The sequence below is a fragment of the Mesorhizobium mediterraneum genome (assembly GCF_002284565.1).
Taxonomy (GTDB): domain Bacteria; phylum Pseudomonadota; class Alphaproteobacteria; order Rhizobiales; family Rhizobiaceae; genus Mesorhizobium; species Mesorhizobium mediterraneum.
In genome coordinates this window covers 115,185-161,052 of the sequence record NZ_NPKI01000025.1, presented here as the reverse complement: position 1 = coordinate 161,052, position 45,868 = coordinate 115,185, and the positions used below count along the sequence as shown (strand labels likewise).

49 protein-coding genes and 1 pseudogene (1 of these 50 running past the window's edge) are annotated in these 45,868 nt (G+C 62.9%); 36 read left to right on the top strand and 14 right to left on the bottom strand.

Features of this window, described 5'->3' with window-relative positions; all coding sequences use genetic code 11:
* Window positions 1-89: 89 nt before the first annotated feature.
* Window positions 90-1,073: a 4-hydroxybenzoate octaprenyltransferase gene (ubiA, locus tag CIT25_RS19960; protein WP_095486214.1), complete on the bottom strand. Its 984-nt coding sequence runs from the start codon at window positions 1,071-1,073 to the stop codon at window positions 90-92.
* A 216-nt stretch (window positions 1,074-1,289) separates the two neighbouring features.
* Here ubiA and purD point away from each other — a divergent pair, with 216 nt between their 5' ends.
* Complete coding sequence (gene purD, locus CIT25_RS19955) at window positions 1,290-2,567, top strand: phosphoribosylamine--glycine ligase (protein WP_095486234.1); 1,278 nt, start codon at window positions 1,290-1,292, stop codon at window positions 2,565-2,567.
* A 20-nt stretch (window positions 2,568-2,587) separates the two neighbouring features.
* Here the strand turns inward: purD and CIT25_RS19950 are convergent, their stop codons facing one another.
* Both CIT25_RS19950 and CIT25_RS19945 read right to left on the bottom strand, forming a co-directional pair.
* Entirely contained in the window at window positions 2,588-3,688 is a 1,101-nt protein-coding gene (locus CIT25_RS19950) for a glycoside hydrolase family 25 protein (RefSeq protein WP_164759238.1), read from the bottom strand.
* 175 nt (window positions 3,689-3,863) lie between these two features.
* Window positions 3,864-4,100: a hypothetical protein gene (locus CIT25_RS19945; protein ID WP_095486212.1), complete on the bottom strand. Its 237-nt coding sequence runs from the start codon at window positions 4,098-4,100 to the stop codon at window positions 3,864-3,866.
* A gap of 210 nt (window positions 4,101-4,310) precedes the next feature.
* Here CIT25_RS19945 and CIT25_RS19940 point away from each other — a divergent pair, with 210 nt between their 5' ends.
* Both CIT25_RS19940 and CIT25_RS19935 read left to right on the top strand, forming a co-directional pair.
* On the top strand, window positions 4,311-6,089 hold the full coding sequence (locus tag CIT25_RS19940) for an acyl-CoA dehydrogenase family protein (RefSeq protein ID WP_095486211.1): 1,779 nt from the start codon (window positions 4,311-4,313) through the stop codon (window positions 6,087-6,089).
* Window positions 6,090-6,122: 33 nt separating this feature from the next.
* The gene (locus CIT25_RS19935) at window positions 6,123-6,878 is read left to right on the top strand and encodes a crotonase/enoyl-CoA hydratase family protein (RefSeq protein WP_095486210.1); all 756 of its coding nucleotides are present in this window, start codon (window positions 6,123-6,125) and stop codon (window positions 6,876-6,878) included.
* A 43-nt stretch (window positions 6,879-6,921) separates the two neighbouring features.
* On the opposite strand, the gene CIT25_RS19930 is transcribed toward CIT25_RS19935, so the two are convergent.
* The 3 genes from CIT25_RS19930 to pdxH all read right to left on the bottom strand — a co-directional run bounded on the left by CIT25_RS19930 (window position 6,922) and on the right by pdxH (window position 8,257).
* The gene (locus CIT25_RS19930; RefSeq protein ID WP_095486209.1) at window positions 6,922-7,215 is read right to left on the bottom strand and encodes a type II toxin-antitoxin system RelE/ParE family toxin; all 294 of its coding nucleotides are present in this window, start codon (window positions 7,213-7,215) and stop codon (window positions 6,922-6,924) included.
* Window positions 7,212-7,457 carry a CopG family ribbon-helix-helix protein gene (locus tag CIT25_RS19925; protein ID WP_095486208.1) on the bottom strand — a complete coding sequence of 82 codons (246 nt, stop codon included), beginning with the start codon at window positions 7,455-7,457 and terminating at the stop codon, window positions 7,212-7,214. Before CIT25_RS19925 ends, CIT25_RS19930 begins: the two co-directional genes overlap by 4 nt.
* A 182-nt stretch (window positions 7,458-7,639) precedes the next feature.
* Entirely contained in the window at window positions 7,640-8,257 is a 618-nt protein-coding gene (gene pdxH / locus CIT25_RS19920) for a pyridoxamine 5'-phosphate oxidase (RefSeq protein ID WP_095486207.1), read from the bottom strand.
* 40 nt (window positions 8,258-8,297) lie between these two features.
* On the opposite strand from pdxH, the gene CIT25_RS19915 reads away from it, so the two are divergent.
* The 6 genes from CIT25_RS19915 (at window position 8,298) to CIT25_RS19885 (ending at window position 13,346) form a co-directional block, all read left to right on the top strand.
* Window positions 8,298-8,771 (top strand): RT0821/Lpp0805 family surface protein, encoded by a 474-nt coding sequence (locus CIT25_RS19915; protein ID WP_095486206.1) that lies wholly within the window; start codon window positions 8,298-8,300, stop codon window positions 8,769-8,771.
* A gap of 99 nt (window positions 8,772-8,870) precedes the next feature.
* A complete protein-coding gene (locus tag CIT25_RS19910) occupies window positions 8,871-9,791 on the top strand; it encodes a DnaJ C-terminal domain-containing protein (protein ID WP_095486205.1) in 921 nt (306 codons plus the stop codon).
* 385 nt (window positions 9,792-10,176) lie between these two features.
* Entirely contained in the window at window positions 10,177-10,926 is a 750-nt protein-coding gene (locus CIT25_RS19900) for a hypothetical protein (RefSeq protein WP_127205743.1), read from the top strand.
* Window positions 10,874-11,746, top strand: a complete 873-nt coding sequence (locus CIT25_RS19895) for a DUF1194 domain-containing protein (protein WP_095486202.1) — start codon at window positions 10,874-10,876, stop codon at window positions 11,744-11,746. Before CIT25_RS19900 ends, CIT25_RS19895 begins: the two co-directional genes overlap by 53 nt.
* 146 nt (window positions 11,747-11,892) lie before the next feature.
* Window positions 11,893-12,711 carry an enoyl-ACP reductase FabI gene (gene fabI / locus CIT25_RS19890; RefSeq protein WP_095486201.1) on the top strand — a complete coding sequence of 273 codons (819 nt, stop codon included), beginning with the start codon at window positions 11,893-11,895 and terminating at the stop codon, window positions 12,709-12,711.
* 47 nt (window positions 12,712-12,758) lie between these two features.
* Complete coding sequence (locus CIT25_RS19885; RefSeq protein WP_095486200.1) at window positions 12,759-13,346, top strand: histidine phosphatase family protein; 588 nt, start codon at window positions 12,759-12,761, stop codon at window positions 13,344-13,346.
* Between the two features lie 208 nt (window positions 13,347-13,554).
* Here CIT25_RS19885 and CIT25_RS19880 read toward each other — a convergent pair whose 3' ends face one another.
* The gene (locus CIT25_RS19880; RefSeq protein WP_158302607.1) at window positions 13,555-14,469 is read right to left on the bottom strand and encodes a DUF1194 domain-containing protein; all 915 of its coding nucleotides are present in this window, start codon (window positions 14,467-14,469) and stop codon (window positions 13,555-13,557) included.
* A gap of 211 nt (window positions 14,470-14,680) precedes the next feature.
* Here CIT25_RS19880 and CIT25_RS19875 point away from each other — a divergent pair, with 211 nt between their 5' ends.
* From CIT25_RS19875 to CIT25_RS19870, 3 genes are all read left to right on the top strand, one after another.
* On the top strand, window positions 14,681-15,781 hold the full coding sequence (locus CIT25_RS19875) for a helix-turn-helix transcriptional regulator (RefSeq protein ID WP_245329913.1): 1,101 nt from the start codon (window positions 14,681-14,683) through the stop codon (window positions 15,779-15,781).
* Complete coding sequence (locus tag CIT25_RS36365; RefSeq protein ID WP_128284972.1) at window positions 15,778-16,020, top strand: hypothetical protein; 243 nt, start codon at window positions 15,778-15,780, stop codon at window positions 16,018-16,020. The genes CIT25_RS19875 and CIT25_RS36365 overlap by 4 nt, the downstream gene beginning before the upstream one ends.
* Window positions 16,021-16,139: 119 nt before the next feature.
* The gene (locus CIT25_RS19870) at window positions 16,140-17,060 is read left to right on the top strand and encodes a LysR family transcriptional regulator (RefSeq protein WP_245329912.1); all 921 of its coding nucleotides are present in this window, start codon (window positions 16,140-16,142) and stop codon (window positions 17,058-17,060) included.
* Window positions 17,061-17,104: 44 nt separating this feature from the next.
* Here the strand turns inward: CIT25_RS19870 and CIT25_RS19865 are convergent, their stop codons facing one another.
* Both CIT25_RS19865 and CIT25_RS19860 read right to left on the bottom strand, forming a co-directional pair.
* Window positions 17,105-18,094, bottom strand: coding sequence for an MBL fold metallo-hydrolase (locus tag CIT25_RS19865; protein ID WP_095486196.1), 990 nt, complete (start codon window positions 18,092-18,094; stop codon window positions 17,105-17,107).
* Between the two features lie 384 nt (window positions 18,095-18,478).
* Window positions 18,479-18,742 carry a DUF1344 domain-containing protein gene (locus CIT25_RS19860; protein WP_095486233.1) on the bottom strand — a complete coding sequence of 88 codons (264 nt, stop codon included), beginning with the start codon at window positions 18,740-18,742 and terminating at the stop codon, window positions 18,479-18,481.
* A gap of 279 nt (window positions 18,743-19,021) precedes the next feature.
* Between CIT25_RS19860 and aroC the strand changes: the two genes are divergently transcribed.
* Window positions 19,022-20,131, top strand: a complete 1,110-nt coding sequence (gene aroC / locus CIT25_RS19855) for a chorismate synthase (RefSeq protein ID WP_095486232.1) — start codon at window positions 19,022-19,024, stop codon at window positions 20,129-20,131.
* 93 nt (window positions 20,132-20,224) lie between these two features.
* Window positions 20,225-21,325, top strand: coding sequence for a 3,4-dihydroxy-2-butanone-4-phosphate synthase (gene ribB / locus CIT25_RS19850; RefSeq protein ID WP_095486195.1), 1,101 nt, complete (start codon window positions 20,225-20,227; stop codon window positions 21,323-21,325).
* A 49-nt stretch (window positions 21,326-21,374) separates the two neighbouring features.
* Here ribB and CIT25_RS38505 read toward each other — a convergent pair.
* A pseudogene (locus tag CIT25_RS38505) lies at window positions 21,375-21,487 on the bottom strand (LysR family transcriptional regulator); the annotation flags it as partial.
* A 330-nt stretch (window positions 21,488-21,817) separates the two neighbouring features.
* On the opposite strand from CIT25_RS38505, the gene paoA reads away from it, so the two are divergent.
* The 4 genes from paoA to CIT25_RS19830 all read left to right on the top strand — a co-directional run bounded on the left by paoA (window position 21,818) and on the right by CIT25_RS19830 (window position 27,004).
* On the top strand, window positions 21,818-22,468 hold the full coding sequence (paoA, locus tag CIT25_RS19845) for an aldehyde dehydrogenase iron-sulfur subunit PaoA (RefSeq protein WP_095486231.1): 651 nt from the start codon (window positions 21,818-21,820) through the stop codon (window positions 22,466-22,468).
* The gene (locus CIT25_RS19840; protein ID WP_095486194.1) at window positions 22,465-23,412 is read left to right on the top strand and encodes an FAD binding domain-containing protein; all 948 of its coding nucleotides are present in this window, start codon (window positions 22,465-22,467) and stop codon (window positions 23,410-23,412) included. The genes paoA and CIT25_RS19840 overlap by 4 nt, the downstream gene beginning before the upstream one ends.
* Window positions 23,413-23,415: 3 nt before the next feature.
* Window positions 23,416-25,611, top strand: a complete 2,196-nt coding sequence (gene paoC / locus CIT25_RS19835; protein WP_095486193.1) for an aldehyde oxidoreductase molybdenum-binding subunit PaoC — start codon at window positions 23,416-23,418, stop codon at window positions 25,609-25,611.
* A 175-nt stretch (window positions 25,612-25,786) separates the two neighbouring features.
* Window positions 25,787-27,004 (top strand): (R)-mandelonitrile lyase, encoded by a 1,218-nt coding sequence (locus CIT25_RS19830; RefSeq protein ID WP_095486192.1) that lies wholly within the window; start codon window positions 25,787-25,789, stop codon window positions 27,002-27,004.
* A gap of 102 nt (window positions 27,005-27,106) precedes the next feature.
* Here the strand turns inward: CIT25_RS19830 and CIT25_RS19825 are convergent, their stop codons facing one another.
* Window positions 27,107-28,330 (bottom strand): MFS transporter, encoded by a 1,224-nt coding sequence (locus CIT25_RS19825; protein ID WP_095486191.1) that lies wholly within the window; start codon window positions 28,328-28,330, stop codon window positions 27,107-27,109.
* A 119-nt stretch (window positions 28,331-28,449) separates the two neighbouring features.
* Here CIT25_RS19825 and CIT25_RS19820 point away from each other — a divergent pair, with 119 nt between their 5' ends.
* The 6 genes from CIT25_RS19820 (at window position 28,450) to dxs (ending at window position 33,764) form a co-directional block, all read left to right on the top strand.
* The gene (locus CIT25_RS19820) at window positions 28,450-29,097 is read left to right on the top strand and encodes a TetR/AcrR family transcriptional regulator (RefSeq protein ID WP_095486190.1); all 648 of its coding nucleotides are present in this window, start codon (window positions 28,450-28,452) and stop codon (window positions 29,095-29,097) included.
* 131 nt (window positions 29,098-29,228) lie between these two features.
* Window positions 29,229-30,155 carry a histone deacetylase family protein gene (locus CIT25_RS19815; protein WP_095486189.1) on the top strand — a complete coding sequence of 309 codons (927 nt, stop codon included), beginning with the start codon at window positions 29,229-29,231 and terminating at the stop codon, window positions 30,153-30,155.
* A 3-nt stretch (window positions 30,156-30,158) separates the two neighbouring features.
* Window positions 30,159-30,410 (top strand): exodeoxyribonuclease VII small subunit, encoded by a 252-nt coding sequence (locus CIT25_RS19810; protein ID WP_095486188.1) that lies wholly within the window; start codon window positions 30,159-30,161, stop codon window positions 30,408-30,410.
* A gap of 110 nt (window positions 30,411-30,520) precedes the next feature.
* Window positions 30,521-30,787, top strand: a complete 267-nt coding sequence (locus CIT25_RS19805) for a DUF2277 domain-containing protein (protein WP_095486187.1) — start codon at window positions 30,521-30,523, stop codon at window positions 30,785-30,787.
* A gap of 9 nt (window positions 30,788-30,796) precedes the next feature.
* Window positions 30,797-31,717 carry a pirin family protein gene (locus tag CIT25_RS19800; protein WP_095486186.1) on the top strand — a complete coding sequence of 307 codons (921 nt, stop codon included), beginning with the start codon at window positions 30,797-30,799 and terminating at the stop codon, window positions 31,715-31,717.
* Between the two features lie 106 nt (window positions 31,718-31,823).
* The gene (gene dxs, locus CIT25_RS19795) at window positions 31,824-33,764 is read left to right on the top strand and encodes a 1-deoxy-D-xylulose-5-phosphate synthase (protein ID WP_206072966.1); all 1,941 of its coding nucleotides are present in this window, start codon (window positions 31,824-31,826) and stop codon (window positions 33,762-33,764) included.
* Between the two features lie 138 nt (window positions 33,765-33,902).
* Here the strand turns inward: dxs and CIT25_RS19790 are convergent, their stop codons facing one another.
* Entirely contained in the window at window positions 33,903-34,304 is a 402-nt protein-coding gene (locus tag CIT25_RS19790) for a GFA family protein (protein WP_095486230.1), read from the bottom strand.
* Between the two features lie 171 nt (window positions 34,305-34,475).
* Between CIT25_RS19790 and CIT25_RS19785 the strand changes: the two genes are divergently transcribed.
* The 4 genes from CIT25_RS19785 to CIT25_RS19770 all read left to right on the top strand — a co-directional run bounded on the left by CIT25_RS19785 (window position 34,476) and on the right by CIT25_RS19770 (window position 37,473).
* A complete protein-coding gene (locus tag CIT25_RS19785; RefSeq protein ID WP_095486184.1) occupies window positions 34,476-35,270 on the top strand; it encodes a TlyA family RNA methyltransferase in 795 nt (264 codons plus the stop codon).
* Window positions 35,267-36,508 carry a class I SAM-dependent RNA methyltransferase gene (locus CIT25_RS19780; RefSeq protein WP_095486183.1) on the top strand — a complete coding sequence of 414 codons (1,242 nt, stop codon included), beginning with the start codon at window positions 35,267-35,269 and terminating at the stop codon, window positions 36,506-36,508. The genes CIT25_RS19785 and CIT25_RS19780 overlap by 4 nt, the downstream gene beginning before the upstream one ends.
* Window positions 36,509-36,605: 97 nt before the next feature.
* Window positions 36,606-36,974 carry an antitoxin Xre/MbcA/ParS toxin-binding domain-containing protein gene (locus tag CIT25_RS19775; protein ID WP_095486182.1) on the top strand — a complete coding sequence of 123 codons (369 nt, stop codon included), beginning with the start codon at window positions 36,606-36,608 and terminating at the stop codon, window positions 36,972-36,974.
* The gene (locus CIT25_RS19770; protein ID WP_095486181.1) at window positions 36,967-37,473 is read left to right on the top strand and encodes an RES family NAD+ phosphorylase; all 507 of its coding nucleotides are present in this window, start codon (window positions 36,967-36,969) and stop codon (window positions 37,471-37,473) included. The genes CIT25_RS19775 and CIT25_RS19770 overlap by 8 nt, the downstream gene beginning before the upstream one ends.
* A 39-nt stretch (window positions 37,474-37,512) precedes the next feature.
* Here the strand turns inward: CIT25_RS19770 and tldD are convergent, their stop codons facing one another.
* Both tldD and CIT25_RS19760 read right to left on the bottom strand, forming a co-directional pair.
* Window positions 37,513-38,925, bottom strand: coding sequence for a metalloprotease TldD (gene tldD / locus CIT25_RS19765; RefSeq protein WP_095486180.1), 1,413 nt, complete (start codon window positions 38,923-38,925; stop codon window positions 37,513-37,515).
* 238 nt (window positions 38,926-39,163) lie between these two features.
* Window positions 39,164-39,718: an invasion associated locus B family protein gene (locus tag CIT25_RS19760; RefSeq protein ID WP_095486179.1), complete on the bottom strand. Its 555-nt coding sequence runs from the start codon at window positions 39,716-39,718 to the stop codon at window positions 39,164-39,166.
* 363 nt (window positions 39,719-40,081) lie between these two features.
* Between CIT25_RS19760 and coxB the strand changes: the two genes are divergently transcribed.
* The 8 genes from coxB to CIT25_RS19715 form a co-directional block, all read left to right on the top strand.
* The gene (gene coxB / locus CIT25_RS19750; RefSeq protein WP_095486229.1) at window positions 40,082-40,963 is read left to right on the top strand and encodes a cytochrome c oxidase subunit II; all 882 of its coding nucleotides are present in this window, start codon (window positions 40,082-40,084) and stop codon (window positions 40,961-40,963) included.
* A 37-nt stretch (window positions 40,964-41,000) separates the two neighbouring features.
* A complete protein-coding gene (ctaD, locus tag CIT25_RS19745; protein ID WP_095486177.1) occupies window positions 41,001-42,653 on the top strand; it encodes a cytochrome c oxidase subunit I in 1,653 nt (550 codons plus the stop codon).
* A gap of 77 nt (window positions 42,654-42,730) precedes the next feature.
* Window positions 42,731-43,672, top strand: coding sequence for a heme o synthase (locus CIT25_RS19740; protein ID WP_095486176.1), 942 nt, complete (start codon window positions 42,731-42,733; stop codon window positions 43,670-43,672).
* A gap of 2 nt (window positions 43,673-43,674) precedes the next feature.
* Entirely contained in the window at window positions 43,675-43,836 is a 162-nt protein-coding gene (locus CIT25_RS19735; RefSeq protein WP_077381685.1) for a hypothetical protein, read from the top strand.
* 8 nt (window positions 43,837-43,844) lie between these two features.
* The gene (locus CIT25_RS19730) at window positions 43,845-44,486 is read left to right on the top strand and encodes a cytochrome c oxidase assembly protein (protein WP_095486228.1); all 642 of its coding nucleotides are present in this window, start codon (window positions 43,845-43,847) and stop codon (window positions 44,484-44,486) included.
* A gap of 1 nt (window position 44,487) precedes the next feature.
* Window positions 44,488-45,369 (top strand): cytochrome c oxidase subunit 3, encoded by an 882-nt coding sequence (locus CIT25_RS19725; RefSeq protein ID WP_095486175.1) that lies wholly within the window; start codon window positions 44,488-44,490, stop codon window positions 45,367-45,369.
* Window positions 45,370-45,451: 82 nt separating this feature from the next.
* Window positions 45,452-45,838, top strand: coding sequence for a DUF983 domain-containing protein (locus CIT25_RS19720; protein WP_095486174.1), 387 nt, complete (start codon window positions 45,452-45,454; stop codon window positions 45,836-45,838).
* Window positions 45,835-45,868 carry the start of an SURF1 family protein gene (locus CIT25_RS19715; RefSeq protein WP_167391077.1) on the top strand. Its footprint extends 722 nt past the window's final position, so the window shows 34 of its 756 coding nt (coding positions 1-34); its start codon is at window positions 45,835-45,837; its stop codon lies off the right edge, out of view. The genes CIT25_RS19720 and CIT25_RS19715 overlap by 4 nt, the downstream gene beginning before the upstream one ends.

The window sequence follows — 45,868 nt, the reverse complement described above, 5'->3', positions numbered from 1 at the left end:
AACGCCTCATTCCTTCCAACACCCCTCAACCGTCTCGGCGCTGCGCGCCGATCCACCTTCTCCCACAAGGGGAGAAGGGAACAGGCTCCCTAAACCAGCGGCTTCAGCGCCACCCACACAGCGCCGCCGATCAGGCCAAGGAAGACCAGCCAGCCGACCTGGTTGTTCGACCTGAACAGAAGCATGCACTGGTCCGGATCGTCGATGTCCAGCATGGCGATCTGCCTCGTCATATGGGCGCCGGCGGCGACCAGCCCAGCCAGCGCCGGCACTGGCGCCTGTGCCGACGCGAAGGCGATGGCGAAGCAGACCAGCGCCCCGCCATAGAGCCCGACGAGCCAGGCCTTGGTGTTGTCGCCGAACAGGCGTGCGGTCGAGCGCACGCCGACGATGGCGTCGTCTTCTTTGTCCTGATGCGCATAGATCGTGTCGTAGCCGATCACCCACAGGATGGAGCCGATATAGAGCATGACGGCCGGGCCATCGAGATCGCCGAACTCGACCGCCCATCCCATCAGCGCACCCCAGGAAAAGGCAAGGCCGAGAACCAGTTGCGGCCAATTGGTAAATCGCTTCATGAATGGATAAACAGCAACGATGGCAAGCGAGCAGATGCCGAGCAGGATGGCGAAGCTGTTGAATTGCAAAAGCACAGCGAGGCCGGCCAATGCCTGGATGACGAGAAACGCCCAGGCCTGCCGGCGTGTGACCTTTCCCGCCGGCAGCGGCCGCGAACGCGTGCGCTCCACCTGGTTGTCGATGTCCTGGTCGACCAGGTCGTTATAGGTGCAGCCGGCGCCGCGCATGGCGATGGCACCGATCAGGAACAGCACGAGATACCATGGCGCCGGTAGCAGCGAGAGCAGCGGGTCACCGGGGCGAGGGTAGGCGCTTGCCGCAAGGGCTGCCGACCACCAGCACGGCCACAGCAGCAACTGCCAGCCGATCGGCCGGTCCCATCGCGCAAGCTGCGCATAGGGCCACAGCCAGCGTGGCAGAATGCGGTAGACCCAGTGGCCGCTCGGCGCATCGGCGACGCGGCCCTGGGCTGCTTTCGACTGGACGGGTTCCATTGTGCTGGAGTGGCAGCAGAGGCGAACGCCGTCAAGCATCAAGCCAAATCGTCATGGCGTAAATATCGTAGGCGGCGAACCAGCCTTTCCCCCGATATCGGGCATTGATGCCCGACGTTCCCGTGCGCAATTGGTCCCAAATCATCCAAATGTCTTGACCCATCGTCCGAGGCGCAATAGCGCAGTCCTGATCGTGGAATGGCAAGGGATCTGGGCATGCGTGTTTTGTTGATCGGCTCCGGCGGCCGCGAACATGCCTTGGCCTGGAAGATTGCGGCCTCGCCGCTGCTGACGAAGCTTTACGCGGCCCCCGGCAATCCGGGCATCGGCCGCGAAGCCGAACTGGTGACGCTAGATATTGCCGATCATGCGGCGGTGGCCCGGTTCTGCATGGAGGAAAAGATCGACCTCGTCGTGGTCGGGCCGGAAGGGCCGCTGGTCGCCGGCATTGCCGACGACCTTCGCGCTGAGAACATTCGCGTCTTCGGCCCGTCCAAGGCGGCGGCGCGGCTGGAAGGCTCGAAAGGCTTCACCAAGGACCTTTGCGCGAAATATGATATCCCGACCGCCGCCTATGGCCGTTTCGGCGACCTGGCGTCGGCCAGGGCCTATGTCGAAAAGATGGGTGCGCCGATCGTCATCAAGGCCGACGGCCTCGCCGCCGGCAAGGGCGTCACCGTCGCCATGACGCTGGATGAGGCGCTGGCCGCGCTCGACGCCTGTTTCGACGGGTCTTTCGGACAGGCCGGCGCTGAGGTGGTGGTCGAGGAGTTTCTCACCGGCGAAGAGGCGAGTTTCTTCTGCCTGTGCGACGGCGCGACCGCGCTGCCGTTCGGCACCGCGCAGGACCACAAGCGTGTCGGCGACGGCGACATCGGCCCGAACACCGGCGGCATGGGCGCCTATTCGCCAGCACCGGTGATGACACCGGAGATGATCGACCGCACGATGCGCGAGATCGTCGAGCCGACCATGCGCGGCATGGCCGAACTTGGCGCGCCGTTTTCCGGCGTGCTGTTCGCCGGGCTGATGATATCAGACAAGGGGCCGAAGCTGATCGAATACAACACCCGTTTCGGCGACCCGGAATGCCAGGTGCTGATGATGCGGCTGAAGGACGATCTCTTGGTCCTCCTCAACGCTTCTGCCGATGGCCAGCTTGCACATATGTCAGCGCGCTGGCGCGACGAGGCGGCGCTCACCGTGGTGATGGCGGCCAGGGGCTATCCCGGCACGCCGGAAAAGGGCTCGGTCATCCGCGGCGTCGAAGAGGCCGCGGGCGATTGCGTCGAGATCTTTCATGCCGGCACCGCCATCAACAGCGGCGCGCTGGTCGCCAATGGCGGCCGTGTGCTCGACATCACGGCTGTCGGCGGCACCGTCGGCGGGGCGCAGAGACGAGCCTATGCCGCGCTCGACCGGATCGATTGGCCGCAAGGCTTCTGCCGCCGCGACATTGGTTGGCAGGCTGTGGCGCGCGAGCAGGTGCGCTGACCCTTCAACGGCTTTCAGATTTAGCGCAGCCCACGGTCGAACTCGGTCGATGCGGTGCTGACCGGATCGCTGGCGGCGGGCGCCGCTTCAGAGGCCGATGCAGAGCGCTTCTCCTTCCGCGTCCAGGCCACATATTCGGCAACCCCGCGCGGAAGGCGCGGCGCGGCCTTTACAAAAGGCAGTTGAAAGCTGCTGCGGAATTTGGTCCAGCGTGCGCTAAACGCGGCGGTTATTTCGGCGAAGGTCGGTGGTGCCGCCACGGTCGCGTAGGTGATGGCATTGCCGGCTAGCCCAGCCTCGCGCGAGAGAGGCACCGGTATCGAGGCGAGGTAAACCGGCTGCACGTCGATCAGGCCGCCGAAGGGCCATTGCGCGCGCAATGCGGCGGCATCCATCGGTGCGACATTGACATCGATGTCGTTGGGCGTGCCAGCCACCCGGTAAGGGCAGCGGAACCGCCCGCAATTCGCTTTTGCCGAAAACTGCCAGAGTGCGTAGCCTTGCCAGTTGCCCATCGGGAAATGCACGCCGATGTCTGGCTTGTAGCGCGCATACCAGAGCGGTAGCCGCGACAGGAGCCGGTATTTGTACTTGTTGTCGGCGATGTGCTTGGCGGTCTTGCCGTTGGTGTAGAGCACCGGAAAGCGGCCAATCCGCCGATGCACGTGGCGCACGAACTCCTCGGCATCCTCGAGCGACATCCATTTCGTGGGGTCATCATCCTCGATGTCGAGAGCAAGCAGGTCATCCGGCCCAGGCTTCGCGAAATTGATGAAATTGTTCGCCTGTCCCACGGGATTGCCGGGGCGGGCGAGATGATAAGCGCCCCATTTCAGGCCGAGCGCCTTGGCCACCACCTTGCGCGTCTGGAACAGTTCCTGCGCTACCGCATGGCGCTTCCACAGCGTCTTGCAGAGCCTTGTCTCGGTCTCGGCACCGAAACAGAAATAGGGTGGCGGCATCCCGTCGGACGCCTTGTTGATGAAGCCGACGATGCGTTTGTCGGTGGCAAGTTCAGCCCAGTCGATGGAATTGTATTCGTAGGCGTCGATCACCAGCGCCCGGTCGGTGTTCTTCCACGGCTCGGAGAAATCCGAGGCTTGTGCCGGCCCCAACGCCATTGTCATCGCGGCCGCGACGACGAGGAGTCCTAGGCGGCGAAGGGGGTGCGCCGGCGGTTTCAAACAGCAGATCCTTGCTGGCCAAAGCCTGATCCTGAACCGCCATGGTTAAGGAAATGCTTTCGGCGGCCCGCGGCGAATGCCGCAATTCTGCCGGTGGCGGCTTCGCTTGCCATCAACGGCGGGAGAGCGGCTGGATTTGGAATGGGTCGGGCGCCGGCGCTTGCGGCAGCGTTCCCTCGGCCTCGCGTTTGCGATGATGAGCCACCGAGCATTGCGGCGAACACAGAATGCCGCGATCCGACCAATAGGCGGCGCCGTCCTCGACCTTGCCCCGATAGTGCCAAAAACCTGCCGCTCGATAGGGCAGCCCGCATTCGAGACAGCGATAGGCGTCAGGTCTGGCAAGCACGGGCGGTCCGATCCGGTGTTCTTGATCCGTCGCCGGTCGAACTTGTCCGGCTTTTGCCGAATTTAGCCTGTGTCGCAGCAATTGCAAAATCTGCGTGACAAATTTTGACGTTTACGTAAAAAGAAGGTGGGAGAGGCGACCCAAAGGCGGATGGTTTTGTGTCGGCACGGATCTTAAGTTGACCTGCCGGACACAGGAGGAGCGAGCGGCATGTATCGGGCACCAGTCGAGGAAATCGCCTTCACGCTGAAGCACGTGGCCGGCCTGAAGCCGGCGCTCGACGCCGGCACCTTTGGCGACCTTGGCGAAGATCTCGTCGACGCCATTCTGGCGGAAGCCGGCCGCTTCGCCACAGAGGAGATCGCGCCGCTCTACAAGATCGGCGATGAACAAGGTGCGGTGCTGAGCGGCGCTGCCGTCACCACGCCGCCTGGCTGGAAGGCGCTTTATCGTCGCTGGATCGACGGCGGCTGGAACGCGCTATCCGCACCGGAGGAATTCGGCGGCCAGGCGCTGCCGACCATGCTGGGCGTCGCGGCGCTCGAAATGTGGAACTCCGCCGCCATGGCCTTCGGCATCGGCCCGACGCTGACCATGGGTGCGGTCGAGGCGCTCGACAAGCACGCCTCGCCGGCGCTGAAGGCCAAATACTTGGAAAAGCTCGTCTCCGGCGAATGGATGGGCACGATGAACCTGACAGAGCCGCAGGCGGGCTCGGACCTGAATGCGTTGCGTGCCCGCGCTGAGCCGGCCGGCGACGGCACCTACCGCATCTTCGGGCAAAAGATCTTCATCACCTATGGCGAGCACGATTTCACCGACAACATCATCCATTTGGTGCTGGCGCGGCTGCCGGATGCGCCGGCCGGCACGCGTGGGCTTTCGCTGTTCCTGGCGCCGAAATTCCTTGTCGGCGACGATGGCGCGTTGGGCGCGCGCAACGACGTGTTCTGCTCCGGGCTGGAGCACAAATTGGGCATCCACGCCTCGCCGACCTGCACTATGATCTATGGCGATGGTTTCGAAGGGACAGTGCCTGGCGCGATCGGCTGGCTGATCGGCGAGGAAAACAAGGGCCTCGCCTGCATGTTCACCATGATGAACAATGCGCGGCTCGCCGTCGGCATGCAGGGCGTGGCGGTCGCCGAAACGGCCACGCAAAAGGCGCTCGCCTACGCCAATGACCGCCGGCAAGGCAAGGCTGCAAGCTATGATGGCGACGGCATGGCGCCGATCGTCCATCACCCGGACGTGCAGCGCAATCTCCTGACCATGAAGGCGCTGACCCAGATTGCGCGCGCCATCAGCTATTCCTGCGCGCATGCCATCGACAACGCGCGGATATCCAGTGGCGATGAAGCCACCCACTGGCAGGAGCGCGCCAATCTGTTGACGCCGCTGGCCAAGGCCTTTGCCACCGATGTCGGCGTCGAGGTCGCCTCGCTCGGGCTGCAGGTGCATGGCGGCATGGGCTTTATCGAAGAGACGGGTGCGGCAGCACTTTATCGCGACGCGCGCATCGCGCCGATCTACGAAGGCACCAACGGCATCCAGGCGATCGACCTGGTGGCGCGCAAGCTGCCGCTTGGCGGTGGCGAGCATGTTCGTGGTTACATCGCCGAACTGAAAGCGGTCGCCAGTCAGGTGCGGACCTCAAATCTTCAGGGGTTTGGCCGCACCGCCGATGGTCTCGACAAGGCACTCGACAATGTCTGCGAAGCGACACGTTTCCTGCAAGGGCTGCTTGCCGACGGCCGTTCGGACGAGGCGCTGGCCGGTGCGACGCCATATCTGAGGCTGATCTCGCTTGCGGCGGGCGGCGCTTATCTGGCGCGCGGCGCGCTTGCCGACCAAAGCCGCATCGCCCTTTGCCGTTTCTTCGCCGAAAACCTGCTTGGCGAGGCGGGCGCGCTGAAGGAGCGCGTCATCGGCGGCGCCGAAAGCCTTGCCACTGCCAGCAAGGCACTGATTTCTGCCGGAACTTCCTGACGTTCACAAGTTCACGTCCACAAGGGGCCGACTATGACAGACCATATCCTCGTCGAGCGCCAGGGCGCCATCCAGATCATCCGCATCAACCGTCCGGAAAAGAAGAACGCGCTGACGCGCGCCATGTATGCGAGAATGTCCAAAACCCTTGCCGAAGGCGATGCCGATCCGGCGGTCCGCGTTCATGTCTTCCTCGGTGTTTCAGGGGCCTTCTCGTCCGGCAACGACCTAGCCGATTTCATGGTCGTCGCCACCGGCGGTGAGGGCGGCACCGAAGTCTGGGATTTTCTGATGGCACTGGCCAGGGCGGAAAAGCCATTGGTTTCCGGTGTCGATGGCATCGCGGTCGGCATCGGCACCACGCTCAACCTGCACTGCGACCTGACCTTCGCCACGCCGCGCACTGTGTTCCGAACACCCTTCGTCGATCTCGGCCTGGTTCCCGAGGCGGGATCGAGCTTGCTTGCGCCTGAGATTCTGGGCCGGCAAGGCGCTTTCGCGCTGCTTGGTCTCGGCGAAGGTTTTTCGGCCGAGCGGGCGAAGGCCGCCGGGCTGATCTACGCGGTGGTCGAGGAAAACGAGCTCGAAGCCTCCGTGCTGGCAGCGGCCGGCCAGATCGCAGCCAAGCCGCCGCAAGCGCTGAAGATCGCGCGCGACCTGATGCGCGGCTCGCGTGAAGACCTCGTTGCCCGCATCGGTGAGGAGAGCGAGCATTTCCGCGAGCGGCTCAAATCCGACGAGGCCCGCGCTGCCTTGATGGCCTTCATGACCAGGAAGAAAGCAGGCTGAAGGCGGTGTGGCCTGATGACGCTAGCCATGGTGTTGGGCGATTTTAGAGGGCTTGTGGCCACCGTTGGGCGGTGTGCATGACGGTGAGTATTTCGACAGTCTCGCCGTTGACGCGATAGGGTACGATATACGGAATATCAACCAAAACGAGTTCCCGCGTCGCCTTGATGCGCCCGATGCGCCCCATGGCCGGTTGCTCGGCGAGATGTTCTGCCGCCGTCACGATGCGCGCAATGACTCGGGCGGCCGCTTCGGGGTTGTCTTTCTCGATATGCGCGCCGATTTCGTCAAGCCGACGCAGCGCTCGCATGGTCCAGCGGATTCTTTTGCGGCTCATGCTCGGCGGGCGGACTTGACGTATTTTCCGACAACACCGGCTACATCACGGTCACTGGCAAAATCGCCGCGCTCAGCTTCGGCCAACCCGGCCTCTATCTCGGCGAGTTGCCATTCCTCACGGGCTACAAAGTCCTCAATGGCCTGCGCAGCCACATAGGAGCGCGAGCGGTCGAGCTTTTCGGCAAGCTGGTCAAGCCTGTTTGCGGTTTCATCCGGGACGCGCACGGTAAAAGCCGTCATGGTCTTAACTTTCGTTTGGTTCACGATGATTATTGGTGAACCAACGTGGTTCGTCAAGGATTACCGGGGTCCTCCTGGGGCCTGGTGCCCCTTACTTCAAGGCGCGCCACCCTATATCGGCGATGCCATGTTGCCGCGCGCCCAGTTCTCCCGTTGGTGAAGCTGCTTAAGGGCCACCCTTATCAGGGATAAAGCCTTGTCTTGTCCCAGCCGCCCTTGGCGTTGCGTGAAAAGACGACGCGGTCGTGCAGTCGGAAGGGCCGGTCGTGCCAGAACTCGATCGTCTGCGGCACGATACGGAAGCCAGACCAGTGTTTCGGCCGTGGGATCTCGCCGATCGCATAGCGCGCCGTGTATTCGGCAACCGCTTTTTCCAGTGCGAAGCGGCTCTCCAGCGGCCGCGATTGCTTCGACGCCCAGGCGCCGATGCGGCTGCCGCGGGGGCGCGTCGCATAATAGGCGTCCGCTTCCGCTTCGGTGACGATCTCCACCGGCCCGCGCACGCGCACCTGCCGGCGCAGCGATTTCCAGTGGAAGCACATCGCCGCCTTCATGCTGCCAAGAATCTCACGGCTCTTGGCGCTCTCGAAATTCGTATAGAAGACAAATCCGCTTTCATCGAACCCCTTGAGCAGCACCATCCGCACATTCGGCATGCCCTCGGCATCGACGGTCGCCAGCGCCACGCCGTTGGGATCGTTGATCTCACTCTTCGTCGCGTCGTCGAGCCATGCGGCAAAGAGGCGGAATGGCTCGGCAGCCTCGGTAAAGTCACCGCTTGTTAACTCAGTTTCGCTCATAGTTTTTCCAAATTCTGTTGCCGGCTGGGGAGATTGCCGATTGTCGCGTATCGCGCAACTTTTTGACAGCAGGCAATGGAGCCTTATTGCTTCGGCCAGCGCCCAGGCTGCGGTCAAGGTCGCGATCGTGCTGGTAGCCTTGTCGCTTGCCGGCTGCGGTGGCGGCGGCTTCAGTTTGGAGCAGGCGGAGGTCGACCGTACAATCCTCACCAGCAGCACCCCTGTTTCTGCCTCGCCGATCGATCAGGATCGCGCCTCGGACCAGACGACGATCCGCAACGCGGTGTCTTCCGCCGATATCCAGGAACTTGGCGGGCAGGCCGTGCCCTGGGCGAATTCCGATACCGGTTCGCGCGGCTCGATCACGGAACTGGCAGAGTCTAGGGACAACGGCCAGCTTTGCCGCCGCTTCACCGCCTCGCGCGAAAGCTTCGACGGCGTCGCGCTGTTCAAGGGCGAGGTGTGCCTGGCCGGCGCCGGCGCCTGGCGGATGCAGGACTTCAAAGCGCTCTGATTTTCCGCCATCATATGACCGCGCGCCACTGGAATTTCTTCCTATGCGAGCGCATATAGATGGCAATCGTGGACTCACTCCTTCTCCAGGGCAGGAAGCATGCGCGACCCCTATGAGGTGCTGGGCGTTGCTAAGAACGCATCGGCCAAGGACATAAAATCGGCGTACCGCAAACTCGCCAAGGAGTATCATCCGGACCAGAATCCGGATCCCAAGGCGAAGGAGCGGTTTGCCGCGGCCAACCAGGCTTACGAGATCGTCGGCGACGAGAAGAACCGTGCCGCTTTCGATCGCGGCGAGATCGACGCCGATGGCAAGCCGCGTTTCCAGGGCTTCGAAGGTGCCGCGGGCGGCGCCGATCCGTTCGCCGGCTTCCGTCGGCAGCAAGGACCGGGCGGCTCGCGCTTCGAGTTTCGCTCAAGCCGTCCGGGCGGCGATCCGTTCGACGGCAACAGCGACATCTTCAGCCAGATTTTCGGCGAGACCTTCTCTCGCGGTGCCGGCACGGGCGCCGGCCGGCAGGCGCCGTCCGGCGCCGACCTGAACGTGACGCTCGACGTCACCATCGAGGAAGCGGCGACCGCGGAGAAGGTGACCGCGATGTTCCCCGACGGACGCAAGGTCGCCGTCAAGCTGCCGGCCTATGTCGAGGACGGCCAGACCATCCGGCTGAAAGGCCAGGGCGAGCAAGGGCCGGGGCAGCCGGGCGACGCGCTGGTCAAAATCCACTTCCGCCGCCATCCGCGCTATCGTGTCGAAGGCCGCGACCTCCATGCCGACTTGGCCGTGGCACTGGCGGATGCCGTGCTGGGTGCCAAGGTGGCGGTCGAAACGCCGACCGGCAAGCTTGCGGTCAATGTCCCCGCCTGGTCGAGCTCGGACAAGGTCCTGCGGCTGAAGGGCAGGGGCCTGCCGGAAAAAGTTGGCGGTCACGGCGATCTCTACGCACATGTGCGGCTGATGCTGCCTGAAGGTGGCGACAGCGATCTCGAAGCGCTGATGCGCAACCGAAAACGCTAGCTTGGCGCGTCAAAGGCGGGCTGCGCCGCAAACGCTCCTGTCTCTCACCTGTCCGTTTTGATCGATTGCAGGACTCAGCCGCATTCCGCGACATCGCTCGATGACGAACGCCCGCCCGGAACATGGCCGGCTCGCGCCAGGCGGGTCAGTCGCTCGTCGCCGACAGCGTTTTCTTTTGCGCGGGCGGAATAAACCCGCGGCCGCCCCGTTTCCAGACCATGCCGGAGGCCGATGAAGTCGCGGTCAAAAACCGCCAGGACCGAGCTCAGCCGAGCGGGCTGAACGTCGAGGGGCGGTCCAAGAGCACGTCTTGCCCCAATCTGGATCTTTTGGTTGACTAACGAAATTGTCCGTCAAACGAGTAGCAACGAAGGAGCGCGTCGGATTGCTGGGTCATGCGTTATCGAGTTTGGAAAGTGCGTTCGGGGAAATCCGGGCGATGCATCGAAACGACAGGCTCAGCAGGGTTTTCGCGCTGATAGTAATATGCCTGAATATCTTCGTCATCACCGTTCCATTCGCGATCGAGGCGCTTCGATCTGTCGGAATTTCACGCTACGATCTGCCTGCGCGTCTTAACATCAGCAGGGATGGATCGCTGCCCGAGATGTTCAACTACGGGCAGGCCGCGCTTTGCGCCCTGTTTCTGTTCGGCATCTGGCTTCGAACCAGGGAGCATATGTTTCTTGCCTGGTCGCTGATTTTTAGTTTTGTGACGCTCGACGACGCCACCCGTTTCCATGAGCGCGGCGGCCTGCTGTTGGCAGCGACATTCGACCTCGTTTCGCTGCCGGGCATGCGGGCTCGCGACACCGGAGAAATCATCACCTGGTCGGTGGTCGCGCTCGGCCTGCTGGCGCCGCTGTTGTGGTCATTCCGCCAAAGCAGACCCAGGCAACAAGCCCTCGGATCGGTGTTTTTGCTGCTGTTCGCGTGTCTTGTCGGCTTTGCCGTGGTGGTGGACATGCTGCACTTCCTGACGGGCTCGAAGCTCGTTGGTTACGCGGAAGACGGCGGCGAGATGCTGTCGATTGCCGTCGCCTGTTGCTGTGCGTTCATCCTCTATCGCGGGCTGGGGCGTGATGCGGATCTTCAGGCAATGGATCCGAGCCTGCCGTTCTCGAAGCGGACATAACCGAATTGCTGAAACGGCCGCGCGAACAGGAGGAATAAGTTTGGCTCCGGCCCGTTACCCCCGGGAACATTCCTGGAGGGCCAATGCTGTCGCACCTGTTTCCGTCCGTTCCAACGCGCAGGTTCTGCGCCGTTCAGAACACCAGGAGGTGAAGCCGAAGCCTGCTATGCCGGCGAAACCTTGCCGCTGGCGCGCCCTATATCTCGCCCTGCCATTGATGGTCTTCCTGTGCGGCACGTCGCCAGCGGCCAAGGCGGTCGTGCCGGGCACCGACGCCAATGTCGTCACAGCAATCGACGTATCGGACTCGATCAGCCGATATGAGGAATGGCTCCAGCAGACCGGGCTCGTGCGGGCGCTCGTCCACCCCGACTTCCTGCGCGCCGCCACCGCCGGCCCGCGGCGTCGGATCGGGTTCGCGTCTTCACATGGTCAAGCGATGGCAAGTTCGACCTGTTGGCGCTGGACCGTCATCGGCTCGGCCGAGGACGCCGCGCGCGTGTCTCAGGCGCTCGCTTCGGTGACGCTCATCGACCGGACCCATTACGGAGGCGGCGATATGGAGCAAGACCGCGACGGCGACGCTGATCCCGCGGCGATGCACGATCGTCTGACAGACATGTCGGAGGCGATCGACTTTGCTTCGCTTCTGTTGACGTCATCGCCGCACGCGACGGAGCGCGCGGTCATGAACATCTGCGCCAACGGAACCGACAATTTCGCGGGCGGAACAGAATCCTCGCGAGACGCGGCGCTGGAACTACTCTTGCAGAACTGCTGCATGGCATGGCGTGCCGTCTTTTCGTCAATTTTCGCTTGAGCACGCCACAAGCGCTTCGCCCAGGCAATCGATCCTCCGGGCCGGAAGGTCAGGTGGGCGGGCACTGTCCGTTTTTGAGCGCTTGAAGGGACTCTGTGCCTGTGCGATAGGCACTCCACAAAGCAGAAATTGCGGAGAGCGCTCACATGGCGGGTGGACAAGGCATTATGGCCGGCAAGCGCGGGCTTGTGCTTGGCGTCGCGAACAATCGGTCGATCGCCTTCGGCATAGCCAAGGCCTGCGTCGACCACGGCGCCGAGATCGCGTTGACCTATCAGGGCGAGGCGTTCAAGAAGCGCGTCGAGCCGCTGGCGGCGGAACTCAACGCCCATGTCGCCGGCCATTGCGACGTCACCGATCCGGCAACGCTCGATGCGGTCTTCGACGACATCGCCAAGCATTGGGGCAAGCTCGATTTCCTCGTCCACGCCATCGCCTTTTCCGATAAGGACGAGCTGACGGGCCGCTATGTCGAGACGACGCGTGACAATTTCCTGCGCACTATGGACATTTCGGTGTTTTCTTTCACCACCATCGCCAAGCGCGCCGAGGCGCTGATGACCGATGGCGGCTCGCTGCTGACATTGACCTATTACGGCGCGGAAAAAGTGATGCCGCACTACAACGTCATGGGTGTCGCCAAGGCAGCGCTCGAAGCCAGCGTGCGCTATCTGGCGGTCGACCTCGGCGGGAAGAAGATCCGCGTCAACGCCATCTCCGCCGGTCCGATCAAGACGCTCGCCGCCTCCGGCATCGGCGATTTTCGCTACATACTGAAGTGGAATGAATACAATTCACCGCTGAAGCAGACGGTGACGCAGGAGGAAGTCGGCGATTCAGCGGTCTATTTCCTGTCCAACCTTTCACGCGGCGTCACCGGCGAGATCCACCATGTCGATTCCGGCTATCACGTCGTTGGCATGAAGGCGGTCGACGCGCCTGATATTTCGACCGTCAAGGAATAGACTCTCCTCGAACTCTCCCGCTTCCCGCCTACTCCCCGGATGACCTGATGTATCCGCTCGTCTACATCGCGCGCCACGGCCAGACGGAGTGGAACGCCGAGGCCCGGCTGCAAGGACAGGCCGACACCGACCTCAACGCGCTCGGCCGCGAGCAGGCGACCCGCAACGGTCTTCGGCTGGGCGAATTCGTTCATAACCCTGGAGATTTCGACTTTGTCGCCAGCCCGATGCGGCGGACGCGCGAGACCATGGAGCGCATCCGCGCTGCGATGAAGCTCGATCCGCAAGCTTACCGCACCGATCCTCGCCTTGTCGAAATGAGTTTCGGCGACTGGCAGGGTTTCACCTTTCCCGAACTCGAGGCCCGGCATTTGGGCTCGGCCAGGGAGAGGCGCTTCGACAAATGGAATTTCCTGCCGCCCGGCGAGGGCGCCGAAAGCTATCAAATGCTGCTCGAACGGATAAAGCCGTGGTTCGACGCGCTGGACCGCCAGACGGTCTGCGTGACCCATGGCGGCGTCGTGCGGGCCCTGTTCCGCATGGTGCTGGGAATGCCCGAGAAAGAAGCCGCAAACCTGGATGTGCCGCAGGATCGCTTGCTCAGGCTAGAAGGACGACGCCTGGAGTGGCTCTAAGGGGCGAAATCCAATCATTCGGAACGACCGGGGTTTTACTCCTTCTCGGACATTGATGCCAAGTCGGGGACGACGGAAAGTTGACCCGAAGCAGCCCATTGCCAAGCCAGAATGCCGTCTCAAATGCCGCCATTCTGGGGAAACCGCCGGCGGCGGTTGGTACGGCCTTTGCAAAGGGGGATGCGGTCCCGCTCTGCAATGTCTCAGATCAAGGCCGCCAGGCAAACTTGACATCCTGCACGTGCTCAAGCCGATTGTGCGACAAACCGGCAATCTCCGTGACGATCTTGCGGCGGAGGACAGGAAAATAGTCGTCTATCGTACGAGCTGTAGTCGCGAAGCTGTTGGGACCGCCGGTAACGTGGCTGTAGAGATAATCGGTTGGGTGCTGCCACGCTCCTTCGTCTGGGTCGAGGCTGGCGGCTAGGTCCCTAAGTGGTAGCACCGGCGCGGGGATGGCAAGCGCATTGATGATGTGGCCCATGGCCAAGGCATGGTCCCGCGCGGCCTCTGGCGCAGGACCATCATTATTGGGTCCATTCGCTGAGATGTCGATAATCGTGCGGTCGGGTGTGGCGGGGCAGTGGGCCAGGCTCTGAGAGGCGTAGGAAATGGCCCAGCTGAGGCCGGTGTGGCCAAGGCGGTCCTGACCGGGCCGGTTGCCCATATCTCGAATAACGTCAGCTGCCTCTCGTGCGCCGCGCGCATTCTCTATGATGCGCCAAGGCAATATGGTGTGGGCGGTACGATGGCTAGACCACTCGACATAGGTAACGGCGATCCGCCCAGTGCGGGTCACGGCTATGGCGGACACAACGTCGGGATGACTCAACGCCTGGGCGTGACCCTCACGCTGCATATGGGCTGTGCCATCAGCGATGCTGGCCGATATATCGCCGGCCAGGACGAGGCACACGTCAACCGCGGCGTCGGCCTTCTGCGCGCGGACGGATGCAGCTGGGATAAAGAAGCTCGTGCAGATGATAAGGGTGCGCGCGAATGCGCCCAAGTGTTTTGGTGCGACTGCGGGGCTCGCCATTGGGGCGTGGAGAGTTCCGTTGTTGGGGGCAATGACGCCATTGATGTGGATGGTGCGTCCGCCGTGCGTTGCAATTTCAGCCACCGATCCCCCCATTCCCAAAGACGCTTTTCGACCCAGCGACGTTCGCCCGGCTCCCAAAGGCTGTTCTTATAGAAATCCAAATTCTGCGCATGCCCCAACCGGGTCAGACGAGGTACTAGTCCTGCGTATCAGGTGCCCCTCGGCCGCGGACGACTGGAAGTTTCAAGTTAGCTAATATAAGGTCCGATTTCTTCTCGGATGCGGGATGGAGATGGGCGCGTTCGATCTCGACGCAGTGGGCAATGCCATAGCCGAAGCGGCGGCCGACCCGACGCGCTGGGACGCTGCAATGGACGTGGCTGCGGACGCCACTGGAAGCTTTGGCGCAATGCTATTCGACGCGAAAGGGCATCTCCCCGGCATACCGAAAAGTCGCCGAATGGGTCCATCGCTCGAGACATACATCAAGGATGGCTGGATCGACCGGGACGACCGATACAACCTGTTGCCTCTGTTGGTTCGCAGAGGAGCCGTCAGCGAGCTTGACGTCCTGACGCCCGAGGAAATCGTCAGGCATCCCTACTATCAGGAATTTCTCGCGCCATTCGGTCTGCGGTGGTTTGCGGGTGTGAAGGTTGCGGCAGGCGATGACCTCTGGTGCCTGTCGATCCAGAGGTCGATCCAGCAAGGCCCTTTTTCGCCATCAGAGATGCAGAGCTTTGCCGACTTCTCAAGACAGTTGGGTTCCGCGGCCGCGTTCGCGAGAATGCTGAGCTTCGCGCGGGCCGAAGGCGCGATGGATGCATTCAGCGCAAGCGGCACGCCTGCGGTGATGCTTGACCGGAACGCCGCCGTGATCCTGGTGAACGAACCTGCAGAGAGGCTATTCGGTCGAGACCTTTGGGTGACCGGCCGCCATTTGGCGTGTGCCGACAAGAACGCCACCGATGCCCTCAAGTGCGCATTTCATGTGCTGCTGCGAAATCCGACCCCGCCAGCAATGGCGAACCCCGTCTCGCTGCCCCGCCTCGGAGGCAGACCTCTGCTAGCCTACCCCATGCGCCTGCCAAGAATTACCACGAACGCCTTTGCATCCTGTCAGATAGTTATCTGCTTTGTCGATCCGGACATTTATCCTCAACCGTCGGAGATTGCCTTGCGGACTTGCTTCGGGCTGACCCCTGCCGAGGCGCGACTGGCTCGCCGGATTTCATCGGGCGCAGAGTTGAAGGCCGTCGCGGATGACCTGGGGGTCTCCTACGAAACCGCCAGGAATCAGCTGAAAGCCGTCTTCGCCAAAACCGACACCCATCGCCAGCCGGAACTGGTCGCGTTGCTCGCGAGAATAGCGAGTACAGCTCAAACTGAATGACCGGAAACACGGGCCTGTGCCCAAAGGCCGGACGGGTCAATCATCTGCGGGGCAGCGATAGCCGGTCGCCGCCGATCGCTCCGAGTATTGAAGCAGAACGATATGAAGGTCACACACCCAAGGCATTGCTGCAAATGCTGGGGGATCCCGACAGGGACAAAGCCGGGCGGGTTCTTCAGGCGATGTGCGAGATGAAGAAGATCATCATCGTGGACCTCGAGCGCGCTTACCGGGGCTAACGAACTCGCAGGCCGGTCAAAAAGCAGAGGAGGGCAGCGCTTTGCCTATAAGCCAACAGTGCGATACGAGGAGTCCCTGCAGTGGGTCCATGCTGCTTTAACCTGAGGGACGAGCTCAATTGCGCGAACGTATGCTCGAGATCGACGGCGGGCTGCTCCTAACGCTCGATGCTCTTCTGAAGGAACGGAACGTCACCCATGCCGCAGCTCGGCTCGGCATCACGCAGCCCGCTCTGTCCGCTCGTTTGCTTCGGTTGCGGCAGTTGTTTGGCGACCAACTCCTGATCCCGGCATCATCCGGCCGCGGGATGGTGCCGACACCGCACGCCGCCGCGCTCCAGCCCGAACTCGCCAAGCTGATCGAGCGATTGCGCGAGTTCGCCAACGTGGCGCAGTTCTTCGACCCCGCCACCAGCCGCCGCGTCTTCCGGATCGCCGCAACGGACAATCCGGCGGCCATCCTCGCACCGGAGCTCATCCCTTTCCTGAAGGCGAAGGCACCTCACATCCGCCTCGCTTTTGTGCTTCCGGACAAAGCCCGGATCGCCGCTCACCTAGAGCAGGGTGACATCGATCTCTTCATCGGCGCGGCCGAGGACGTAGCGGGTGGACTGATCGGAAGGACACTGTTCGACGAAGCGTTCGTCACGGCACAGCGCAAGGATCATCCAAGGGGTAGCAAGCCCTTCGATCTGGATGAGTTCTGCTCGCTTGACCACCTCCTGATCTCGACCAGCGGAGGCAGCTTCTCCGGCATGATCGACGAGGCGCTGGCTACTATCGGACGTGAGCGCCGGGTCTCTGTCTCTATCCAAAGCTATGCGCTTGCCCCTTTGGTGCTGATGGGCAGCGACTGCATCTGCACCCTGCCGCGCCGTTTCCTGCAGCGTTTCACCACGTCGCTCGATCTCTTCGAGCCTCCCCTGGCCCTCGCCAAGTTCCAGATGTCCGCCTTCTGGCATCAGCGCATGAGCGGCGATCCCGCTCATGGCTGGCTACGTGAACAGGTGTTTCAGACGGCGCGGGCCCAAGGCCGCTGAGCGGGCCTGGTGATCGCTCGCCCCTTGCAGCCTCGGCCCTGAGTCTACTGCCCTTGGCTTTCTTCACGGTTCCGGTATTCGGCCGGGTGCCAGGTGAACGAGCCGCCGCCCTCGGCGCGGATGTGCCCGACGCCGGGGAACGGGAGGTGAGGCGCGGCAACGAGTTGGCGAGCGTCCGCGAAGGCCGAAAAGGTCTTCTGCCGCTCGGCCGCCGCCTCTCCTGGGTTCACGTCATATACGATGGTGATAGCTGGATCGGGAAACTGCACGGCCGCAACGTGGATGACGTCGCCGATAAATGCGATCGAATGCCCTTTGCTTGATACCGTGAAGAAGGCACTGCCCGGCGTGTGACCGGGATGCAGCGTCGCCACGATTCCCGGGAGGATTGTTTCGTCGTCGGAGAACGCCCTGACCTTGCCCGCCCGCTGATAGACGCCGATCGTCTTTTCGGCTTCGTCGAAGTACTGGCGGGCGTAGCCTGTCCTTTCCGAGTTCGACGCGTCCAGGAAGAAGGTGAGATCGGGTGCTCCGACGTGAACCGTTGCATTGACGAAGACAGGCTTGCCGTCGGCGACAAGGCCACCCGTATGGTCGGTGTGGATATGAGTGATGAGGATGTCGGTGATGTCCTGCGGCATGACACCGATACTGGCGAGGCTGTCGCGCAGCTTCCCACCGTTGCCTGGCCCGAAGAGTTGCCCCGAACCCGTGTCGACAAGGATGAGCCGCTCGCCGTCCCGGATCAGGAAGGCGTTGATGGAAGCTTCCACCGGGTTGGACAGGAACGCGTGGTTGAGGTGCTCGTCCACCTCCGCAGGTGACGTCCCTGTCAGGAGAGCGTGCAGGTCCTGCCGAACGGTGCCGTCGGACAAAGCAATGATGCCGAGCTCGCCCAGCGGAAACGCGTAAGTGTCAGTGGTTTGCGAGTAAGCGGCAGTGGCGCTAGGGGCCGCGCTTTCGGACAAAGCCGGCACCGCCGTGCCGAGCAGCAAGCTTATTGCGGTCGAGGCGAGAAGGATACGGAAGGTCATGATTGTTGAGGTCCTGGTCAGTTGTGGTTGTCGGTGGACCTTGGTTACGGGTTGTGCGCTTCGGATTGAAATTCGATAGCTGGATCGGACCTATCGACGAGCCTTATACCTCTCGAAGCGGAAGCACCGGGGAGATTGGTCGCGTGGATGCCTTCTGCCGGCGCACGATCACTGAAGCGAGAATGGTGGGCAAGTTGAACCGGACGCTGCTCGGTTGGGCGAACTACTTCTCAGTAGGAGTGCCGGCAAGGCGTATCGTGCACTCGACAGCTACACCGCAGTGCGGTGCGCCGTGGTTGAGCTTCAAACAAGGGAAGGCGAAACAAAGGCGGGTTTAGCCAGGACTTCATCCGCGCCTTTGGGGATGGGGCAGCCGGAAACGTTCTATTCGGTTGAATCGCTGTCCGGCAATTGCATGTCGGTGATGATGTTCTCGCCGTTTGTCTCGTCATAGGCGATCACGATATCCATGCCGGGTTTCAGCGCCTCGAGATCGGTTTCGGCATTCAGCTTGTAGGATTTGCCGTCGTCGAGTGTCAGGGTCAACGTGTCCTTGTCGACTTCTTTGATCAAGCCTTCGGTCTGGCCGGCGAAGGCGGCGGTGGAAATCAGCAATGTGGCGGCAACGGCGCCGATCAGGATACGCATCATCGTCCTCTTATCATTGCGCCGGCACGGTTGCGGCGGGTGTTCAACGGGCAGATGGAGCTGACCAGAAACCAACCGAATGTGTCAAAACTAAATCCGCCGGATCACAGTTTGACCACCGCGGAAAACGCCAATAGAACGCAGACTACAGCACCGCGCGTCCTGACGCGCAAAGGACGCTGTAGCACTTTTGATTTTGCGCAGGATCCTTTCTGAAAGTCGCTCCGATTTTCAGGGTTATGCGCAAGGCCGGCTCCGATGCCGGCAGGGCTGGTTTTCATGTCTCACAATACGTTTGGGCATCTTTTCCGCGTCACCACCTGGGGCGAAAGCCATGGCGCGGCGCTCGGCTGCGTGGTCGACGGCTGTCCGCCCGGCATCCGCTTCACACGCGCGGAGGTCCAGGCCGAACTCGACAAGCGTCGCCCGGGTCAATCGCGTTTTGTGACGCAGCGTCGCGAACCCGACGAGGTCAAGATCCTGTCCGGCTTCATCCTGGATGAGGACGGCGAGACCATGATCACCACCGGCACGCCGGTGTCGATGCTGATCGAGAATGTCGACCAGCGCTCCAAGGACTATGGCGAGATCTCCCGCCAGTACCGGCCGGGCCATGCTGATTACACCTACGACACCAAATATGGCCTGCGCGATCATCGCGGTGGCGGCCGCTCTTCGGCCCGCGAGACGGCGGCGCGGGTGGCGGCCGGAGCCTTGGCCCGCAAGGTCGTGCCCGGAATGGTCGTGCGCGGCGCGCTGGTGTCGATGGGCGAAAAATCGATCGACCGCGCCAACTGGAACTGGAATTTCGTCGGCGATGCCGAAAATCCGTTCTTCACGCCCGATCCGGCGTCAGTCGCCGTGTTCGCCGCGTATCTCGACGGCATCCGCAAGGCGGGTTCCTCGGTCGGTGCGGTCATCGAGATCGTTGCCGACGGCGTTCCGGCAGGCCTTGGGGCGCCGATCTACGCCAAGCTCGACCAGGATATCGCCTCGGGCCTGATGTCGATCAACGCCGTCAAGGGTGTCGAGATCGGCAACGGCTTCGAGGCCGCCCGCATCAGCGGCGAAGAGAATGCCGACGAGATGCGCATGGGCAATGACGGCAAGCCGGTCTTCCTGTCCAACAATGCCGGCGGCATCCTCGGCGGCATCTCGACCGGCCAGGCGATCGTCGCGCGCTTCGCCGTCAAGCCGACCTCCTCGATCCTGACGCCGCGAAAGTCGATCGACAAGGATGGCAACGACGTCGAGATCATGACCAAGGGCCGGCACGATCCGTGCGTCGGCATCCGCGCCGTGCCGATCGGCGAGGCGATGGTTGCCTGCGCGATCGCGGATCACTATCTGCGTCATCGGGGACAAACGGGGAGGGCAGTAGGGCAGTAGGGCAGTAGGGCCCGCTGTCACTGAGCCCCAGCAATTTTTTCCTTTCCCCTACTGCCGTACTGCCCTATTCCCCTGCGAGTGAAACGAGCGCCTATGTCTTACGACCAGAAGAGAATCGTCGAAGCTCTGCGCGCCTTCGAACGCGGCGAGATCGTCGTCGTCATGGACGACGACGGGCGCGAGAACGAGGGCGACCTGATCGTTGCCGCCGTCCATTGCACGCCGGAGAAGATGGCGTTCATCGTCCGCAACACCTCCGGCATCGTCTGCACGCCGATGCCGCGCGAGGAAGCCAAGCGCCTCAACCTGTCGCCGATGGTCGCCGACAATGATTCGGCCCACACCACCGCCTTCACCGTAAGCGTCGATTTCAAGCACGGCACCACAACAGGCATTTCGGCCGACGACCGTACATTGACCGTGCGCAATCTCGCCAACGGCAATGTCGGCGCTTCCGATTTCGTCCGCCCCGGTCACATCTTTCCGCTGATTGCGCGCGAAGGCGGCGTGCTGATGCGTTCGGGCCATACCGAAGCCGCTGTGGATTTGTGCAAGCTCGCCGGCCTGCCGCCGGTCGGCGTCATTTCCGAGCTGGTCAACGATGATGGCACCGTGATGCGCGGCCCGCAGGTGCAGGCCTTCGCCGAAAAGAACGGTTTGAAGCAGATTTCGGTCGCCGATCTCATCGCTTACCGCCAGCGCAAGGAAACGCTGGTCGAGCGTGTCGCCTGTTCGAACATCGACACGCCTGGCGGCAAGGCGCAGGTCTTCACCTACACGCTGCCGTGGGACTCGATGCACCATGTGGCGATCGTCTTCGGCGACATCCGCGACGGCGAGGAGGTGCCGGTGCGGCTGCATTCCGAAGATGTGGTGACGGACGTCTTCGGCACCAGCCACAGGCTGGACGGCATCATGAAATCGATGGGCGAGCGCCGGCGCGGCGTTATCGTCTATCTGCGCGAAGGCTCGGTCGGCGTCGCCCATCAGGAGCGCAAGCGGCCGACTGCCGAAGACCGCGAGGACCATGAAGAGGCGCGCCGCCGCGAAAACGAATGGCGCGAGATCGGCCTCGGCGCGCAAATCTTGAAGGATCTGGGTATTTCCTCGATCAACCTGATCGCCTCGCGCGAGCGCCACTACGTCGGGCTCGAAGGCTTCGGCATCCATATCGCCAAGACCGAGATTCTTTAGAGGCGGCGCGCCCCGCAGCCCCCTGTTGACCTGAGAACTACTTCAGCGCCGTGCGGCTCAGGGCGGATTGCGCGTCCCGAGCTTGGCCGCAGCGCGCGTGAAGCTGCGCTCCTCCGCACCTGCCAGAAAGCCACTCAGGCCGGCAAGCTCCTCATGTCGTATTCATGAAGTTCCGATTTGCGCAATGATCTTGATGCAAGTGAGCGGCGCTGCCGGCTTTGACAGGCCCGCGGATACGCCGCGCCTTTCTACGCGTCTGCCTGACGGCCACTTCCGCCAGATGAATGATGAGCCGCGCGCCAGCATTCATGACGCTCACGCATAAGAGCATGCGGAATTGAGCCACTAATCGCGAGCGCTGCTCAAACTATCTTCCTGTTGGGACAGCTCGGTCCCCGATCGCCACGACCAACAGGACGTTGCCGAAAAATCGGCACGCCTTCAGCGGCCATTGATGTGCTCGCTCTGACAGAGAAGAGGATCAAAAGCGACATGACGACCTCCGCAGACTTTAGTATCACCAGACGGGATCTGTTGATGGCAGGAGCCGCCGCGGTAATGACCGCGGCGCCATCCGGGGCGAACGCTCAAGCTGGCACTGGTGATATGCCTTCCGCCGTCGGCGAACCTGCCATGTCGAAAGTAGCCATCACTGTGAATGGCGAGGCCCGCGAACTGGACCTCGACACGCGGACCACGCTGCTCGATGCGTTGCGCGAGCACCTGCATCTCACCGGCACCAAGAAGGGCTGCGATCACGGCCAGTGCGGCGCTTGCACGGTGATGGTCGACGGCCAACGGATCAATTCATGCCTGACGCTCGCCGTGATGCACGAAGGCGATACCATCACCACCATCGAAGGGCTCGGCGCGCCTCAGAACCTGAACGCGATGCAGGCTGCCTTCGTGAAGCATGACGGTTACCAGTGTGGCTATTGCACGCCCGGGCAAATCTGCTCCGCCGTGGCGGTGCTGGACGAGATCAGGGCGGGCATCCCGAGCCACGTGAGCGGTGATTTGACCGCAACGCCGCAAGCCACAGTCGCCGAACTGCGCGAGCGGATGAGCGGCAACATCTGCCGTTGCGGCGCCTATTCCAACATCGTCGAAGCGATCGCCGAGGTCGCCGGGAGGCCGGCATGAGATCCTTCACCTATGAGCGCGCGAGTTCTCCTGCGGAAGCAGCTGCCGCGGCGAGTGCCGAAGGCGCCAAGTTCATTGCCGGCGGCACCAACCTGCTCGATCTGATGAAGCTCGAAATCGAAACGCCGACGCACCTGATCGACGTCAACGATCTCGCGCTCGATAGGATCGAGACCACGCCAGAGGGCGGGTTGCGCATCGGCGCCCTGGTGCGCAACACCGATCTCGCCGCGGATGAGCGCGTGCGACGCGACTATGGCCTGCTCTCTCGCGCGCTGCTCGCCGGTGCCTCGGGCCAGCTGCGCAACAAGGCGACCACCGCGGGCAACCTGCTGCAGCGCACGCGCTGCCCCTATTTCTACGACACCAACCAGCCATGCAACAAACGCCAGCCCGGCAGCGGCTGTGCCGCGATCGGCGGGTTCAGCCGTCAGCATGCCGTGATCGGCGCAAGCGAGATGTGCATCGCAACCCATCCGAGCGACATGGCCGTGGCGATGCGGGTGCTCGACGCAACAGTGGAGACGGTGCGCCCCGACGGCACGGCGCGGAGCATACCCATCGCCGAATTCCACCGGCTGCCCGGCGACACGCCGCATGTCGAGAACGCACTCATACCCGGCGAGCTGATCACCGCAGTCACGCTGCCCAGACCGGTGGGCGGAACGCATATCTATCACAAGGTGCGCGACCGGGCTTCCTATGCCTTCGCGCTGGTCTCGGCCGGCGCAATCGTGCAGCGCGACGGCACCGGGCACATCGCTCTCGGCGGCGTGGCGCACAAGCCGTGGCGTGTCGAGGCGGCCGAGGCCGAGTTGCCGCGCGGCGCCAAGGCCGTAGCGGAGCAGCTGCTGGCCGACGCCAAGCCGACGCAAGAGAATGCATTCAAGCTGCCGCTGGTCGAGCGCACGCTCGCCGCGGTTCTGGCGGAAGCAAGGACCTGACCGATGAGATTCGATACCCCCGCCACGACCAATCCGATCGATCAACTCAAGATCGTCGGCAAGCCTACCGATCGGATCGACGGTCCGCTCAAGACCACAGGCACTGCGCCCTATGCCTATGAGTGGCACGATGTCGTACCCAACCAGGCCTATGGCTACGTGGTCGGCTCGGCCATCGCCAAGGGCCGGATCGCCTCGATCGATTTGACCAAAGCCAGGGCCGCGCCAGGCGTGCTGGCCATCGTCACGGCTGAAAACGCCGGCAAACTCGGCAAAGGTGACTGGAACACAGCCAAGCTGCTCGGCGGTCCCGACATCCAGCATTATCATCAGGCGATCGCGCTTGTCGTCGCCGAGACGTTCGAACAGGCGCGCGCCGCGGCACAGCTGGTCCGCGTCGACTATATCCGGGCCCAGGGCGCGTTCGACCTCGCGAGCGCCAAGGATTCCGCGATCGTGCCGGATGGGGCCACGCCTGATACCGCGGTCGGCGACTTCGCCAGCGCCTTTGCCAGTGCGCCGGTCGAGCTTGATGCGACCTACACCACGCCCGATCAAGGGCACGCGATGATGGAGCCGCATGCCTCGATCGCCGCCTGGGACGGGGACAAGCTCACGCTTTGGACCTCGAACCAGATGATCGCCTGGAGCACAGGGGACATGGCCAAGACGCTGGGCATCCCCAAGGAGAATATTCGTCTTATCTCGCCGTTCATCGGCGGTGGCTTTGGCGGCAAGCTGTTCGTGCGATCCGATGCGGTGCTTGCAGTTCTTGGCGCACGCGCCGCCCGGCGGCCGGTTAAGGTGGCGCTTGCGCGGCCTTTCATGTTCAACAACACCACGCACCGGCCGGCAACGATCCAGCGCATCCGTATCGGCGCGACCCGGGATGGCAAGATCACCGCGATCGGCCATGAAAGCTGGTCTGGCGACCTGCCCGGCGGCGGTCCAGAAAATGCAGTCCAGCAGACCCGCCTGCTCTATGCCGGCGCCAATCGCATGACCGCCACACGGCTTGCTGTGCTCGATCTGCCCGAAGGCAATGCGATGCGTGCGCCGGGCGAAGCGCCGGGCTTGATGGCGCTGGAGATCGCGATGGACGAGATGGCGGAAAAGCTCGACATCGATCCGGTCGAATTCCGCATCCTCAACGACACCCAGGTCGATCCTGAGAACCCGGATCGCCGGTTCTCGCAGCGCCAGTTGGTCGAGTGCCTGCGCATCGGCGCCGAACGCTTCGGCTGGAAGACGCGCGGTGTCCGGACCGGCCGGGTCCGCGAGGGGCGCTGGCTGATTGGTGTGGGTGTCGCCGCGGGTTTTCGCAACAACCTCCTGACGACGTCTGCCGCACGTGTCCGGCTCGATCATCGTGGCGTCGTCACGGTCGAGACCGACATGACCGACATCGGCACCGGCAGCTATACGATTATCGCCCAGACGGCGGCGGAGATGATGGGCGTGCCGCTCGACAAGGTGGTGGTGCGGCTTGGCGACTCGATCTTCCCGGTTTCGGCCGGCTCAGGTGGACAATGGGGCGCCAACAACTCGACATCAGGCGTTTATGCCGCGTGCGTCAAGCTACGCGAGGCGGTGACGCAAAAGCTTGGATTCAACTCTGCCGAGGCCCTCTTTGAGGATGGCAATGTCCGCTTGGGCAGTCGCAGCGTTTCGCTCGCCGAGGCCGCAGGTGAAGCAGGCCTCGTCGCCGAGGACGCGATAGAATATGGCAACCTCGCCAAACAATACCAGCAATCGACCTTTGCTGCTCACTTCGTTGAAGTCGGTGTCGACGTCGCAACCCGAGAGATCCGCGTGAGGCGGATGCTCGCGGTCTGCGCGGCCGGTCGTATCCTCAATCCCAAATCGGCGCGCAGCCAGGTCATCGGCGCCATGACCATGGGCGTCGGCGCGGCGCTGATGGAGGAGCTTGCAGTCGACAAGCGCCACGGCTTCTTCGTCAACCATGATCTCGCCGGCTATGAGGTGCCGGTCCATGCCGACATCCCGCACCAGGAGGTGGTCTTCCTTGACGAGACGGATCCGATCTCCTCGCCAATGAAGGCCAAGGGCGTCGGCGAGCTCGGCCTCTGCGGCGTCGGCGCGGCCATCGCCAACGCGGTCTACAACGCTAGCGGCGTGCGCGTGCGCGACTATCCGGTCACACTCGACAAGCTGCTTTCGGGTTTGCCCGAGATATGAGCGTTGCTGTCGTTCGCGTGGAGCAACTGTCCTCCCCGCGGCCACGCCTCGCGCGCTTCTGTTCCTCGCGATGCGTCTCTTTCGCTGGGCGCTGCCATGCGCCTCCGACCACGAACGGTCGCCCCAAGCGCCCGCCTTCGAATGACAAGTCTCTATCCGGAATGGAGAATTCCTCATGAAGAAACTCGCGGCTTCCCTGGTGATCTCGTCGCTCGCTGCCTCGGCCGGCGAGGCGCAGGAGCGGCCCGCAGGCCGGATCGCGCCGCCGGACGTCTATGTTGTGGCGCCTGGTCTCGGAGATTATACGGACGAGCTGCTGTTCGGCGATGTCTGGCTGCGCGACGAGCTCAAGCCTCGTGATCGCAGCATCGTCACCGTCTCGGCCCTGATTGCGTCGGGTCGCATTGCGCAGGTGGGTGGGCATGTCGGTCGGGCGCTCGATAACGGCGTGATCCCAAGCGAGATCGGCGAGATCATCACCCATCTCGCCTTCTACTCCGGCTGGCCGAACGCCATTTCCGCCGTCAACGCGACAAAGGAGGTCTTCGATAAGCGCGGCATCGAGCCGGTTGCGGCCGAGGCGGGGCAGCCACTGGAACTCGATCCAGCTTCCGAGGCGGCAAGGGCGGCGAGCGTGGATACGTCGACCGGCCCGGTCGTTCCGGGGCTCGCGGAATATACCAACCGGGTGCTCTTCGGCGAACTCTGGCGACGGCCGCAACTCTCGGCGCGTGATCGCAGCCTTGTCACCATCGCCGGTCTCATCGCAACGGGCAAAGCCGAGCAACTGCCTTTCCATCTAAGTCGAGGGATGGACAACGGCCTGACACGAACCGAGGTCGCGGAGGTTCCGACGCATCTAGCCTACTATGCCGGCTGGCCCAATGCAATGTCGGCGGTGCCGGTCCTGCGCGGGGTCTTCGAAGCTCGCAAAGCTGCTGCGCCAGGGGACGCCGGTGCCGACGCGCTTTCTGTGCAGAAACACGACCCAGAGGCCGCCGCCACGGGATCACCTGAAAACTTCACCGGCTCCGTGCGGGTCGAGTCGCGGTTTCAAACCGAGGAGCCGGCGCGAGTCGGCGGGGCGACGGTGAGCTTCGAGCCGGGTGCGCGCACAGCTTGGCATACGCATCCGCTTGGCCAGACGCTGATCGTCACCTCGGGCTGTGGCTGGGTACAAAGCGAAGGCGGGCCGATCGAGGAGGTGAGGCCTGGGGATGTGGTGAATATTCCGCCAAATGTTCGTCACTGGCATGGCGCTTCGAAGGGGGCCTCCATGACCCACGTGGCCGTGGCGGAGTCCCTCAATGGCAGTGCCGTCACCTGGATGGAGCAGGTGACGGACGACCAGTATGCCCGCGGCCCCGAAGCCGCCGATCAGTGCCGCGGCTGATTTGCCGTGTCGGCCCCTCAGGCCGTCGCACCAGAGGCGGGCGGCCGTAGACGCCTTCGAGAGGAGGACGTCCGGCCCCGCTCGGGACCGGACGCATAGAGACTATTCGGCAGGAACCGCGGCTGCGTCGCATGCGGAGGTTTCGCAATCCGCCGTGGCAAGGCTGCGCTGGCCGGCGAGCACGATGACCAGTGCGATTGTGCCCGCCGCCACCGATACCAGGAACCCGCTCTGTGCGCCGAAGGCGTCCACCACCCATCCGGCGGCGAAGGAGCCAAGCGCCATGCCGATGCCTATGCCGGTCATGACCCAGGTGATGCCCTCGGTCAGCATTGCCTCCGGCACGCGCCGCTCGATCAGGCCGAATGCCGTGATGAAGGTCGGCGAGATCGCCACGCCGCTAACGAAGACGGCCAGTGCCAGAAGAGGCACCGTGTCGGCCACGAGCAGCGGCAGCGTGGTGAGCGCGATGATGGCGACCGCGATGGCAAGTTGAATTTGCAGCGGTGTTTTCAGGTTCATGGCGCCGATGATGATGCCGACGACGAACGATCCGAGCGCGTAGACGCCGATGACGAGGCTGGCAGCGCCTGGCTGGCCAAGCTCCTTGGTGATCGCCACTGTGCTCACCTCCGTGGTTGCGAAGGTCGCGCCGATGAAGATCAGGGCCAAGGTGATGATTTGGACCGGCCGCAGGCGGATTGCCGAGCCGCTCGAGCCCTGGTCGATCGGTCGCACTCGCGGCTCGGTCGAGCGCTGCAGGATGAAGGCTGTCGAGCCGAAGGCGAGGAACAATGTGCTCGCCAACATTCCCGCTTCTGGGAAAAGAGCGACGCTCAGGCCCACCGATAGCGATGCCCCGGCGATGTAGACCAGCTCGTCGGCCGCCGACTCGAACGCAAACGCGGTGTTCATCTCGGGGCGATCCCGGAAGAGCTCTGTCCAACGCGCGCGCACCATTGCCGGGATGCTGGGCATTGCAGCGGCCAGCAGCGCCGACACGAATAGCGTCCATATCGGCCAGTCCTGATTGGCCGCCGCAATCAGCACCACGAAAGCGAGCACGGAAATGACGGTGGTGGGCACCACAATCCGCGCTTGGCCGAGGCGGTCCACCAGCCGCGATATCTGCGGCGCGGCGAAAGCATTGGCCAGCGCATATGTCGCGGAGACGGCGCCGGCCAGCCAGTACTCGCCATGTGTCTGCGACAGCATCGCGACGATCCCGATCGGAGCCATGGCCATCGGCATCCGGGCAACGAAGCCGGCTGCGGCGAAGCCCTTGGCTCCCCTTGCCTTGAAGATTTCGCGATAGGGATTGGGCATGTGAATACTCCTGGATTTTTGAGGCCGGGCCACTTATATACGTGGCGTATGCAAATCAGATAATAGCATACGAGACGTATGTCAATTAATATACGAGACGTATGTGAAGGAATGGGCGAATGGCGCACAAACCACGCAAGGAGATGATCGCGGAGACCCGCGCCAAACTGGTCGCTGCGGCGCGCCATGCCTTTGGCACTGTCGGCTATGCCGAGGCCTCGATGGACGACTTCACCGCATCGGCCGGGCTGACGCGTGGCGCGCTTTATCACCACTTCGGCGACAAGAAGGGCCTTCTCCAGGCGGTCATCGCCGAGATCGACGCGGAAATGTTGGCCCGGCTGAAGATCGTTTCGGCCAGGGCGGACACTCTCTGGCAGGGCTTTGTCGACGAATGCACCGCCTATATCGAGATGGCGCTGGAGCCGGAGATCCAGCGTATTGTCCTTCGCGATGGGCCGGCGGTGCTCGGCGATCCTTCGCAATGGCCGAGCCAGAATGAATGCATCCGCTCAATGAGCGAGAACCTTCAAAAGCTGAGGGACGAGGGAACCATCGTTGCCGTTGATTCCGAAGCCGCGGCAAGGCTGGTCAGCGGCGCCTCGCTGCATGCGGCGCAGTGGATCGCAAATTCGGAGGATCCCGAAGCGACGTCGAAAAAGGCGGTGAAGGCATTCAACGTGCTTTTGGAAGGGCTGCTCAAGCAGGGCCGCAGGACTGGCCGTCCGCAAGTACTGGCTGAGATTGGAGAAGAGGGCCGTCCCTGAGGGGGAGGTCGGGGCATATAGGATGGCTTGCGCTGGACCCAACCGGCGCCCAACATCTAAACCCTGTTGAACGTCTGCCTTTGGTGGCTCCAAAACATGGTCAAAGCCGCCGGGCGCGCCTATATCGGGGCATGGTCACAAAGCTTTATACCCACCCGATCTTTCTCGAGCACATAACGCCGCCCGGTCACCCGGAGCGGCCCGACCGACTGCGCGCCATCGAACGCGTGCTCGACGACGAGGCCTTTGCGGCCCTTGACCGTGCCGAGGCGCCGGAAGGCGACGAGGCCACCATCCTCTACGCACATCCGCAGGAATTCGTCGATCGGGTCCGCGCAGCGATACCGGATACCGGTATCGCCCGCGTCGATGCCGACACCACCGCCAGCCCGAAAAGTTGGCAGGCGGCTGTGACGGCGATCGGTGCCGCCAACGCGGCCGTCGACGATGTCTTTCGGGGCAACGCCGCCAATGTCTTTGTCGCCGCCCGGCCGCCCGGCCACCACGCCGAAAAGACGACGTCCATGGGCTTCTGCCTGTTCAACACCGCGGCGATCGCGGCGCGCTACGCGCAAAGGCAGCACCAGGCCGAGCGCGTCGCTATCGTCGACTGGGACGTGCACCACGGCAACGGCACGCAGGACATTTTCTGGGACGATCCGTCGGTGCTTTATTGCTCGACGCACCAGATGCCGCTTTACCCAGGGACCGGGGCCGTGAGCGAAACCGGCGCCGGCAACATCGTCAACGCGCCGCTGGCGCCGCAAACCGGCAGCGAGGTTTTCCGCGACGCTTTCCTGTCGCGCATCTTGCCGGCGCTCGATAATTTCGCGCCCGACCTCATCGTAATTTCCGCCGGCTTCGACGCGCACCACCGCGACCCGCTGGCCGAGATCAACCTGACCGAGGACGACTTCGACTGGGCGACCGGCCAGTTGATGCAGCGCGCCGGTCGCTACAGCGACAACCGGCTCGTCAGCCTGCTTGAGGGCGGCTACGATCTGCAGGGATTGGCATTTTCGGTCGCCGCCCATGTCGGGCGACTGATGAAAGGATAGACGATGGCTGGTGAGACCAACGAAGACGTCAGGGCGATGAGCTTCGAGCAAGCGCTCGACGCGCTGGAGAAAATCGTCGATGATCTGGAGCGCGGCGACGTGCCGCTCGACCAGTCGATCCGCATCTATGAGCGCGGCGAGGCGCTGAAGGTCCATTGCGATCGGCTGCTCAAGGCGGCCGAGGACAAGGTCGAGAAGATCAGGCTTTCGCGCGACGGCAAGCCGGTGGGGACAGAGCCGCTGGACGCGGAGTAAGGCACGGCCCCGAAAGAAGAGTTCGCCTTGCCGGCTTTGGGCATGATGATGATTGAGGACAAAACTCATCCCGATTGAGATGGCTCCAGGACGAGAGGAGATTGCGAAAGATGTGCAGAAACATCAAGACCCTGTTCAATTTCGATCCGCCGGCAAGCAATGACGAGGTCCGCGACGCCGCACTTCAGTTTGTCCGCAAGCTGAGCGGAACGACACGGCCGTCGAAACAGAACCAGCATGCGTTCGACCACGCCGTCGAGGCCATAGCGGCGTCGGCGCGCGAATTGCTCGACAGCCTTGAGACGACGCAGCGTCCGCGCAATCGCGAAGAGGTGGCGGCCAAGGCGAAAGCCAAATCTGCACTCCGCTTCGCCTGAGGAGACCGCATGAGTTTCTTCCCTGGAAATGACCCGCAGGCCGGCGATGCCTTCGCCAGCGACCAGATCGAATTGATGGTCATTCCGAACGCCAAGGATATTGGCGGCTTCCAGGTTCGCCGCGCTTTGCCGACCGCGAAGCGCCGGCTGGTCGGGCCTTTCATCTTCTTCGATCGCATGGGGCCGGCCATCTTGCGGGCCGGTCAGGCGCTCGATGTCCGTCCGCATCCGCATATCGGCCTGTCGACGGTCACTTACCTATTCGACGGCAATATCCGACACCGCGATTCGCTTGGCACCGAAATGGTAATCCAGCCCGGCGACGTGAATTTGATGACCGCCGGCCGCGGCATCGTCCATTCCGAGCGCACGCCACAGGAACTGCGCGGCGCACCGATGTCGGTGTCCGGCCTGCAGACATGGCTGGCGCTGCCCGACGATAAGGAAGAGGTCGATCCAATCTTCGAGAATACGGCGGCCATGCGTCTTCCCGAGATCGACGCCGAAGGCGTCAGCGGGCGTGTCGTCATCGGTGCCTTTTCCGGGCTGCGGTCTCCGGTCGCGACCGCTTCGGACACGCTCTATGCTGACCTCAGCCTGGCGCCCGGGGCCAGCGTGAAAATCCCTGCCGATGCCGAGGAGCGCGCCATCTATACGTTGGAAGGCGAGGTTTCGATCACCGGCGACCGCTTTCCAGCGGAGCGGCTGCTGGTATTCCGGCCCGGCGACGAAATCGTCGTGTCCTCGGAGGGTGGAGCGCATTTTATGCTGTTCGGCGGTGCCTCGCTCGGCTCCAAGCGCTACATCTGGTGGAATTTCGTGTCATCTTCGAAGGAACGCATCGAGCAGGCGAAAGAAGAGTGGAAGACAGGCCGCTTCGATATCGTTCCTGGGGATGAAGAAGAGTTCATTCCGCTGCCGGACAATTAGAGCGCCGCGCGCCCTTTTGGACACGCAAAGGAAACCCTAACACTTTGAATCTACGCCGCGTCACTCACACGCATTTACATTCGCCGGCCAGCAGCCTATTTCGCAGATGAATAAAAAGCAGGCCCTACCACCAGTGAACGCAAAGCTCCATACGCCGCTTCTCGACAAGGTCCGCATCCCGGCCGACCTCAGGACGCTCGACGAAGGTGATCTGCCGCAGTTGGCATCGGAGCTTCGCACCGAGTTGATCGACGCTGTGTCCCACACCGGCGGACATCTCGGTGCTGGCCTTGGCGTGGTCGAACTGACGGTCGCATTGCATTATGTATTCAACACGCCCGACGACCGGCTGATCTGGGATGTCGGTCACCAGGCCTATCCGCACAAGATACTGACCGGCCGCCGCGACCGTATCCGCACGCTGCGGCAAGAGGGCGGCCTGTCCGGTTTCACCCAGCGCGCCGAGAGCGAATACGATCCGTTCGGCGCCGCACATTCCTCGACCTCCATTTCCGCCGGCCTCGGCATGGCAATGGCACGCGATCTCGTCGATGGCCGCAACAACGTCATCGCCGTCATCGGCGACGGCGCCATGTCGGCCGGCATGGCCTACGAGGCGATGAACAATGCCGGCGCGCTCGATGCCCGTCTGATCGTCATCCTCAACGACAACGACATGTCGATTGCTCCGCCGACCGGCGCGATGAGCGCCTATCTGGCCCGCCTTGCATCCGGCAAAGCCTATCTGGGCTTGCGCGATTTCGGCAAGAAGCTGACTTCCTATCTGGGCGAGCGCGCCGATCGCGCCATCAAGCGGGCGGTCGAGCATGCACGCGGCTACGTCACCGGCGGTACGCTGTTCGAGGAAATGGGTTTCTATCACATCGGCCCGATCGACGGTCACAACCTCGAGCACCTGATCCCGGTTCTGAAGAACGTCCGCGACAATGCCGACGGCCCGGTGCTGATCCACGTCGTGACCCAGAAGGGCAAGGGCTATGGACCGGCCGAGGCGGCGGCCGACAAATATCACGGCGTCAACAAGTTCGACGTCATCACCGGCGCGCAGGCCAAGGCGCCGGCCAACGCGCCGAGCTACACGAAGGTCTTTGCCGAAAGCCTGATCCAGGAGGCCCGAGAGGACGACCGCATCGTCGCCATCACCGCTGCCATGCCGAGCGGCACCGGCCTCGACCTGTTCGGCGAGGCGTTTCCGGCGAGGACCTTCGACGTCGGCATCGCCGAGCAACATGCGGTGACCTTTGCCGCCGGACTTGCCACGGAAGGCTTCAAGCCTTTCGCGGCGATCTATTCGACCTTCCTGCAGCGCGCCTACGACCAGGTCGTCCACGACGTGGCGATCCAGAAACTGCCTGTGCGCTTTCCGATCGATCGCGCGGGCTTCGTCGGTGCCGACGGCGCGACCCATTGCGGCGCCTTCGACACGACCTTTCTGGCGACGCTGCCCGGTTTCGTCGTCATGGCCGCAGCGGACGAGGCGGAACTGCGCCACATGGTGCGCACGGCAGCAAGCTATGATGACGGGCCCATTGCCTTCCGCTACCCGCGCGGCAACGGCGTCGGCGTCGACATGCCGGAGCGTGGCTCGGTTCTCGAAATCGGCAAGGGCCGTATCGTCAGGGAGGGCACCAAGGTTGCGCTGCTTTCCTTCGGTACGCGGCTGCAGGATTGCCTGGCTGCGGCCGAGGAGCTCGGCGCGGCAGGGCTTTCCACCACGGTCGCCGATGCTCGTTTCGCCAAGCCGCTCGACGAGGATCTGATCCGGCGGCTGGCCCGCTCTCACGAGGTGCTGGTAACGGTGGAAGAGGGCGCGGTCGGCGGCTTCGCCAGCCATGTGCTGCAATTCCTGGCCCATGAAGGACTGCTGGAAAACGGCCTGAAGGTACGCCCGCTTGTGTTGCCGGACGCATTCACAGATCACGCCAAGCCCGAAAAGATGTATGCCGACGCCGGACTGGACGCCGCCGGCATCGTGCGCACCGTCTTCGTGGCGCTGGGACACACCGCCAGCGCGCAAAGCGCCTGAATCAAAATCTCAACAGCTTGACCCAGTTTGCCGGCGGGCGGCCGTAACCGACTGCTTACGCTGCGATTTGGCGTTTGCTTATCGTGTCTCTTGGCACCGTCGGTCGAACGTCGGGTTTCGCGGCCAATCTTCTAGAAGCTAGAACCACATATCGCGCACACATCGACCATCGCTCGGCAGATCCTCGAATTTGTAGAGACCATCGAAATGGTCGATTGGCAGGTCGGCGACTGCTTCAGGCGGCGCAAGCCTCACATTGACGGCGATTCGAGTGCGACCGGTGGCGCTAGAGCGCAAACCACGCCAGGCCAGAACACAGGCGCATGTCGGACAGAACAGAATCTCGAGCGACGGGGCATCCTTTCCGGCGCGCGTATAAGACCTTGTCGGTCCCGCAAGGCGGATGCGTTCGTCAACATAATCGTAAGCCCACAGCGCGCCATAGCGGCGGCAAGCCGTGCAATTGCAGGCTGTGATCGAGCCGGGATCGCCCTCCAACGTCCAGTGGGCCGCGCCACAATGGCAGGTTCCGGTCAGCATTCGCCCTCCTTCGCGTTCGGCAGCAAAACGCATATCGTCCCTGACATTGTGCCGGACGCGGTGCGATATTCAACAAGCTGTGGCAGCTTGATACGTTCGCTGCTTTCCGAAGATGTTCGTTGTCCCGCCCAATATCCTTGCCATCATCGTCGGCTTTCGCCATGAAGGCCCATGAACTTCCCTTTGCCAGCCAGCACACGCCAGCGGCTCGACGAACTGCTCGTCGCTCACGGCCTGTTCCCCAGCCGCTCTCGCGCCCGCGACGCGATCGAGCGCGGTACGGTGACGGTCGACGGCGTCATTGCCCGCAAGCCCGGCCAGACCGTCTTGGCTGATTGCCTCATCGCCGTCGATGATCCGGCGCAAGGCTATGTTTCGCGCGCGGCGCTGAAGCTGATCGCCGGGCTCGACCATTTCGGTCTCGATCCCGCCGGCAGCGAAGCGCTCGACGTCGGCGCCTCGACCGGCGGTTTTACTCAAGTGCTGCTCGAACGCGGCGCGGCGCATGTCACGTCGATCGATGTCGGGCATGGCCAGATCCATCCGGATATCGCTGGTGACCCGCGCGTGACGGTGATCGAGGGAATGAACGCCCGCGATCTCTCAGTCGCCGATCTTGCCGATCGCATTCCGGATTTCATCGTCTCCGATGTCAGCTTCATCTCGTTGAAACTGGCGCTGCCGCCGGCGCTCGCCATTGCCAGGAGCGGCGCCAGGGCAATATTTCTGGTCAAGCCGCAATTCGAGGCAGGCCGCGAGGCGATCGGCAAGGGCGGCTTGCTGAAAGACCCATACGATGCCGCGCGGGTTGCCGGCCTGCTGCAGGACTGGCTCGACGGCGTCCCCGGCTGGCGCGCGCTGGGACTGCATCTGTCGCCGATCGAAGGCGGCGACGGCAATCGCGAATTCCTGCTCGCCGGGATCAAGGACGCCGGCGTGAAGAACGGCGGGATCGGCGGCCGATGAACGCGCGCTACACGATCACAAGACTGGGATCCCAGGGCGACGGCGTCGCCGAGACCGAAACCGGCGAGCTTTTCATTCCGTTCACGCTGCCCGGTGAAATCGTCACCGCCGCGCGCGAAAAAGATCGCGCCACGCCGATGGCGGTGCTGGAGGCTTCGCCGCTTCGTATCGATCCCGCCTGCCGGCATTTCACCGAATGCGGCGGCTGCGCCATCCAGCATCTCGAGGCCGAAGCCTATCATCGGTGGAAGCACGACAAGGTTGCGCATGCGCTGAACAGCAAGGACATTGTTTGCGACGTTGACGCGCTACTGCCGTGCGCGCCGCAGACGCGTCGGCGCGTCGTGTTCACCGCCCGACGGAGTGAGGCCGGCATGCAGCTCGGCTTCGTTCGTGCGCTGTCGTCGGAAATCATTTCCATCGAGGAATGCCCGATCTCGCTGCCCGAGATCGTCGCAAAGCTCGACCGTCTGAAAGCACTCGCCGAATTGATTTGCGCAACGACGAAATCGTTCCGCATGACGGTCACGGTGACCGGTTCCGGCCTCGATGTCGCGGTTCACGAGTCCGGCAAGCTTGGTGAGAACCAACGCCGCGTCGCCTCCAACTTCGTCATCGCTCAGGGGCTGGCCAGGCTCTCGATCGATGGCGAGATCATCATCGAGCCCAAAAAGCCGGTTGTCACGTTCGGCAGCATCGCTGTCGCGGTGCCGCCGGGCGCCTTCCTGCAGGCCACCGAGGCCGCCGAGCAGGCGATGGCGGATATTGTCGGCCGGCACCTCGCGCGCGCCAAAAAGGTCGCCGATCTCTTCGCCGGCTGCGGCAGCTTTGCGCTGCGCCTCGCCGCGAAGTCGGAAGTCCATGCGGTGGAGGGCGATGCGGCAGCGCTTTCGGCACTCGACCGGGCGTTCCGTTTCGCCAGCGGTCTGAAGCGGGTCACCAGCGAACGCCGCGACCTGTTCCGGCGGCCGCTCACTTTCAAGGAGCTGAATGCCTTCGACGGCGTCGTCTTCGATCCGCCCCGCGCCGGCGCCGAGGACCAGTCGAAGCAGATCGCCCGTTCCGATGTGCCGCTGGTCGCCGCGGTGTCCTGCAATCCGGTGACGCTGGCGCGCGACCTGCGCATCCTCATCGACGGCGGTTATGCGCTGAAAAGCGTGACGCCGATCGACCAGTTCCTGTGGTCGCCGCATGTCGAGGCCGTCGCGCTATTGGAGAAGCCGAGGCGAAGGCGATAAGCTGGCAGGAATGCAGGTTGGCATCTGTTGAGCTTGAATTGCGCGTCGATTGAGCATATTTTGATGAGATGTTGTCAAAGTGTGGTAGGAAATCGCCATGGCTGTAGCCCTCGACGTTCCAGCGTCGCGCTTCGGCGAGGAGCGCACGCCATTTCTCTCGGCAAGGCGGGTCGCCGAACTGCTCGGCGTCAACCTGACGGAACTGGCCGGCCTGATCGGTGTCGCGCGCAACACGCTTGCCGCCAAGGCCGGCGCGCGCAAGGTCGACGCTGCACTTAGTCCCGTCGTTCGCATTCTGGCGATGGCGGGCGAAATGGCCGGCAATGAGCAGCGTGCGGCGATCTGGTTCAAGCATCAGCCGATCCCCGGCTGGGCGGGAAAGACCGCCTACGATCTGGTTCGGGAAGGCAAGACGGACAAGGTGCTTGCCTATCTGGAGGCAGTCCGCTCCGGCATCTATGCCTGAAACCAGGCTGAGCCTGTGGCGTGCCTTCGTGCCGCGTTGGGCGCATCTGCCGCTTTCCGGCGAAGGTGCTGCCCGCTTTGGCGGCCGCTGGAATCCTCTCGGCGCCCCGACGATCTACGCGGCACGGGAACTGTCCACCGCCTGGGCCGAATACAATCAGGGCTTCGTCCAGCATCCGGCGTTGATCGCCCAACTCGAACTTTCAGGCGCGCGGCTAGCCGACCTGACCGACGCCGATACGCTGACCGAACTCGAGGCAACTACGGACATTCATCGGTGTGAGTGGCGCGACATACTGGATCGAGGCCTTGTGCCAGAGACACACAGGCTAAGAGATCGCTTGCTTGCCGATGGGCTGCATGGCGTGATCTACCCATCCTTCATGTCGCCCGGCGGCACATGCGTCGCGCTCTGGCGCTGGAACGAGGACGACGCCCCGCGCCTCGGTGTCATCGATCCCGATCATCGCCTGCCGAAAACACCGGCTTCATGGCTATAACGGGAGTTTCGAACAGGCCTACCTCGACAGGCTGGCCGCTCAAACCCTGGTGCCACCCACCGTCATCTGGTTCATCCTGAGATGTGGCTGGCCGACGCCTACCGGCACGCCCTGGCCGGCCTTGCCGCACATGCCGATGCCGGTGTCGAGCTTCATGTCGTTGCCGATCATCGAAACGCGGTGCATGGCGTCAGGCCCATTGCCGATTAGCATGGCGCCCTTGATCGGCTGCGTCACCTTGCCGTTCTCGATCATGTAGGCCTCGGTGCATCCGAACACGAACTTGCCCGAGGTGATGTCGACCTGGCCGCCGCCGAAGGAGACGGCATAGATGCCGTTCTTGACCGTGGCGATGATTTCGTCCGGCTCCATGTCGCCTGAGGTCATGTAGGTGTTGGTCATGCGCGGCATCGGCTGATGCGCGTAGCCTTCGCGCCGTCCGTTGCCGGTGGCGTTCATGCCCATCAGCCGGGCGTTCTGGCGGTCCTGCATATAGCCGACAAGCTTGCCGTCTTCGATCAGCACGTTGCGGGCCGAAGGTGTTCCTTCGTCATCGACGGTCAGAGAGCCGCGCCGCTCGGCCATAGTGCCGTCGTCGACGACGGTGACACCTTTCGCGGCCACCTGTTGGCCCATCAGGCCGGCGAAGGCCGATGTCTTCTTGCGGTTGAAGTCGCCTTCCAGTCCGTGGCCAACGGCCTCGTGCAGCATCACGCCCGGCCAGCCGCTGGACAGGACGATGTCAAAGGTGCCGGCGGGCGCCGGAATGGCCTCGAGATTGACCAGCGCTTGCCGCAGCGCCTCCTTGGCCGCGTGCTTCCAGCTCTCCTCGACCAGGAATTCGCCAAACGCCTTGCGCCCGCCCATGCCGTAGGAGCCGCTCTCCTGGCGGTCGCCATTGCCGACCACCACCGACACGTTGACCCTGACCAGCGGGCGGATGTCGCGCACCACCTGGCCGTCGGCGCGCACGATCTCGACATGTTGCCAGGAGGCGGCGAGCGAAGCCGTCACCTGTCGCACGCGCGGATCCTCGGCTCGCAGCCACGCATCGATTTCCTGAAGGAGCTTGGCCTTGGCCTCGAAGGAGGGCGAGGGGATCGGGTTCTCGTCGCCGTAGAGATGACGGTTGGTGCGGGCAGGCGCCGCGGCAAGCGTGCCGGAATAGCCGCCCTTGACCGTTGAGACCGCGTCGGCCGCGCGCAGCAGCGATGCTTCGGAAAGATCGCTGGAATGCGCGTAGCCACTGGCTTCGCCGGCGACGGCGCGTAGCCCAAAACCCTGGTCGGTGTTGAAATTGGCGGTCTTCAGCCGGCCATTGTCGAACATCAGCGCTTCGCTCTCGCTGTATTCGAGGAACAATTCGCCGTCGTCGGCGCCGTTGATGGTCTCGGCGACGATCTGCTTGATGCGATCGTCGGAAATGTCGAATTGGCCGATCAGGCTGTTCATGGCAGGTCCGTCCGTGGAAAGAGATTGTCCTCACGATGTAGGCGCGAAGGCGCGTCCAGACAATCGGCAATGACCATTGTCTGCGCATGACCCCGAAAATCGGAGTCGATTTTCGGAAAGGATCATGCGCAAAATCAAAGCGCTACAGCGTCCTTTGTGCGTCCCTGGACGCGCGGCGCTGTAGCTAAAGGCCGGTCACAATCTCTTTCATTGGTAAGGATTTGGGCGTCTGACCGGTTCAAGGCAGGGCGGCGAAACCGTCGGCAAAACCCTTGAGCTCTACGGGAATGCCGATGCCTTCCTCCGGCGTCTGGAAGACGATGAAGGTGGCCGACGTTCCGGTCTTCAGCGTGTCGAGCAGCGGCTTTTCGAGAATGACCTCGGCATAGCAGCCGTCCTGGAAGCAGCGCACGAAATAGGCCCGGCCGATGTCCTTGCCGTCGACATTGAGGCCAAGCCCGTTGGGCAATAGAACACCGAGCGGCGCCAGCACGCGCAGGATTTCGGCCTTGTTGTCGGCGGTGCGCAGCACAACGACCGAAAGCCCCATCTCGGGACGGTCCTCAGCGACGACGTTCTGCATCATCACGCATTGTTCTGATGTGGCGCCGGCCGGCGTGTCGCAGATAATCGACCACGCGCCATGCGTCGACCGCACCTTGCCGCTTGGCTGCGCGGCATTGACCTGGCTGACAACGGACAGGCCAGACAAGCCAACGAGAAAGATGACCTTCGCCAAGGTCCTCGAAATCCTAAGTCTCGAAAGCCCAAGTCCCCAAAGCCAAGAGTTCATGACGGCTCCATTGCGAATCACGGCACTTTAAGCCGCGCCAAGGGCAAGTAAAGGATGAGACCACTGCCGGCCTGCTTCGACAAAGCAATTGTGCGCTTTTCCGTGCCAAATTCGCCCGAATTGCGACCGGCCGGCGCATTTTGCCAGGACACTCCGCCGCTCGGGCTTCCACCGCCGCGGCCGCCGCCAAAATGTGCCGCCGCGCTTGCGCGCAAAAATGCCGCACGGTTTCCTCCGCTCCTTTCTTGCAGAGGCAAATAGAGTATGGTTTGAACCAGCCTCGGGACTGTCCGGGATTCCCGTCCCGGCGTTGTTCGATATTCTTGCGGTCCGATCGCGAGGAACTGGGAGATAATGACGGCAATGAGAAAATTCCTAGCAGGCGCCAAACTCCTAGCAAGCGCTTGGGCTGCCACACTGTTCACCGGTGCATCGGCCCATGCCGCCCAGCCTGCGCCGTGGGAAGTGACCTTCCAGCCCGCCGCCACCGAGATGATGCGGCAGATCGCCTGGTTCGAGCACTACACGCTGTGGTTCATCGTGCCGATCACCCTCTTCGTGCTCGCTCTTATCGCCTATTGCATCTTGAAATTCCGCGCCAGCGTCAACCCGACCCCCTCGCGCACCAGCCACAACACGCTGATCGAGGTGATCTGGACGGTTGGGCCGGTCGTCGTCCTGCTCTGCCTCGCCATCCCGTCGTTCCAGCTTCTGACCGCGCAATACACGCCGCCGGAAGAAGCCAAGCTGACCATCAAGGCGACCGGCAACCAGTGGAACTGGGATTACGAATATCAGACCGACAACACGCTTTCCTTCAATTCGGCGATCCTGGCGGATTCTGACCGCGCTGCGGCCGGTAAGGAAGATCGCGGCGTTTATCCGCGCCTGCTCGCCGTCGACAACGAGATGGTGGTGCCGGTCAACACCATGACCCGCGTGCTGGTGACAGCGGCAGACGTGATCCACGCCTTCGCCATGCCGTCCTTCGGCATCAAGACCGACGCGGTTCCGGGCCGCATCAACGAGGTCTGGTTCAAGGCGGAAAAGGAAGGCCTCTATTACGGCCAGTGCTCGGAGCTCTGCGGCAAGGACCACGCCTTCATGCCGATCGCGATCCGCGTCGTCTCCGACGCCCAGTACAAGACCTGGCTGGCGGCAGCCAGCTCCGACCTTCCTGGCGCCAACAAGGCGCTGATGGCCGAGGTCGACAGCAAAGATAAGGTAGCGGCCGCCGGCAACTGATGCCGCGACCAGAAAAGATCAGGGAACGGAGCCGAACATGGCAGACGCTGCAGCTCACGACGATCACGACCACAAGCCGTATCATGGCTGGGTCCGGTGGGTGTATTCGACCAACCACAAGGATATCGGCACGCTCTATCTGATCTTCGCGATCATGGCGGGCTGCGTCGGCGGTGCCCTTTCTGTCGTGATGCGCATGGAGCTGCAGGAGCCGGGGATCCAGATTTTCACCGGCCTGGCGCAGATGGTCTACGGCTTGAACGCCGACGCCGCGCTCGACGGTGGCAAGAGCATGTACAACGCCTTCACCACCGCGCATGCGCTGATCATGATCTTCTTCATGGTCATGCCGGCTTTGATCGGTGGCTTCGCCAACTGGATGGTGCCGATCATGATCGGCGCGCCCGATATGGCCTTCCCGCGCATGAACAACGTCTCGTTCTGGTTGCTGCCGCCGGCTTTCATCCTGCTGATCATCTCGGCCTTCGTGCCGAGCGCGCCTGGCGCTTACGGCGTCGGCGGTGGCTGGACGATCTATCCGCCGCTATCGACATCGGGCCAGCCCGGACCGGCGATGGACCTTGCGATCCTGTCGCTGCACATCGCCGGCGCATCGTCGATTCTCGGCGCCATCAATTTCATCACCACCATCTTCAACATGCGCGCGCCTGGCATGACATTGCACAAGATGCCGCTGTTCGCCTGGTCGGTGCTGATCACCGCTTTCCTGCTGCTGTTGTCGCTTCCGGTTCTGGCCGGCGGCATCACCATGCTTTTGACCGATCGCAACTTCGGCACCACTTTCTTCGCGCCGGACGGCGGCGGCGACCCGATCCTGTTCCAGCACCTGTTCTGGTTCTTCGGGCACCCGGAAGTCTACATCCTGATCCTGCCGGGCTTCGGCATCGTCAGCCACATCGTCTCGACGTTCTCGAAGAAGCCCATCTTCGGCTATCTCGGCATGGCTTATGCCATGGTCGCGATCGGTGCGGTCGGCTTCATCGTCTGGGCGCACCACATGTACACGACCGGCCTGTCGCTCGACACGCAGCGCTATTTCGTCTTCGCCACCATGGTTATCGCGGTGCCGACGGGCGTGAAGATATTCTCGTGGATCGCCACGATGTGGGGCGGGTCGATTTCGCTTAAGACCCCGATGCTGTGGGCGATCGGCTTCATCTTCCTGTTCACCGTCGGCGGCGTTACCGGCGTCCAGCTTGCCAATGCCGGTCTCGACCGCCCGCTGCACGACACCTACTACGTGGTCGCGCATTTCCACTACGTGCTGTCGCTGGGCGCGGTCTTTGCCATCTTCGCCGGCTGGTACTACTGGTTCCCGAAGATGACCGGCTACATGTATTCGCCTGTCATCGCCAACACCCACTTCTGGGTCACCTTCGTCGGCGTCAACCTCGTCTTCTTCCCGCAGCATTTCCTCGGCCTCTCCGGCATGCCGCGCCGCTATATCGACTATCCGGATGCGTTTGCCGGCTGGAACATGGTGTCCTCCTACGGCTCGTATATTTCGGCCGTCGGCGTGGTCATCTTCCTCTATGGCGTGTTCGAGGCCTTCCAGAAGAAGCGGGTGGCCGGCGCCAACCCGTGGGGCGAGGGTGCGACGACGCTTGAATGGCAGCTGCCTTCGCCGCCGCCCTTCCACCAGTGGGAACAGCTGCCGAAGATCAAATAGGCGGCTGCCTGGGCGAATACGGAACCGCCGGTCCGCCCGGCGGTTTTGGCCAACGGAATGATGGACTTTAAGTACGCATGGCCCTTGTCGACGACACATTGACTGACGAACCGGGCTTTCGCATGTCGGAAGCGACGGCGGGCGATTTCTTCGCCCTGTTGAAGCCGCGCGTCATGTCGCTGGTGGTGTTCACCGCCTTTGTCGGCCTGGTCGCGGCGCCTGTGACCATCAATCCGCTTCTGGCGGTGATCGCGATCCTGGCTATTGCCATTGGGGCTGGCGCTTCCGGCGCGCTCAACATGTGGTATGACGCCGATATCGATGCGGTGATGACCAGGACCGCCGGCCGTCCGGTGCCGGCCGGCCGCATCCGGCCCGGCGAGGCGCTGAGTTTCGGCCTGGTTCTGTCGGTGCTGTCGGTGATGACGCTCGGCGTGCTGGTCAACTGGCTGTCGGCGACGCTCCTGGCCTTCACCATCTTCTTCTATGCCGTCGTCTACACGATGTGGCTGAAGCGCTGGACGCCGCAGAACATTGTCATCGGCGGTGCTGCCGGCGCCATTCCGCCGGTGATCGGCTGGGCCGCGGTGACCGGAACGGTCAGCCTGGAAAGCGTCGTCCTGTTCCTGATCATCTTCCTGTGGACGCCGCCGCATTTCTGGGCGCTCGCTCTCTTCAAGTCCGAGGACTATGCCAGGGCCGGCATCCCGATGATGCCGAATGTCGCCGGCCAGGCTTCGACCCGACGCCAGATCTTCGCCTACGCGCTGATCCTTGCGCCGGTTGGCGTGCTGCCATGGATGCTCGGTTTCACCACGCCCGCCTATGGCGTCCTTGCGGTGCTGCTTGGCGCCGGCTTCGTCTGGTATGCGTGGAAGGTGCTGCGGATGGCGGACGACGACCACGTGATGAAGCCGGCCAAGGCATTGTTCGGTTACTCGCTGCTCTACCTCTTCGCCATCTTCGCCATCTATCTTGCCGACTGCGTTGTCGGGCGCGCGCTGGCGGGCGGAGCATGACCATGGCCGACAAGAAGCTTGAACTCGTCACGCTGACCGAGCGCCAGCAGAAGGCGCGGCGCAACCGTTCGGTAGCCATCGGCCTGGCGCTGGCGGTGCTTGTCGTCATCTTCTATATCGCGACCGTCGTGAAATTCGGTCACAACCTCACCGGAACGATGTGAGGCTCAAGATGAACCGCCAAACAGTGACCTATCCCCAAACGAAGAACACCAACCGCATCGTCGCCGGCGTCTGCATCGCCTTTTTTGGCGGCATGATCGGCATGGCCTATGCCGCGGTGCCGCTCTACGCGATGTTCTGCCAGGCGACCGGTTACGGCGGCACCGTGAAACGCGCAACGCAGCAATATGCCGACCGCGTGCTCGACCGCGACATCACCATCCGTTTCGACGCCAACACGGCCGGCGTGCCATGGCAGTTTGAGCCAGTCGCCCGCTCGGTCACCATCAAGATAGGCGAGACGGCGCAGGCGCATTATAGCGCGACCAACAAGTTCGTCCGCGCCACCACCGCCCGCGCGACCTTCAACGTGCAGCCGGAACTTGCGGGATCCTACTTCAACAAGGTCGAGTGTTTCTGCTTCACCGACACGACGCTGAAGCCTGGCGAGACACTGGACATGCCGGTCGTGTTCTATGTAGATCCCGACATCGTCAATGCGCCGGAGCTGAAGGACTTGAAGACGATTACCCTGTCCTACACGATGTTCCCGGTCGAGAAGAACGAGAAGAACAAACCGGTGGCGTCGTCGGCGCCGGCCGAAGGCACAAGCAACAAAGTTTCACACACCGAACGAAGCCTCGGGGGTTGATATGGCAGACGCGCACGCAAAACCACAACATGACTACCATCTCGTCGACCCGAGCCCGTGGCCGTTCCTAGGCTCGGTCGGCGCGCTGGTCACCGCGATCGGCGGCGTCTGCTACATGCAGTATCTCAAGGGCGGCGATTTTCCTATTTTCGGCTTCAACATCGCCAATCCGTGGCTGTTCTTCATCGGCCTCTTGATCGTCATCTACACCATGTACGCCTGGTGGTCGGACACCATCAAGGAAGCGCATGAAGGCCACCACACGCGTGTCGTGTCGCTGCATCTGCGCTACGGCATGATCATGTTCATCGCTTCCGAGGTGATGTTCTTCGTCGCCTGGTTCTGGGCTTTCTTCGACGCCAGCCTGTTTCCCGGCGAGGCACAGCAATACGCCCGCGCCGCCTTCACCGGCGGTGTCTGGCCGCCGAAGGGCCTCGAGGTTCTCGACCCCTTCCACCTGCCGCTCTACAACACCGTCATCCTGCTTTTGTCTGGCACCACGGTGACCTGGGCGCACCACGCGCTTATTCATGGCGACCGCAAGGGGCTGATCAACGGCCTGGTGCTGACCGTCGGTCTCGGCATGCTGTTCACCATGGTGCAGGCTTACGAATACATGCACGCGCCGTTCGGCTTCAGGGATTCGATCTACGGCGCCACCTTCTTCATGGCGACCGGCTTCCACGGCTTCCATGTCATCATCGGCACCATCTTCCTGCTGGTCTGCCTGGTCCGCGCGATGAAGGGCGATTTCACGCCAAAGCAGCATTTTGGCTTCGAGGCGGCCGCCTGGTACTGGCACTTCGTCGACGTGGTCTGGCTGTTCCTGTTCGCGTCCATCTATGTCTGGGCATCGAGCGGCGCGGTGATCGAAGGTCACTGAAATCTTTTAAGGGAATGTGACGAGGCGGCTGCGGCGACGTGGCCGCCTTATCTTTTGGTGCGAACGGCACTAAGGTATCGCAATGAGCGACGACAAGGCGATCTGGGCACCAATCGATCCGATTTCGGCCGGCCTGCACGGCCGCTGCCCGCGCTGCGGCGAGGGGCGGCTGTTTTCCGGTTTTCTCACCGTCGGCAAGCGCTGCGCCAATTGCTGCCTCGACTATTCCTACGCCGATGCCGGCGACGGTCCGGCGGTGTTCGTCATCCTGATCATCGGCTTCATCGTCGTCGGGCTGGCGCTGTGGATGGAGGTGACGCTTAGTCCGCCGCTTTGGCTGCATCTCATGCTGTGGATACCGCTGACGCTGGTGCTATGCCTTGGGGCGCTTAGGCTGATCAAAGGCGTGCTTTTGACGCTGCAGTACCGCAACAAGGCGGCCGAGGGCAGGCTGGACCTCGGCGAATGAGCACGACATCCGGTTCGGTCGCAGGCGGTT

Coding starts and splice junctions, on each gene's coding strand:
- aroC (WP_095486232.1), top strand. CDS start 19,022: ATGTCTCACAATACGTTTGGGCATCTTTTCCGCGTCACCACCTGGGGC.
- CIT25_RS19730 (WP_095486228.1), top strand. CDS start 43,845: ATGAACCGCCAAACAGTGACCTATCCCCAAACGAAGAACACCAACCGC.
- ctaD (WP_095486177.1), top strand. CDS start 41,001: ATGGCAGACGCTGCAGCTCACGACGATCACGACCACAAGCCGTATCAT.
- CIT25_RS19740 (WP_095486176.1), top strand. CDS start 42,731: ATGGCCCTTGTCGACGACACATTGACTGACGAACCGGGCTTTCGCATG.
- CIT25_RS19860 (WP_095486233.1), bottom strand. CDS start 18,742: ATGCGTATCCTGATCGGCGCCGTTGCCGCCACATTGCTGATTTCCACC.
- CIT25_RS19895 (WP_095486202.1), top strand. CDS start 10,874: ATGCGGATCTTCAGGCAATGGATCCGAGCCTGCCGTTCTCGAAGCGGA.
- CIT25_RS19825 (WP_095486191.1), bottom strand. CDS start 28,330: ATGCCCAATCCCTATCGCGAAATCTTCAAGGCAAGGGGAGCCAAGGGC.
- paoA (WP_095486231.1), top strand. CDS start 21,818: ATGACGACCTCCGCAGACTTTAGTATCACCAGACGGGATCTGTTGATG.
- pdxH (WP_095486207.1), bottom strand. CDS start 8,257: ATGAGCGAAACTGAGTTAACAAGCGGTGACTTTACCGAGGCTGCCGAG.
- CIT25_RS19820 (WP_095486190.1), top strand. CDS start 28,450: ATGGCGCACAAACCACGCAAGGAGATGATCGCGGAGACCCGCGCCAAA.
- CIT25_RS19840 (WP_095486194.1), top strand. CDS start 22,465: ATGAGATCCTTCACCTATGAGCGCGCGAGTTCTCCTGCGGAAGCAGCT.
- CIT25_RS36365 (WP_128284972.1), top strand. CDS start 15,778: ATGACCGGAAACACGGGCCTGTGCCCAAAGGCCGGACGGGTCAATCAT.
- dxs (WP_206072966.1), top strand. CDS start 31,824: ATGAATAAAAAGCAGGCCCTACCACCAGTGAACGCAAAGCTCCATACG.
- CIT25_RS19940 (WP_095486211.1), top strand. CDS start 4,311: ATGTATCGGGCACCAGTCGAGGAAATCGCCTTCACGCTGAAGCACGTG.
- fabI (WP_095486201.1), top strand. CDS start 11,893: ATGGCGGGTGGACAAGGCATTATGGCCGGCAAGCGCGGGCTTGTGCTT.
- CIT25_RS19725 (WP_095486175.1), top strand. CDS start 44,488: ATGGCAGACGCGCACGCAAAACCACAACATGACTACCATCTCGTCGAC.
- CIT25_RS19815 (WP_095486189.1), top strand. CDS start 29,229: ATGGTCACAAAGCTTTATACCCACCCGATCTTTCTCGAGCACATAACG.
- CIT25_RS19950 (WP_164759238.1), bottom strand. CDS start 3,688: ATGGCGTTGGGGCCGGCACAAGCCTCGGATTTCTCCGAGCCGTGGAAG.
- CIT25_RS19735 (WP_077381685.1), top strand. CDS start 43,675: ATGGCCGACAAGAAGCTTGAACTCGTCACGCTGACCGAGCGCCAGCAG.
- CIT25_RS19865 (WP_095486196.1), bottom strand. CDS start 18,094: ATGACCTTCCGTATCCTTCTCGCCTCGACCGCAATAAGCTTGCTGCTC.
- coxB (WP_095486229.1), top strand. CDS start 40,082: ATGAGAAAATTCCTAGCAGGCGCCAAACTCCTAGCAAGCGCTTGGGCT.
- CIT25_RS19925 (WP_095486208.1), bottom strand. CDS start 7,457: ATGACGGCTTTTACCGTGCGCGTCCCGGATGAAACCGCAAACAGGCTT.
- CIT25_RS19830 (WP_095486192.1), top strand. CDS start 25,787: ATGAAGAAACTCGCGGCTTCCCTGGTGATCTCGTCGCTCGCTGCCTCG.
- CIT25_RS19875 (WP_245329913.1), top strand. CDS start 14,681: ATGGGCGCGTTCGATCTCGACGCAGTGGGCAATGCCATAGCCGAAGCG.
- CIT25_RS19780 (WP_095486183.1), top strand. CDS start 35,267: ATGAACGCGCGCTACACGATCACAAGACTGGGATCCCAGGGCGACGGC.
- CIT25_RS19790 (WP_095486230.1), bottom strand. CDS start 34,304: ATGCTGACCGGAACCTGCCATTGTGGCGCGGCCCACTGGACGTTGGAG.
- CIT25_RS19785 (WP_095486184.1), top strand. CDS start 34,476: ATGAACTTCCCTTTGCCAGCCAGCACACGCCAGCGGCTCGACGAACTG.
- CIT25_RS19910 (WP_095486205.1), top strand. CDS start 8,871: ATGCGCGACCCCTATGAGGTGCTGGGCGTTGCTAAGAACGCATCGGCC.
- CIT25_RS19775 (WP_095486182.1), top strand. CDS start 36,606: ATGGCTGTAGCCCTCGACGTTCCAGCGTCGCGCTTCGGCGAGGAGCGC.
- CIT25_RS19720 (WP_095486174.1), top strand. CDS start 45,452: ATGAGCGACGACAAGGCGATCTGGGCACCAATCGATCCGATTTCGGCC.
- paoC (WP_095486193.1), top strand. CDS start 23,416: ATGAGATTCGATACCCCCGCCACGACCAATCCGATCGATCAACTCAAG.
- ubiA (WP_095486214.1), bottom strand. CDS start 1,073: ATGGAACCCGTCCAGTCGAAAGCAGCCCAGGGCCGCGTCGCCGATGCG.
- CIT25_RS19935 (WP_095486210.1), top strand. CDS start 6,123: ATGACAGACCATATCCTCGTCGAGCGCCAGGGCGCCATCCAGATCATC.
- CIT25_RS19770 (WP_095486181.1), top strand. CDS start 36,967: ATGCCTGAAACCAGGCTGAGCCTGTGGCGTGCCTTCGTGCCGCGTTGG.
- ribB (WP_095486195.1), top strand. CDS start 20,225: ATGTCTTACGACCAGAAGAGAATCGTCGAAGCTCTGCGCGCCTTCGAA.
- CIT25_RS19885 (WP_095486200.1), top strand. CDS start 12,759: ATGTATCCGCTCGTCTACATCGCGCGCCACGGCCAGACGGAGTGGAAC.
- CIT25_RS19760 (WP_095486179.1), bottom strand. CDS start 39,718: ATGAACTCTTGGCTTTGGGGACTTGGGCTTTCGAGACTTAGGATTTCG.
- tldD (WP_095486180.1), bottom strand. CDS start 38,925: ATGAACAGCCTGATCGGCCAATTCGACATTTCCGACGATCGCATCAAG.
- CIT25_RS19800 (WP_095486186.1), top strand. CDS start 30,797: ATGAGTTTCTTCCCTGGAAATGACCCGCAGGCCGGCGATGCCTTCGCC.
- purD (WP_095486234.1), top strand. CDS start 1,290: ATGCGTGTTTTGTTGATCGGCTCCGGCGGCCGCGAACATGCCTTGGCC.
- CIT25_RS19930 (WP_095486209.1), bottom strand. CDS start 7,215: ATGAGCCGCAAAAGAATCCGCTGGACCATGCGAGCGCTGCGTCGGCTT.
- CIT25_RS19810 (WP_095486188.1), top strand. CDS start 30,159: ATGGCTGGTGAGACCAACGAAGACGTCAGGGCGATGAGCTTCGAGCAA.
- CIT25_RS19805 (WP_095486187.1), top strand. CDS start 30,521: ATGTGCAGAAACATCAAGACCCTGTTCAATTTCGATCCGCCGGCAAGC.